This window comes from Streptomyces sp. NPDC002884, assembly GCF_040295245.1.
In the GTDB taxonomy this organism is placed as follows: domain Bacteria; phylum Actinomycetota; class Actinomycetes; order Streptomycetales; family Streptomycetaceae; genus Streptomyces.
Genome location: NZ_JBEOVB010000041.1, coordinates 1 through 57,671 on the forward strand (window position 1 = coordinate 1; position 57,671 = coordinate 57,671).

Genomic DNA, 57,671 nt, shown 5'->3' on the forward strand with positions numbered 1-57,671 from the left:
CCCGGGGCGGGCGCACCCGGGGCGGGGGGTGGGCCCCGGCCGGGGGGCCGGGCCCCTCCACGGTGTCAGTCCTTGTCCAGCAGGGCCGTCTGCACCTGGAAGGTCTTGCGGCGGGTGATGCGCAGCGCCCGGCCCGGCACCAGGACACGGGGCTTGACGCTGCCGAACAGATACCCCTCGGACGGCGGGCAGGACATCAGCAGGCCCGGGGTGTTGATCTCCAGCATCCGGCGCAGGACCGGGTCGCCCAGGCCGCGTCCGGCGCCCGCGGCGGACCGCGTCACCACCAGATGGAAACCGACCTCGTAGCCGAGCGCCAGGAAGTCCAGCAGCGGTTCGAACGGGCTGCGCCCGAGGGGCGCGTTGATCAGGTCGTAGTCGTCGACCAGGACGAACAGGGTCGGCCCCTGCCACCAGTCCCGCAGCCGCATCCGGGACGGCGCGATGTCCGGACCCGGCATCCGGGTGCGCAGCGCGCGGGCCGCGCCGTCGGCCAGTTCCCGCAGCTGGTCCACGGAGACCGCGTGGCCGAGCCGGTACTCCTGCGGCACCGCCTCGACGAGCTCCCGCCGGTAGTCGACGACGAGGACCCGCGCCTCGGCGGGCGTGTAGCGCTCGGTGATGCCCTGCGCGACCAGCCGGAGCAGATTGGTCTTGCCGGTCTCGGCGTCACCGACGACCACCAGATGGGGGTGCTCGGAGAAGTCGTGCCAGGCCGGGGCCAGCTTGTCCTCCTCCACACCGAGCGCGACGCGCAGATCGCCCTCGGCGGGCGGCAGTCCGGTGGCGGAGAGCCGTACCGGCAGCATCCGCACGGGAGGCGCCGGGGGCCCCGCCCAGTGCTCGGCGACGGACCCGACGACCTGCGCGACGCCCTCCGCCAGGTCCTCCTGGTCCTGCACGCCGTCCAGCCGCGGCAGCGCGGCGAGGAAGTGCAGCTTGGTCTCGGGGGTCAGACCGCGGCCCGGCACCCGGGGCACCGAGCGGGCCCGCCGGATGTCGATCACCGACTCCATTGGGTCGCCCATCTTCAGCTCCAGGCGGGTGCCCACCTGATCCCTGACCTGAGCGGCGAGTTCGACCCACCGGGTGGTGGTGACGACGAGGTGCACACCGTAGTTCAGGCCGCGCAGGGCGAACTGCGACAGGGTGGCCACATGGTCGAGGAAGTCCTGGCGCAGGGTGCCCCAGCCGTCCACGACCAGGAACACGTCGCCGTACGGCTCGTCGGGGAACTCCCCGGCCGCCCGCCGCTTGCGGTACGTCGCCATGGAGTCGATGCCGTGCTCCAGGAAGAACCGTTCGCGTTCGGCCAGCAGTGAGGCCACCGCCGCGACGGTCCGGCCGATCCGCTCCCCGTCGACATGGGCCGCGACCCCGCCGACATGGGGCAGTCCGGTGAGCCCGGTCAGACTGCCGCCGCCGAAGTCCAGGCAGTAGAACTGCACTTCGCGGGGGGTGTGGGTGAGGGCGAGGGCGGTGATCAGCGTGCGCACCAGGGTCGACTTGCCGCTCTGGGGGCCGCCCGCGATCGCCACATGGCCGCCCGCCCCGGACAGATCGACCACGAGGGGGTCCCGGCGCTGCTCGAACGGCCGGTCCACGATGCCGATCGGGACCCGCAGACCGCCCCGCGGCACCGCCGACGCCCCGGACCCGCCGGCCGGGACGGTCAGACCGCGTTCGGCGTCCGGCGCCGTCGGCGACAGCAACCGGTCCAGGGTCGGCGGCAGCCCGAGCGGCGGCAGCCACACCTGGCGGGCCGCGGGACCCGAGTCGCGCAGCCGGTCCACGGCCGTGGCGAGCAGGCTCCGGGCGTTCGCCTCCTCCGCGGCGGCGGCCTCCGCCTCCGCCCGCACCACCGACTCGGGCAGCTGTCGTGGCGCGATCCAGCCGACGCTCCAGGGGGTGACCTGCCCGGCCACCTGCGCACGGGCCAGCGCGCCGCGCCGGCGCCGGTAGGTCCCGGAGACGTACGCGGCCCGGAACCGGGTCAGCGCCTCCACCCCGCTCTTGAGATAGCCGCTGCCCGGCTGGGAGGGGAGCTGGTAGGCGTCGGGCACCCCGAGCACACCCCGGCTCTCCATGGCGGAGAAGGTGCGCAGGCCGATGCGGTAGGAGAGATGGCTCTCCAGCTGGTGCATCCTGCCCTCGTCCAGGCGCTGGGAGGCCAGCAGCAGATGGACCCCCAGGGACCGCCCGAGGCGGCCGATCATGACGAACAGCTCCATGAACTCGCCGTGCGCCGCGAGCAGTTCGCTGAACTCGTCCACGACGACGAACAGGCTCGGCAGCGGCTCGAGAGGGGTGCCCGTGGCACGCGCCCGCTCGTACTCCAGGGCCGAGGTGTAGTTGCCCGCGGCCCGCAGCAGTTCCTGACGGCGGATCAGTTCGCCGTGCAGGGCGTCCTGCATACGGGAGACGAGCGCGACCTCGTCCGCCAGGTTGGTGATCACCGCGGAGGTGTGCGGGAGTTCCTCCAGGCCCAGGAAGGTCGCACCGCCCTTGAAGTCGACGAGCACGAAGTTCAGGGTCTGCGAGGAGTGGGTCAGCGCCAGCCCGAGGACGAGGGTGCGCAGCAGTTCGCTCTTGCCGGAGCCGGTGGCGCCGATGAGCATGCCGTGCGGGCCCATGCCGCCCTGCGCCGACTCCTTGATGTCCAGTTCGACGGGCGCCCCGTCCGCGCCGACCGCGATCGGCACCCGCAGCCGCTCGGCGGCCCCGGTGCGGGCGGCCCAGTAGCCCGCCGGATCGTGCCGGTGCAGGTCGGGGATGCCGAGCAGTGAGGTCAGCTGGATGTCGGAGGCGAGCGGTTCCGTGCTGTCGGTGGCCAGGCTCAGCCGGTACGGGGCGAGCAGCGCGGCCAGCGTCCGGGCCGCCGCCGGGCCCATCCGGTCGGGGCGGCCGAGCGCGGTGGTCTGCTCCTGGCGGCTGCGGTCGGTCCGCACCAGGCGCAGTTCGGGGTCGCCGAAGTCCAGGCGCAGCGTCGTCCGGCCTGGCCGCCAGGTCAGCGCGCCCGAGAGGTCGACGGTGACGCTGTTGCGGAAGCCCTGTCCGTCCAGCCGGTGCCCGGCCGGGATCCGGCCGCCGTCCACGACGATCACGGTGAACGGCTCCTCGCGCCCCGGCACCGCGTCCGGGTCGAAGGCCGGCCGCTCCCCGAACTCGGCGCCGAGCAGGTTCTCCAGCTCGGTGACCGACGGGGCGACCAGGCGGGCCGGTCCGGCGCCGTCACGGTCGTGCCGGTGCTGGGAGTGCGGCAGCCACTTCAGCCACTCCCAGTCGGCCCGCCGCTCGTCGGACACGCACAGCGCCACCCACAGGTCCTCCGGGGCGTGGAACGCGGCGAGCTGGGCCACCAGGGCGCGGGCGGCCGACCGGATGCGGTGTTCGTCGCCCCGGGTCAGCACCTTCGACCAGGCTCGCAGATAGACCGCGACGGGCTGGTCGGGGACGGTCGAGTAGGCGCGGATGAACCGGCGCAGGGCGTGTGCGCTCAGCGGTTCCAGGTCCTCGACGGGCTTCGTGGAGACCGGGCTGAGCCGTACGCCGAGACGCTGGTCACCGACGGCGATCCGCACCTCGGCGAAGTCGTCGTCGGCGGGGCGGCGTTCCCACAGCCGGGTGGTGCGCACCATCGACCAGAGCACGGCGGGGTCGGGATGGCGCCAGACCAGGGCCTCCCGCTGCTCGGTCACCGCGCGCCGGACCTTCTTGCGCACCTGCGCCAAGTACCGCAGATAGTCGCGCCGTTCACCCTTCGTACGGCGCTTGCGTTCACCCCGGCCGCGCATCATCTGGCCGACCAGCATGGCCACCATCGACAGCATCATCATGCCCATGGCGATATAGCTGAGGACGGAGTTCTCGCCCGGCCGCAGGAACATCACCAGCATCGACGCGGACATCATGCCCATGGGCAGGAAGGTCCAGACGGCGGACGAGTCCGCCTGCGTCTCCGGCAGGGTCGGCGGTTCCTGGAGCGCCAGTTCGCCCTGGGGCATGTCGGGTCCGCGGCGGCGGGCCGGCCTGCGGAAGAGTTCAACGGACAACGGGATGACGCTCCTTCGGTGGGGGTCCACAGGGTTCGGGTCCCTCCACGCGCTCCCGCCCGCGGACGGAGTACGGCGGATGCGGGGCGGACGCCGGGCCCGCTCGGGCGGACCGGACACCGGGCCGATCGCGGCACGGGCCCCGCCACCCGGTCCTCGCCCCGCCGGCCGACTCGCGCGGCCGGGAGCGTCACCACGAACCCCACCCGGGATCCTAGGCGGCCCCGAGTGCGTAAAAAGTGTTCGTCCCCGCAGGGGGAGTACGGCGGCCGTGGCCGGCTCCGGGGGGACGCACGCCGACGTCGCCGGTCAGTTTTCCCTCACACGCGCCTGCCTACGATCGCCCCCTCCGGACCCCTTCGCGTCCTTCGCGAAGCCCGGGCCCGCACGGCCGGCCGTCGGACTTCGAGAACAACGGTCCGAGAAGCGCTTCGAAGATTCGCCAAGAGCCCCAAAGCCCCAAGAGCCCAAGAGCCCAAGATCCCAAGAGCCCCGAAAAGCCTCAGAGTTGCTGAGAAAGGGCCGAAGAAGAAAGGCAGGAACGTGAGCGACAACGCGCTGGCCGGTCTCTGCCGCGTGAACATACGGACGTCCGAGCGGTCCGTCGATCTCGCCGTGCCCTCGGACGTCCCGATCGCCGATCTGCTGCCCGTCGTCATCGGCTACGCCGGCGACGACCTGGAGGAGTCCGGACTCGAACACGGCGGCTGGGTGCTCCAGCGGCTCGGCGGCACACCGTTGGATCTGGAGGCCACCGCCCAGTCCCTCGAACTGCGCGACGGCGACACCCTCTACCTGCGGCCGCGCGTCGAGACGCTGCCCGAGGCGCACTTCGACGACCTGGTGGACGGCATGGCCGCCACCCTGCGCGAGCGACCCCACCAGTGGTCCCAGGACGCGACCCGCTGGCTGCTGCGCACCCTGCTGGTGTGCTCCGTGGCCGTCGCCCTGGCGATCCTGGTGCTGCCCGGCGCCCCCGTCGCCCTGCGCGCGGCCACGTCGGCGCTGCTGGGCGTGCTCCTGCTCGCCGGGGCCGCCGCGGCCAGCCGTGCCATGTCCGACAACGGCACCGCCACCGCGCTCGCCCTGATGGCCGGCCCCTGCCTGGGCGCCGCCGGCTGGCTGCTGCCCGTACTGGGCGCGGGGGACGGCGCGGCCTCGGCCGGCAGCAGACTGCTGTCCGCCGCCGCTGCTTCGGCGGCGGGTGCGGGACTCGCCCTGATCCTGATCTCGGGCCCGGCCCGCTTCTTCCTCGCCTCGGCCGTGGTCGCGGTCGCCGTCTGGCTGGCCGGACTGCTCATGGTCCTCGCCGGACTGTCGGCCGCGCACGCCGCCGCGCTCGTCGCCGTCGTCGCCACGCTGCTCGGCGCGAGCGTCCCGGCCGTCTCGTTCTGGCTCGCGGGCCTGCGGATGCCCCCGCTGCCCACCAACGCCGAGGAACTCCAGCAGGGCATCGACCCCGAACCCGGCGAGCGCCTCGTCGTCCGCACGATCCGCGCCGAGGGCTGGATGACCGCCCTGTACGGAGCGGTGGGCGTGATCTGCGCCGGCGCCCTCACCACCTTGGGCAGGGAGCCCACCACCCCGGCCCGCGTCACCACCCTCGTCCTCGCCCTGCTGCTCACCCTGCACAGCCGGGGCATCGGCAACGCCGTGCAGCGCGTTTCGGTGCTGCTGCCCGGCCTGTGGGGCGCGGCCGTCCTGGTCGTGTCCCTCGGCCTGCGCTCCGGCACCGCGGACCGGCTGCTGCTGGTCGTGCTGCTGTCCGGTCTGGCCGCCGCACTGGCCGTGCTGTGCTGGGCGCTGCCGGGCCGCCGCCTCGTCCCGCACTGGGGGAGAGCGGCCGAACTGCTGCACTCGGCATCGGCGATCGCCCTGCTGCCGCTGGTCCTGTGGGTGCTCGGCGTCTACGGCCGGATGCGCGGCGTCTTCGGCTGACCGGCGGGAGCGGGTCGACCGGGCCGGGAAACCGGCGAACCGCCGGCGGGACGTGCCGACGACGGAGCCTCAGAAGAACAGAACACAGAAGAACAGAACACACAAGAACAGAGCCACGGACGAGAAGGAAGGGAGGATCCGGTGCAGTCCAAGCGCGACCAGGTCGAGGCGCACGTCTTCATGATGAGCCGCCTGACCTCCGGCATGCTGCTCACCGATCCGGACGCGCCGGAGAGCCCGATGGGCCGCACCAGCCGCGGCGCCGCCTGGGGACTGCTGCTGGGCGCGCTGGGCGCGGCGGGCTGTGTCCTGTTCGGCGTGATGTCACCCGGCGGCGACGACTCCTGGAGGAGCGCCGACGCCGTCATCGTCCGCAAGGACACCGGCACCCGGTACATCTACCAGGACGGTGTCCTGCACCCGATCCGCAACTACGCCTCGGCACGGCTGATCGGCGGCTCGGACCTCGCCACCCGCATGGTCTCCGGCGCCTCCCTGGACGGCACTCCGCGCGGAGCCGCCGTGGGCATCTCCGGCGCCCCCGACGACCTGCCCGCCGCCTCGGACGTCAACGCGGGTCCCTGGCTGGTGTGTTCCGGGAGCTACCCGGCCGACGACGGCAAGAGGTCGGCCACCACCACCCTCGTCATCGGCTCCGAGCCGCCCGAGGGCGACGGGCTCACCACCGGGCAGGCCCTCCTGGTCACCTCCGCCGACGGTGAGCGGTTCCTGGTCTGGCACGGACGGCGGCTGCCGCTCGACACCGAGCACGGCGCACAGCGCGCCCTCGGCTACGGTGACGCCACCGCCCGCACGGTCTCGGCCGAGTTCCTCAACAGCCTTCCGCTGGGATCCGAGCTGGCGCCCCTCGACGTGCCCGGACGGGGCACGGCGGGCCCGTCGCTCGACGGGCACGCCACCCGCGTGGGCCAGGTGTTCACCGTGCAGGTCCCGGACGGCCCGGTCCGGTACTACCTGCTGACCGAGGAAGGCCTGCGCCCCGTCGACGCCACCCGGGCCGCGCTCGTGCTGGGTGATCCCCGTACCCGGAAGGACAGTTACGGCGGTGAGCCGCCGGCCGCGGTGGCGCTGGCCACCGACACCCTCGACGCCCATCTCACCCGCTCCGGCACCGCGGACACCGGTTCCGCGCAGTGGCCCTCGGGCCCGCCCCGGCTGGTGGAGCCCGCCGGGCGGCAGGACCTCTGTGTGCGCGTGGAGCCCGCGGACGGCGGTCCGGAGACGAGCGTCGCCGTGGTCTCCACCCTGGACGCCGCGCCCGCCGTGGCACCCGAGGGGGTGCGGGCCGCCTGTTCCCCCGTGGACGCCGTCGCGGTGCGGCCGGGCGCCGGAGCCGTGGTGCGCGCCCTCGGGGCGGGGGGCGGGGAACTGGGGGACACCACGTACCTGGTCACCGACACGGGAGTGAAGTACCGCCTGCCCTCGGGGCAGGCCGTCGCGGATCTCGGCTACGGCGGGACGGAACCGGCCGCCCTGCCCTCGACGCTCCTGGAGATGCTCCCGACCGGCCCCGACCTGGATCCCGACGCGGCCTCCGGCGCCACCGCCGCACGCACCACGCCGGCCGGGGGCTGCTCCGGCGTCCCGGCACGCGACGGCGCCGCCGGGACGCCGCAGGGACCCGCCGACGGCGCCCCCACCGGCCCGTCCGCCGGTCCGGCCGCGGGCAGGCAGGAGTGACCCCGGCCCGTCCCGGCCCGCCTCGCGAGCCGGGAGACATCAGGACCTACCGCACCCGACCGCACCCGATCGCACCCAGTGGAACGAGGTAACCCGTGAGCACACCGATCCAGCAGTCGTCACAGTCGTCGACGCTCCTCGGCATCAACGCCCTCACCAGCGCCCACGCGGGCATCCAGCGCTGCAAGACAGACGTGGACACCACCGCGGGCGGCCTGGCGACCAGTTACAGCTCCGCCTCCGAGGACGGCCGGGAGTTCCAGAAGCTGCTCCAGCAGTGGGACGCACAGGCGCAGATCATCCTCAACAAGCTGCAGGGCCTGATCAACAACCTGAACACCACGATGCAGCACCACAACGCCACCCAGTCGGCCAACACCGACATGGTGCGCACCTCGCAGAGCACGTCCGACTCCGCCTACAGCCAGCTGACGGGCTGAGCGCCAGGCCGGCCGACCGACCGACCCGTCCGACCGTCCGACGGGCAAACCACCCTTACGACCCGAGGAGTTGCCATGAGTGCCGACGGTGTCATCCATGTCGAGTACAACCACGTCGAGCAGGGCGTGGAGGACCTGATCCAGCAGACCAGGGCCATCGAGACCACGCTGGACAACCTGGAAGCCGAGCTGGGCGAACTGAAGGCCACCTGGCAGGGCGGCGACGCCCAGGCCTACACCGACGCGCAGCGCGACTGGAACAACGCGGTCATCGCCATGGAGCAACTGCTGATGTCCCACGCGACCCTGCTCGGCGAGGTGTCGAACAACTACCGGCAGACCGAGAACAGCCTCACCCAGATGTGGAGCGAGCTGTCCTGACGGCGGTCCGGAGCGCACCGCCGGCGGCCGTGCCGCACGTCCGCCGTGCCGCACGACCGCCGTGCCGTGCCGCGCCGCCGTCCGGCGGGGCGTCCCGACCACCCTCGGCGCGGGGGCCCGCCAGGAGACCCGGCGGACCCGCCAGACCTGTCGGACCTTTCAGACCCGTCAAGAGACCCGGAGGGGAGAAGAGACATGGCAGACCTCACGCACCTCGACGCGAGCCAGCTGACCTCGTTCGTCGACCACGAACTGACGACCTTCGGCGGAGACCTCACGAGAATCCGCAACGACACGGCCGACCAGCCGCCCGTCGAGTCGCTGTTCACCATTCACTCGGCGCTCAGCGCCACCCCCGACAAACAACTCGCCATCGGCCCCATGGGGACCGCCGGCACGGTGCACGGGGACGCCCTGCGCACCAACACGGTCGCGCTGATGAAGAACGTCGACCAGGTCTTCGTCAAGCAGAAGAAGCTGTTCAACGACATGGAGCGGGACCTCAGGGACACCGTGACGACCCTGCTCGACGCCTCCGGGTCCTCGTTGCAGGCCGTGGCCACCGACCGGTTCATCTCGTCCATGGCCGACGTCGGTCAGGACCTCGGCGGCACCGGCCTCGCCTGACCCCCCCCCACCCACCAGGAGTTCCCAGCACCATGGCAGACGAAGGCAAGTGGGAGCAGGCGGTCTACCTGCTGACCGGATGGAAGGTTCCGGCGAGGGGCTCCGTCACCAGCGACCTCCAGGGCAAGTCGAACCGGAACGGCGGCAGCGGCGAAGACGCCGTCGACACCCCCTGGTTCTCCGTGACCATCTCCAACGTCGGCAAGACCGACGCGACGGCCGCCGCCCAGCGGCTGGCCGCGGCTGGCGGGAACTACGTGCTGTTCTTCGCGGGCACCGGCGACGCGGGTCCGATGGAGAACGCGAAGTCCCTCAACCTGTATGTCGCGAAGGTCACTTATGCGTGGCAGACCGGCAGCGGCGTGAGCGGGACCAACTTCCACAAGTACGCCAACGGCGTCGCGTCGGCCCTGGACCAGCTGGCGGCCTCTCCCTGGAGGACCAACGGGTTCTCCTTCGACGGACTGGCCGTGACGGAGACCGACTCCGTCGACCTGGGCACCTTCTCCCACCGGGCCAAGTCCCTCGACCGGGCGAAACTCTTCTTCGAGGAGCACCAGACCCGGCTCGAGGGCTGGGTCGACGCCATGGGACGGGACAACGCGGCCTGGCAGGGCAACGCGGCCGGTGTCTTCGTCAACCTCCTCGACACCCTGCGCAAGCAGTACAAGCACTACGACGAGCAGCTGGCCCCGAACGGCTTCAGCACCCAGAGCGCGAGCGTCGTGGACGGCTACGCGAGCAAGACCTTCCAGGGCAACGGTCTGATAGAGGCGGAGCACGCCCTGAGCGCGGCCGTCAAAACGCTCAGGGACGCCTGGACCAAGTGGCACGGCGACCAGAACGGCACCACCACGGGCAAGGCGCCGGACGGCTCCGCCAACACCCCCGGCGGCCACTGGAACGCGGAGGACGTGATGCGTGAAGTCCTGGCCGAGATCAAGCAGTGGCTCGACGCGAACAACGCGGGCAAGGTGGTCACCCACTCCAACACCTACGGCACCTCCTACGGCGGCACCGAGTACTGGTACGACCTCATGGAGGGGTTCAAGGAGAACGTACCGGCGTACGGCAGCCTCACCGACCCGGCCAACTGGGCGAAGATCGGGCAGGAGGCGGTGGCCCGCTGGAACAACAACATCACCGCCCATCTGGACCCCGCGGCCGACACCGCGACGACGACCCTCAGCGGCGCCTGGTCGAAACTGATGAACACCGACTGGGACCCCGCGTACGGCTTCGAGGAGGCGCCGTCCGCCACGCTCACCACGACGGGCGGCACCGGCAACGGCAACAGCGACTCCGACTTCGGTGTCGACGACATCGCGGACATGCTGAACAACCAGAACTCCTCCGTCAACAACGCCCTCAACGACATCGCCTCGTCCACGAACGACGCGCTGAACGATGTGGGTTCGTCGACGAACGACGCGCTCAACGACATCCTGTCCGGCGGGAGTTCGAGCGGCACCGGCAGCGGCGGTACCGGCAGCGGCGGCATCGGCACCGACCTCAACAGCGATCTCAACGACATCCTCGGCGGCGACAGCCTGTCGGGCGACGGGACGGGAACCGACAGCGGCCTCGGCACCTCGCCCACCTACACCTCATTGCTCAACAACGCGCTCAACGGCATAGGTTCGTCCGGCTCCGGCACCACGAAGATCAACTCGGACGGCAGTATCACCGTCACCAACCCCGACGGCAGTACGACGACCACCAGCCCCGACGGCACCGAGGTCACCGAGTATCCGGACGGCAGCACTCTCACCACCGACCCGGACGGCCGGACCACCCTGGTCAACGCCGACGGCAGCACCTCCGTGCAGAACGCCGACGGCTCGGTGACCACCACCTATCCGGACGGCAGCGAGGTCACCCTCGACCCCGACGGCTCCTACACCGTCCAGGGCGCCGACGGCCAGGTCAGCGACCTCGACCTGAAGCCGGGCCAGACCGTCACCAACCCCGACGGCAGCACCACCACCCTGAACGCCGACGGCAGCATCACCACGAAATACCCCGACGGCCTGATCAGCACCCTCGAACCGGACGGCACCTACACCGTCGACGCCCCCGGCACCGGCGCGGTCGACACCTCCTCGCTGTCCCCGGACGGCTCGGACACGTCGACGAGTTCCGGCGCAGGCCTCAACAGCTCCGGCACCTCGACCGGAACCGGTCTGAACGGCGCGCTCGACGACCTGCTCAACGGGACCGCGTCCACCACCGGATCCGTCACGACCGGGACACAGGACGGCGACTTCCTCTACGACGACGTCCCCTACACCTCGTCGCTCTCCGGCGCGCTCGGCGGCCAGGTCTCGTCCGGCGACGGCCTCACCGGGTCGTCCGGTCTCAACCCCGGAGCGCTCGCCGCCGCCTCCCGCATGGGCGGCCTGGGCGGCGAGATGACCGCGGCCGAACGCGTCCGGTCCGGCTACGCCGACACCGACGCGGCCGGCAGCACCGCGCGCACCGCCGCCGCCCGGTCGGCCACGAGCACCGAACAGGCCGCGTCCCGGGCGACCACCAGCTCGGGGATGCCGTTCATGCCCCCCGGCGCGGGACAGGGCAGCCAGGCCACCCAGAGCGAGGGACGCACCCGCACCACCTGGCTCTCCGAGGACGAGGAGATCTGGGGCACCGACGAGGACGCGGCCCCCGCGGTCCTGGGCCGGGACGACTGAGCGCCACCCGAGCGCGGAACGCAAGGAGACAGACCATGGAATCCGTCGAGGAACGCCTCGCCAAGGCCCTGCAGGCCCTGGAGTCCACCAGGGCCGCGGTCGCCGACGCCGAGCAGCGACTGCGCGAGGCGTCCGTCACCGTGATGTCGAAGGACCGCTCGGTGGAGGTCACCGTGGGCGCCCAGGGAGACCTGCGGGCCCTGCGGTTCCACGACGGCAAATACCGGTCGATGGCCCCGGCCCAGCTCTCCGCCGTCCTGCTGGAGACGATCGGCCGGGCCCGCACCCGGATGTCCCGCCAGGTGGTGGACACCTACCGGCCGATCTCCGAGAACGTCCCCCGGCTCCCGGGGATGCCGGGCGCGGAGATCGACTGGGAGCGGCTGTTCGGCTCCGCCGACGACGAGGACGGCGCGGCCGCCCGGCGCAGGCAGGCAGGCAGGCTGCGCGACGAGATCGTGGAGGACCCGGCCCAGCCGTGAGGCGGACCGGGAAGCCCCGGCAGACCGTGAAGTCCCGAGGACCGAAGGAGAACCACCGTGGCGAGTTCGTTCGAGGCCAACCCCTATCTGACCCGCAGGGGCGCCCAGGTACTGGCGGACATCGCCGACCACGCCCATGCCCTGGTCGACGACCTCGAGCACTACCGGAACACGCTCACCGGCTGGGCGGGGGTCGACGACGACTACGCCGGTCAGGTCGGCCCGCAGATCAAGCGCAACTACCGCCAGACCCTCGGCTCCGGGCAGCAGGTCACCGAGGCCATCGTCTCCGTCGTCGGCAACACCGCCGGCACCGCGAGGCACGTCGAGCGCGCACAGAACGAGGCGTACGACGGCATAGCGGCCGAAGAGGCCCAGTACGGCAGGCACTGAGAGCAGGAAGTGAACCATGGGTGATCTGAGGGTCTCGGAGGCGATGAACGGTGTCCTGATCGCGTTGATCGGTACGGGTTTTCCGCAGGCGAGCGAGACGGGAGCACGGGTCTCCAGCCAGAAGCTGGCCGAGTTCGGGCGTCGGATGCGGGAGCTGGAGCAGGACATCCACTACTCGGTGGCGCACATCGGCGACTCGTTGCCGGGCGACGCGGGCCGTGAGTACGAGCGGGCGATGTCGGTCCTGACGGGATCGAACGGCGGCACGAACTACCTCCGGGAGTACGAGCGGAGCCTGCGGAGCGTGGCGGCGGGCCACCGCGACCAGTCGCTGAACATCCAGGAGAGCAAGTGGCAGATCATCGCGGAGCTGATCCGTCTGGTGATCGAGCTGACGATCCTGGCGGCCACGGCGTGGATCAACCCGGCGGCGGCGGGCCAGGCGGCGCAGGCGAAGGCGCGGAGCTCGGCGATCTTCCTGACGACGCTGGATCTGTTCCTGCGCCGGACGCACCTGATGCCGAGTCTGAGCGAGGCGTTGGAGGAGGCCTTCCAGACGCTGGTGGTGCGGCTGGGGCTGATGGCGTTCAACGATCCGGACATGCGGCCATCGGGGGTGGACTGGCGGGCGGTGTGGCAGAGCGCCGCCTTCGGCGGTGCGGCAGGCTGGCTGTCGGGCCCCCTGCGCAACTTCGCGGACCGTTTCAACGGGCTGTTCGCCAAGAGCGAGAGCCGGGGGCTGTTCAAGGACCTGTCGGGGGACGTGACGTCGAAGTCCGGGCGGGATCTGCCGGGCGGCGGGGGCACAACGGCCAATTCGCCGCAGTCGTTCGGAGCACGGCTGGCGGCGTCGCCACGGCGGGTGTCGGAGTTCGTGGCGGACGGTCTGACGGAGGCGTTGCCGGAGACGCTGCTGGCGATGGCGTTCTTCGGGACGCCGTTCTCGTGGAGCGCCTTCGCGACGACGTTCTGGACCTCGGCCGTCAGTGAGCAGACGTCGGATCTGCTGGGCGGGGGCGTGACCCATGGAGTGGGGAGCGTCCGCGAGGCCTACGACGACTCGGCGCTCCAGGCGAAGAACACGGGCGGTGTGACCGGCGGGGTGGTCCCCACCGCCTCGCGCGGGACGTCCGGTACGACAGCCGGTGGCACCGGCACCGCCACCACCGGCACCACCACCGGCGGCGTCGGCGTCAAGACCCGCTCGTCCCTGGGCACCGAAGTCAACGCCCCGGACGTGCTCGACCGGATCGGCGCGCCCGGCGTGACGGCCCCCACCACCGAGTCGGTGCCGAGCGCCGGCCGCACCGCCACGCCCGACACCGAGTCGGCGCAGACCCCCCGTACGGCCGGGAACCCGGGATCACGGCTCGTCACGGAACGCGCCGTGCACGACGACGTACGACGGACCGAGCGGCCGGACACCACAGGGAGCACGCCCGCCGAGGACACCACGGCGCCCGGCACGACCACCCTGCCCGCCACCGGACAGCCCACGCCCGGGATCTCTCCGGGAGCCACACCCGGTACCGTGGCCTCTCCGGGAGCCCCGACCGGGACCAACGCCCCTTCCGGGAACGCCACTTCTCCCGCGGCCGACAGCAACCGGGCCGTGAACACACCGCCGTCCGAGGCGAACCGCACCAACACGGGCACTCCCCACGGTCGTACCGCAGCGGCCCCGGAGGCGGCCCGCGCCACCGGCACCCCGTCCGCCGAGACGGACCGACCGTCCACGACGTCCTCTCCGGCCGCCCAGACCCGTGCCCCAGCCGCCGACGATTCCGCGGAGCCACGGTGGGCCGCCCTGCGCGAGGAGCTCCCCGAAGCCTGGGCCGCGAACACGCCGACTTCGGGCGACATCAGCACGGCCCGCAACATCGTTCGCACACACCAGAAGCTGACGGACTTCGAACCCGCCGACAGCCCGCCCTTCGCGGACCTGGACCCGGGCCAACTGTCCGTCTACGCGGTCGCCCTCGACCTGGGCACGCACCACGACGTCGACCGGGCCGAGGCACTCTCCCGGCAACTCGCCCAGGGGCGGCCCCGGGCGGAACGCGGCTATCTCCCGGGCGGCTCCGGGCGGGGAACGACCGAATCGTCGGGCACGGCGGGCGGGAGCACCTCCGGTGGTCCGAGCCGGACCGGGCGCATGTTCGGTCCGCGTGTCCGGGCCGGATCGGAATCCAGCGGCAACCGTTCCACCGAGCCGTCCCGCCAGAACACGACGACCACGACCACAACGCATACGGCGAACACGACGAGCGCGACGCCCCCGACAACCTCGAAGACCTCGACGGACACGCCCCCGGCGGCGATGCCCTCGGTCCCCACCGCCACCTCGGTCCCCACCGCCACCTCGGTCCCCACCGCCACCACGGCGACCTCGACGGATCCGGTACAGACCCGCCCCCGCGGTCTCCCCACCCTGCCGGGAGGCACCGCGAACCAGCCGGGCAGCCGGGCGACCGACCCCACACCACAGAACCGCCCCGCGGAGCCCTCGCGGCGGACCGGCACAGGGCAGCGCCCGACCGTCGCGACCGCCACCTCCCTGCCCGACGCCCGCCCCATCGCCACACCCGCCCCCGGCACTCGTACCGGCACCGGCGCGACGACGGACACGGCGCCCGGCGCCCGTACCAGGCCGCGACAGCAGCCCATGGGGTCCCGCGGCCCCGACGCGCCGCGTCGTGACCGGAGCGTGCCCGCGACTGCCACCAGGCGCGGACCGGACACCTCCCTGCCGGGCTACGCCCCCCGCGAGGTGTTCCGTACGGTCGACATCGACGACGGCTCGTTCGAAGTGCTGCGGGTGCGGGGAGACGGCGACTGCTTCATGACGTCGATGCTCGCCGGCCTCGCCCGCCAGGTGCCCGGTTCGCCCCTGGCCGGCCTGACCGTACGACAGTTGCGGGACCGTGTGGGCGACTGGCTCGCCGGCGACAGCCCGGCGGCGGTCGCGCGGCGCGCGGAACTCGACTCGGGCCCCTCCCCTCTCCGGGTGCTCGTCAACGACCTCACGCTCGTGGAACTGGAAGGCATCCTCGGCACCACGGCCCCGCAGCCCACCGCCGAGCAACTGGTCGCGATCGACCGTGCCCTGGGCAGGCCGCAGTTCGTACGGGAGTTGGAGGGCCGGTTCCCCGACCCCGCCGACCGGGCGGTCATCGGGGACTTCACGGCGGGCATGGCCGCCGACCTGCTGCCCGGCTTCACCCCGAACCCGGCACTGATCCGTCCGGAGGACCGTCGGCGGCTCGTCGCGGACCTGCGGCTGACGGCCCTGCGGGAACAGGCGGCTCGCGAACTCGCCACGGTCACCCCGGAGAGCCAGGCCCTCTACACCCGGTTGACCAGCCGGCACGGCGGACTCGGCCGCATCCCCGAGCTCCGGCAGATGCAGGCGCTCACCCCGAGTGCCGCCGCCGAGAGCGCCGCACGCAACGTCGACATGTGGACGACCCCGTTCTACGACCAGGTGCCGCAGCTCACCGCCCTGGCGCTGGATCTGAACATCACACCGGTGCAGCCCGTCGAGGGCATGGACGACCTCGCCTTCGCCAATCCGCTGAACCCGTCCGCCGCGCGCTCCCTGTACGTCTTCTACGAGGGAGGCAACCACTACTCGGCGATGAACCCGGTCGGCGGGGCGGTCCAGGACCCGGCACCCGTGACGATCGCCGGCATCCCTCTCACCGGCGACAGCCCGGTCGGCACCGTGCCCCCCGCCGCGCCCTGGACCCGGCCCGTACGTCCCGAACTGGCCGCGCTCTCCGCCGTGCTGCGCGACAAGGGAGCCAGCGACAACCTGCTCGCCCGGCTGAACGACCTCTCACCGGAGGCCGCCGACCGGCTCGGCGCAATGGCCACGCAGGCACAGGGAGCCCCCGCCCCTTCCGCCACCCCGGCCTCCTCCGCCACCCCGGCTTCCTCCGCAATCCCTGCCCTCGCTCCCTCCGCCGACCAAGGCCCGCCCGCACCGCCCGGTTCGGTGCTGGGCGCCGGCTTCTCCGCGCGCTCGCGCCGTGATGCCGCCCGGCGTCGCCAGGTCTCCGTCGAGGTCGAACCCGTCGTCGTCACCTTCCCCGAGCGCGCGACCGACATCGGGCCGGCCCAGATCCAGGCACTCGACACGATGGTCGAACTGGCCGCGGAGCACGCACTGGGCAACGCGAGGACCGGAAGGCCGCTGCCCGTGCTCGGCATCGACACGGACCCGGCGCCCCGGGCCCGGTTCGCGCTGCCCGGCACCCGTACGCGGGACGAGGGCGCCGTACGCGAGCAGGCCGTCGAACGCCATGTCCGTGCCCGGCTCGCCGAGGTCCTGCGGGACAAGCAGGCCGTGTACCGCACCCACCCGGTCACCGTCGACGACTTCCTCATCGAGACGGGGGCCCCGGCCCGGCGCAGGGCGGAGACGGCGGCACTCTCCAGGAACGAGCGGGCGCGCCCCCGGCCCGCGAACGCCGTACGGATCACGGTCGACAGCTCGCCGCCCAACTCGGCGCAGGAGGAGCTCACTTCGACGGTCCTGAACGACGAGTGGGCCCATCTGGAGGGGGCGCGGAACCCCGGGCGTGGGGCGGCCCTGGAGATCGCCCGGAACATCGTGCGCACCCACCAGCGGGTCGCCGGATTCCGAGCGGAGCTGAACCCCGAGTTCGGGGATCTGCCGGTCTCCCACCGCGCGGTGTACGCCGTCGCCGCCGCCCTCCTCCGCAACCCGAAAGAGCCCGCCGTCGCCGAGGAACTGTCCCGGACGCTGGCGGAGAACCAGCCTCCGCCGGAGAACGTGCCCCGGCGTGACCCGCGCGCGCGGGGCCGTTCACGGTTCGGGCGGCCGTCCGGTGACCGGGCGCTGCCCGCCCCGCCCCCCGTGTCCGGCGGCACCACGTTCGTCACCACCGGACAGCAGCACATGGCGTCGCCCGTCGACGCGCCCGTCCGGGTCAGGCCCCTCGGGCAGCCCCGCGCCCTGGCCCTGCCCCTCGTGGTGATGACGCCCGCCCGGCGACACGCGGCACTGCTCGCCATGACCGCCGACGAACGGGCCTGGATCGCCGTGGACCACGAGGTGGTCCACGCTCTGCGGAAAGCGCTGAGCCCCCGGGAGTTCGCACGGACCGCCGCGATCCTCACGGTCGACGTGGCGCCCGGCGTGGACCAGCCGGTCTCCGCCCGCCGGGAGGCCCATCGCCTGTTCGCCGCCCTGTTGCAGGACCCGGCGACCGCGGAACGCGTCCTGACCAGCGGCGCGCGTGTCACCGTGATCCCGAAGGACGTCCGGCTGACCGATGTGGCACCGTTCGGTTCCCTGGCCGGGCGGGCGCTGTCCGGCGGCCGGGTCTGGGACGACGTACGGGGCACCTCCGGGAGGGTCACCGCGATCAGCGAGGAGAACCTCCTCGGCGAGACCTCGGCGCTCCCGGACAGCGAGTACGCCGACGGCTATTCGACGGCCGCGCACGAACTGGCCCACGTGGTCCACACATACGGGCTCACCGACGAGGACCGTGCGGCGGTCGACCGGGCCTTCGAGGACAAGACCGGGCTGGGCTCCGAGGTCCAGTGGCCGGACGGACCGCGCCTCGACCTGAACGGCAGGGCCACCGACAACTACTCCGCCACCGACCCGTTCGAGTACTTCGCCCAGCTCAGCAACGCCTACCTCGGCGTCAACACGGGAACCGACGCGGCCACGGGACGCCCCCGCAACAACGGCCTCGAGTACGTGCACACCCACGAGCGCCCCCTGAAAGACCTCCTGAAGCGCCTCTACGGGCCCCGTCCCGCGCTCCTGCGGACAGGCCCCGTCAACCCGGTCGAGGCGACGCGCGAGGAGAACGAGACGTACGACGCCGTACGCCGCCTCTTCCCCGACCTGTCCCCGCTGCGGGACGAACCCCCGCCGGACGGCACCCCCGTCGGCGACCTGGTGCGCTGGAACGGCCCGCTGACCACGGCACAGATGCAGACCGTGATGCACCGGGTCGTCGAACTGGGGCGGACCTCCCGGCTCAGTGCCGTCCGCATCGTGCAGGACCGGCTGAGGAAGCGCGCGGCCCGGCTGGAGAACACACGGTTCCAGGACCACGCCCGGAGCCTGGAGAGGTGGGTCGGCGAAGAACTCGACCTGGCCCGGCAATGGTCCAGGACGGGCACCCCGCCCAAGACCGTCAACTTCTTCTGGGTCGGCCGCCCGCTGTCGCCCGCCGCCGTCGCCAACGTGCTGTCCTGGTCCGAGGTGGCCCGCACCCACGGGTGGACCGTACAGATGTGGACGGACACCACCCCGGTCACCATGGAGAAGGGCAGGGAGGAGAAGTCGTCGCTGAGCACCTGGACCGACGAGACCGGCCAGGCGTTCGAGGAGGCCGGCATCAGATTCCGCTCGGTCCGCGACCTGTTCCCGCCCGACCGGCCGCCCACCGACGACGGTGATCCCGGTTTCACCCTCGTCAACAAGCGTCTGAGGAAGCTGCGCTCCGTCTACGACCGGGCGCGCACGAACCCCCAGGCGTTCCCGGTCGCCTCGGACGTGACGCGGCTCGCCATCATGCTGTACGAAGGCGGCACCTACGCCGACGTCGACCTCGAACCCGGAATGGTCGAGTTCAACTCGGACCCGCGCAAGATGGGCCGCTCGGACATCCCGCTCATCGGCCCCATGTTCCGCGACCGGTCGAGCTTCCGGGAACAGCGCGCGGAGTTCGCCCGGGAACTGGGGTTGCGCCCCGAAGACATGAGCATGGTCGACGTGGCGTCGTACGCCATGACCCACGGGCGGTTCGGCAACGCCCTGATGTCGACCGTGCCCGAGTCGTCGTTCTTCCGGCGGGTCATCGACGCGATCGACGACGACATCGTCACCTGGAACGCGGAGGAACTGGCCGCGGGCGGCGCCTTCCTGACCGGCCCCCTGACCTTCACCCGGGCCGTCGAGGAGCAGATCGCCACCTACGGCCTCGGCGAGATCGACGGCTCCGAACACGGCGCCGCCGTGGACCCCTTCGAGGTGAGGCGCTGGGCACACAGCGGCTGGCTCACGGACGAGAGCGAGAACCAGGTCGACCGCGCCGCCCCGACCGGCCCCCCGATCCCGGGCCAACTCCCGCCCCCGCTCCCGAAGAGCAGGGTCACCACGGTCTCCGGCGGCCAGGTCCACACCGGCCCGGCCGTCGCGACGGGCACCGCCGCCTCCGACCTGGCCGACATGGACGCCCCGGAGGCTTCCACGGACGGCCTCGCCGCGAGTGACGACGACGAGAACGAGCCGGAGCCGGTCACCCCGGAACTCGCGGCGACCTCCGTCCGGAACTGGCTGGCCTCCGGCGAGCTGGTCCGCCTGCCCGTCGACGCCAGGACCCTGCTCGCGCAGGACACCGAGTTCCAGGACGCGGCGATCATCGGCCTGCCCGCGCGGGAGTACGCCCGGTTCGCGGCGTATCTGATGGTCGACGTACCGCCCGAGGTGCTCCAGCCGGTCGCGGCCCGCGACGCGGCGCACGCCCTCGTCGCCCGCGTGCTGCACAACCCCGGCGTGGCGCGGAGCCTGCTGCTCCAAGGCGTACGGGTGCGCGTACTGGGCAGGGACACCCCGCTCACCGATCTCCCGGAGTTCGAGTCCTCGCGCGGTCGGGCCGACTCCGCAGGCCGTCCGATCGACGGCATCCGAGGCGTCCACCGGGACGACCTCGTCGTGGTGGCCGAGGAGAACCTGCTGGGGGAGACCGGCATCGGCGCGACGGACCCGCACGGGTACTCGTCGGCCGTGCACGAGCTGGCGCACGCCGTGCACAAGCTCGCTCTCGACGACGTCGAGTTCTCGCGCGTCGGGACCGCCTACCGCAGCCGCCTGGCCGCCGGAGCCGACATCACCTGGCCGGACGGCATCCGCCGCGACGTGCTGGACAGGAAGCGGGACAACTACGCCTCCACGGACGTCCACGAGTTCTTCGCCCAGCTGACCAACACCTATCTGGGGGTCAACCACGGGGGAGACCTGGACACACAGCGCCCGCGCGAGAACGGTCCGGGCTGGGTGGCCGTGAACGAACCCGACCTGTTCATCCTTCTCGAAGAGCTGTACGGGCCGGTCACCGGCGAGGGGTTCGGCGTACCGGTCAACCCGGTCGACGACGTCGCGGCGGCGAACCGGGGGTTCGAAGGGGTGCGCACCCTGTTCGGCGCGGGAGAGCCCGACACTCCCCAGGACCTCTACCGGACAGCCGCCGCCGCACGGTCCGACGCCGTGGCGCCCGCGGACGCCGACGGCCTGATGGACCGGATCGTACGGACGGGGGCGGAGGAACAGGGAACGCTCCTGGCGGGCCTCGCACCTGAGGAGCGGCGCTGGCTGGCGCTGCACCAGGGCTTCGTGGAGAACCTCAGGTCCACGCTGACGCCCGCCGACTTCGCCGCGACGGCGGCCCTGCTGATGGTGGAGGTCCCGGACTCGGCGACCGACCCGGAGGGCGCCCGGGAGACCGGGCGGACCCTGCTGGCCAGGCTGCTCGCCGACCCCGACGTGGCGCAGCGGCTCCTCGCCGCCGGGGTGTCCGTGTCGGTGCTGCCGGTGGGGGACGGGATCACCGAGCTGGAGCCGTTCCGGGATCTGAGCGGCGTCACGATGTCCGACGGACGTGTCTACGACGACGTCACGGAGCTCAGCGCGGTCCGGACCACGGCCCTGCCCGAGGAGGCCCTGTGGCCCTGGGAGGGAGGGAACCCGTCCGCACGCGCCGGCGGGGACCGCGGCCGTGTGGCCGTCCTGCTGGCCCGCACGGTCTTCGCCCACGGCCTGTCCGAGCCCGACATGCGTCTTGTCATCGCGTCCCGCCGGGCCCGGCTGGCCCAGGGGCCCGACGCGTCGTGGCCGGACGGCATCCGGCGCGACCTGTCCGGTGCTCCCGCGGACCCCTACTCCGTGACGGACGTGGTGGCCTACTTCGGCCAGCTGACCAGTGCCTATCTGGGGACGAACACCGGCCGGGACCCCGTCACGGGACGGCCCAGGAACAACGGCGTCACCTGGATGGCCGCGAACGAGCCGCGTCTGATCCCGCTCTTCGAGCGCCTGTACGGGCCCGCGCCGTCCCCGGGCTCGTCCGATACGTCGAGCGAGGTGAACTCCGCGTCGAGCGCGGTGAACCACACGCCGAGCGAGGCGAACTCCGCGTCGGCCGGGACGCCGTCCGACAGATCGGGCGAACTGCATGCCGCGCCGTTCGCGACCGGTGACAGCACCACCGGCACGGCGGGCAACGCGACTACGGCGAACGCCGTGAACGCGCCGGGTGCCACGAGCATCATCGCGCCCCCGGTCCCGCTCGCGACCCCCACGGCGGCGGCTCAGCAGGCCGCCGCCGTCCAAAGGGCCCGTGCGGTCCAGGCGTTGCCCCGCCTCGCCGCCCAGGGGCAGGTGGTCCTGCTGAGGACGCAGGCCCGAATACACCTGGCCTCCGACACGCAGCTGATCACCCAGCTCAAGGCGACGCTCACGCCCCCCGAGTTCGCCGGCCTCGCCGCACAGCTGATGATCGACGTGCCGGCCGAGGTCAACAGTCCCGCCTCGGTGCGGGCGGCGGCGGTCGAACAGGTCGCCCGGACGCTGGCCAGCCCGGAGGCGGCGGCACGCCTGCTGGTCAACGGTGTGCGCGTGGTCGTGCTGCCCAGCCACATGCCCGTGACCGATCTGCCGCAGATCCAGGCGTTCCGGGGCCGGACCACCCACGACGGCCGCGACCTGGCCACGGTGCGAGGCCTGAACGCCGGGAACACCGTCGTCATCACCGAGGAGAATCTGCTCGGCGAGACGTCCGCGGTCGGCAGCGGTGCCGCTCCCGACGGATCCTCGACGACGGTCCACGAGATGGCGCACGCCCTGTACAACTACGCGTTGAACGACGCCTCCCGCGGCATCGTCGACGCGGCCTATCAGGCCCGGCGTGCCGGCGACCTGGACACCCCCTGGCCGGACGGCGTCAGACGCGACGCCCTAGGCAACCCCAGGGACAACTACTCCTCCACGTCCGTCGACGAGTTCTTCGCCCAGATCAGCGCCATGTACTTCGGCGCGAACACGGGGTACGACAGCGCGACCCTCCTGCCGGTGAACAACGGTGGCGACTGGGTCGAGCGGAACGAGAAGACCGTGCTGCCCCTTCTGAAAGCCCTGTACGGGCCGCCGGAGCAGGCGCGCTTCGACGCACCGGTCAACCCGGTCGACACCACCGTCCGGCAGGACGAGGCTCTCGCCGCCCTCCGGGACATGTTCGACGAGGACACGCCCACGACGACGGCCCCGGGCACGGAGGTCACGGCACCCCCGAACGCCCAGGAGTTGATGGCGGAGCTGCCGGGACTCGACGCCCGGGCGCGCGAGGACGCGCTGTCGGGCCTGGCGCCCGAGCACCGGCGCTGGCTGTCGGTGCACCACGGCTTCGTGGACACCCTCGGGGCCGGCCTCACCGCGGACGAGTTCGCGCGTACGGCGGCACACCTGATGGTCGACGTGCCGTCCGGGTCCGTCGCAGCGGGCCGTCAGGCACGCGCCCTGCTCGCCGGTCTGCTCGCGGATCCCGGCACCACGGCCCGGCTGCTGAAGAGCGGCGCCCATCTCACCGTGCTGCCGCGGGACACCGCGCTCACGGAGCTGCCGGACTACCGGGACCTGCGAGGGACCACGACGACCGAGGGCGTGGAGTGGGACACCGCACGTTCCGTGGGCGGCGTGCGGGCCACGGTGATCGCGGAGGAGGACCTGGACACCGGCTCGGCGTCCTCCGTGACGGACCCCGGGCATGCCCATGCGGTCCGGATTCTCGGCCACACCCTCTACGAGCTGGCACTTTCCCCCGACGACCGGCGTCGCATCAAGGCCGGCTACCGGTTCCGCCAGGACCAGGGCGCGCACACCGCCTGGCCCGACGGCCTCCGCGCCGACCTGAACGGCACCCCCACCGACAACCTCTCCTCCCTCAACGAACTTGCCTACTTCGTCCAGCTGACCAACGCCTACCTGGACCTCAACACCGGCACGGACGCGTTCACCGGCCGTCCGCGGAACAACGGCGCCGCCTGGGTGGCCACGCACGAGCCGCGTTTCCTGCCCCTGCTGCAACGGCTCTACGGCACCCCCGCCGCCCTCACCACCGCACCCCTGGCGGCCCCCGCCCCCGGGACCTTCACCGGGCCGGCCCCGGCGGCGAACCCGTCCGGCACCTCGGACCTGCACGCCGCGCCCGCGGCCGGAAGCGGCCGGACCATCACGGCGAGCGTCTCCGGCGGCACCGTCTTCGTCAGGCACCAGACGTCCTCCACCGCCCCGAGCCCCGAGGCGGACACCGAGAAGGACCCGCCCCCGCTCCCGCCTGTCGCCCCCAGCACGGACGAGCCGGAACACGAGCCCGCGGAGCGGGAGTTCGCCTCCTCGGCGTCCTCGGCGTCCTCGGCGTCCTCGGAGTCCCCGGAGGAGAAGCCCCTGACCGTCCGCTTCCCGAAGGGCTCACGCACGATGGCGGACGGCGCCCACGAGCCGCTGCGCGAGCTGGCCCGGCGGGTGGCCCGGGAGGCGCTGCGCGACCACGCCGCCGGGCGGGCACCGCGGGCGATCCGGGTACGCGGCCGGGGCAACAGCTCGGACCACGCCGGATACACCGCAAAGGCGCGGGCGAAGAACACCGCACGGGTCCTGGAGGCCTATCTGGCGGCCGAGTTGCGGACACTCCAGACAGATGTCCGCGTCCCGCTGACCACCGGCGACCTCACGGTCCTCCACGGCTACGAGGACACCACCGACCAGCGCCGTATGGACCCCTACGAGCGCCGCACCGCGATCGTCACCCTCGGCGACGAGAGTCCCGACGGCGTCACCTGGACGTCGTTGCGGGAGGACGGCCACCGGGACCGCCGTGAACTCGCCGAGACCCCGACCCGCATCCTGTTCGAACGGGGCGACAAGGCGGTGTCCGACCAGGGCCGTCAGGCCATCGAGGACCTCGTGGACCGGATCGCCGTACGGGCCCTGCGCGAGCGGACGCCGGGCGGCGAACCGACCGTGATCCGGGTCGCGGGCCGCGGCAACGGGCGGAACACGGCCGAGGCCACCGGAACGCTGCGGGCGGTGAACACCGGGGCCGCGGTGGAACAGGCCCTGATCAGCAGGCTGGCGGAACTCCAGCCCGGGGTGGCCGACCCGCTGACGATCGACGACTTCACGGTCGAGAACGTCTACGACGACACCCCCAGAGAGCTCTACGAAGACCCCCTGACCCATCGCCTGGCGACCGTCACCGTCGACTGGCCTGCCCGGGAGGACGACGAGGACGGGAACGAGGACGGGCGTGAGGACAGGCGCGAGGAAGCGACCCTGGCCGACAAGGACCGGAGCGGTCCGACCGTCGAGGTCGTCCCCCTGGAGGGTGACTTCCTCGCCCTGCACTCCCCGCCCGTCCCCGGCAACGGCTTCGTCGAGGCCGTACTGACCGCCCACCGCGACTCGATCCGCGGGGAGACGGACTGGTATCTCGACGACGGCACCCCCGACCCGGAGATCGTGCTCGGGCTCCGCAAGGAGATGGCCGCCGACCTGATCGGAAACGATGTGCGGGAACCGCTCGCGCCGTTCCCGGCCGAAGGACTGACCGTGTCCACGGAGGAACTGGACCTGATCGGCGCCCCGGAGACGGTGGGCCGGGAGACGGACGACGGGACCCGCGCACTGGGCCCCGACGACCTCACCCCGTTGCAGTACACCCGGCTCCTGCTGCTCCGCTCCGACGGCTGGACCCCGCAGATCGCGGTGCTGGCACTGGAGCGCATCAGCTCCCTGCTCACGCACGACCTCACGCTCTTCGACCTGGACAACGGCACACGGCACACGGCAGGCCCGGGCCTCGGCTCCCGCCGACTCGTCCTGTCCGACGGACGCTTCCACTGGACGGAACCCCACGATCCGACCGCCCCGACCGACCGGAGCTCCACCGTCGGCTTCACGGCCATGCGCAAGCACCTCGCCACCCAGTGGTCGCAGAGCACCCCGGACCCGGACGACATCACCCTGGCCCTCAACATCGTCCGCACCCATCAGCAGCTGGCGCCGTTCGAACCGGAGGCCGAGCCCGACTTCGCCACCCTGGACCCCGGACACCTCGCCGTGTACGCGGTCGCCCTCGACCTCCAGGCGCACGACGCCGAGGACCACGCCGAGGAACTCTCCAGGCAACTGGCCCAGGGCCGGAGCAGGGCCGTACGCGGCTACATGGCCGGCGGCAGCGGCAAGGGGAAGGGCGGCGTGCGGAAGCCGAGGCCGGTCGACATCTATGCCGGTTCGGACGCGGGGGCGAGGGGGGCGGCGAGTGGAACCGGCGGCCACGGCACGACCTGGGGACAGGCGTCGACCTACTCGCAGTACGGAACGGTGGCGACGGGCTCCGCTACGAACCCGGCAGCGGTGGACTGGCACGGACTGTCCCGGCAAGAGGCGCTCGATCATCTGAAGGATTCACCGAGGAGATTCCTCGAGAACAACGTGCTGATCGTGCGCTTGGACGAGGGATTGCGTGCACGGTCGGACATGTCCCAGACCGATGCGGCCGCGTTCGTCGCTTGGATGAGCGGCCGGGATCAGCACTGGTTCACACTGACCAAGTCCTCGGGACGGACCGACACAGGTGGTCAGCCGGTTTACCTGTTGACCCCGGCGGTGGAAAAATACTGGGAGACGTTCGGGGAGAGCGACCCGGCCCTTCAGGCGATCGTCATGCGGATCGGTATTCCTCGGAGCGGCCCTTCGGAATCGTATGTGAGGGCGCACTTCATTCCGTATCTGCAGGGAGCCACCTCGAATCCCGACAGCCGTGTCGGTCATACCGAAATCCCGGTGCGCGGGAGCGCTGGTTCCCTCGGGAGTTCCGACTTCGTGTTCACTCCCGGGATGAACGGCTGTGCCCTGGCGGTGACCGTGAGTCCGGTGCCAGGCAACTTCACCGCCTGGCATTACCAGTCTCCGGGCAGCAGCAGCAATGTGGCGGCTGCCCAGCAGTTCCGCAGCGGGAGAAATCCCTTCGAATGGTTCGGGCACGAGCAGTACATGACGGCGGTCCCAGGACTGATGCCGGAGGCCACCAACTTCATGTGGCGTCATCCGGACGGTGACTGGAGGATCCTCAGCCAGGACAACCACATGCCGTTCCAGGCCGCGAACTCGGTGACTTCCGTGCGGGTCCAGGAAAAGAAGCTCGCCACCGGGCGCGGGTGGATCGATATGGCGACGATCTACAGGGCTTTGGCGAATGAACGCCTGGCCAAAGTCACGCAGGGGCACAGCCTGCACGTTCGAGGTCTGAAGAACGGTGAGAGAAACAAGAATCTCATCCAGGCCTACGGAATGGTGATGGCGCAAGCGAATTTCGATGCGGAGCACTTGGCGACAGCGGCCGGCCCGCAGGGTCTGGTGGATGCTGCCCAGGCGATTCAGGACGGCCATCTGGAGACGAAACGAAGAGTCGAGGCACTTCTCGCGAAGCAGAGATCAGCGGAGGCGCAGAAGAAGGTGGGACTGTTCGGCCCGAAGACGGACAACGAGCAGTCGGCCCGTAACGCGGCGCGGGAAATCATGAGGGACGTGTCCGACCCCAGATGGTTCGAGAGCCTGACCCGGGAGGCCACCGCCCTGGCGGGCCAGTCCCTCTCCTTGCCCTCCCCGGGCATGGACCTCCAAGGTTCCTACGCTCCCTCTCCCGGCGCGACCGGAAGGTTCTCCTTCTCGCCGCTCCCGGTGCCCTCGCAGGGCTACGCGTCGGCCGGGGAGTCGGGCCACGGATGGCCGTCGTCCTCGGGCCCCCGGCGCCAGGCGTGGTGGGACACGGCAGGCGGCAGCAGCAGCGGCTTCGCGCAGGTTCCCCGGACCCCGGCGAGTTCGGGAGTCCCGGTCTCGGCGGGGACGGCGTACGCGACCTACCCGACCTACTCGGCCCCGCCGGCCACCGACTTCGTGCTCGCCCCCGCCCCCGCTCCGGGCGGTTCGGCCGGCCGGGGTTCCGGGATGCCGATGTACCCGGCGTACACCACCGGGACGCTTCCGGGGAGCGGGACGCCCGCGACGTACGGCTATGGCCATGGATACGGCTACACCCACGGTCCGGGGCCGGCTCCGGGAGGCTCGGGCGTTCCGGGTACGCCGGTCTCGGGAGGGATGGCGTTCACGGGCTATTCCGCGGTGCCTCCCTCCGGGTTCCGCTGGGCTCCACCGCCGGAAGACGACAACGACTACGACTACGACGACGAGGACGAGGACACCGTGATCCCCCGCCAGGCACCCCGGCGGTGAGTGACGCGCCGGACGGCCGGGCGGCCCCCGCCCGGGGCGCTCCCCTCCTCCCGCGCCGGTTCCCGGCCGGCCCACCGCGCACGACCGACCGACCACGACCACGACGATCACCGTGAGGACCCAGCAGATGACGAACGACGCCCCACCGGCCGAGGAGCCTGCCGTGCCGCAGGACGACCTTCCGGCGCTGCTCGCCCCCCTCGGCCTCACCCCGGAGTACCTGTCGCCCGACCCGGCCGAAGGATCCGGGGAACCCGAGGACACCCGGCCGCCGGTGCTCAGCCGTCCGGTCGGCGCCGATGACCCGGCCCCGGGCGATCCCGGGACCGGGGGCGACCCCGGGATCGCCGGAGCGATGCCCACCCCGCCGCGTCACGTGGTCGAGGCCGCCGAGGAGACCCCCGGGCACTGGTTCGCCCTGCCCGACCCGGCCTGGACCGGAACCTGGCCGCCACCGGTGTGGACCGTGGTGGGGGAGTGGCGCGCGGACGACCTCGGACAGCTCGTCGAGTGGCGGCACAACCCCGCCTACGTCCCGTCCCCGGCGGCCCGCGGCTGGTCACGGCCGACCGACGCGATCGACGCCGCCGTCCAGCGGGCGGCCGCGGGCTACGGCCAGGACGACGAGGTGCCCGAACTGCTGGCCGGGGCCGAGGTGGCCGTCTTCGTGGGGCCCGGCGGGGAGCCGGTGGCGGCGGTCGCTCCCGACGGCACTCCGGTGGTGCTCGCGTTCACCTCGCAGGCACATCTGACGAACTCGGGGCGTCTCACCTACGAGATCCACGACGTGCCCGTTCTCGTCGGCCGGCTGCCCGAGGACCACCAGATCTATCTCAACGCCTCGGCGTCGGTGTCCATGTGCGTGGAATCGGCGGCTCTCGCGCGCGCGATCGATCGCGCGCGCCAGGAGACCGACGCTCCCGCGGCCGGTGGGGAGCAGCCCGCCTCCGAGCCGGACGAGGGGCTCGACGCGGCACCGGACGAGGGGCCGAGGAACGAGCCGGAGGAAAGGCCGGAGACCGATCCGGCGGACAGGGCGCAGGTCGAGCCGGACGAGGTCGTCGCCGCGGCCGTCCGCGTCGACACCAGCGGATCCACGCCCGTGTCCGCACCCGCCCCGGCGCCCGCGGCCACGGACCTGGACACCGGGACCCGCTCCGACGAGACCCCCGAGCCGTCCGACAGTCCCGCCCCGGCCCCCGCCCCGGCCCCCGCCCCCGCTCCTGCCCCGGTCACCCCGTCGCTCGCCGAGAGCGCGGCGGCGGCGCTGATGTCCACCGCCGATCGCTGACGGCCCCGGCCCGCAGCACGAGGAACGCCGTGGCCCCCGAGCAAGGGGGCCACGGCGTTCCTCGTACGGACTGCTTCAGTGCCCCGGCAGGGCTCCGGCAGGGAACTGCGCCCCGGCGGACGGCGATCGCGCCGCCCCGCCCGCCGACTCCCTCTCCGCCTCCGCCTCCGGCAGATCCTCCGGCAGCAGCGCCTGAAGGTCCTCCAGCCCCGGCGCGGCCAGCGTGCCGAGTCTGCGGGCCTGGCTGGTCGTCATCGACTGGAGCAGCTGGCGTGCCGTACGGGCATTGCCGAAGGAGCGGTCGCGGGGGAGCGCGGCGAGATGCCCGCGCAGGGCCTCGACGGTCTCGGACCCGCAGGTGTAGCCCGCCTCGGACGCCTGCGTGCGGACGATGGTGACCAGTTCCTCCGTGGTGTAGTCCTCGAACCGCACATGGCGGGAGAACCGGGAGCCCAGACCGGGGTTGGAGGCGAGGAAGCGACGCATCTCCTCGGTGTATCCGGCGACGATGACCACCACGTCGTCCCGGTGGTCCTCCATCAGCTTGAGCAGGGTGTCGACCGCTTCCCTGCCGAAGTCGGAGGGTGAGTTCTCGGGTGTCAGGGTGTACGCCTCGTCGATGAACAGCACACCCCCCAGAGCCCGTTCGAATACCTCCCGGGTCAACTGGGCGGTGTGGCCGACGTACCGGCCCACCAGATCGGCACGGGCCACCTCGACCAGCCGGCCGCGCGGCAGCACACCGAGGGAGTGCAGCAGGTCCGCGTAGAGCCGGGCCACGGTGGTCTTGCCGGTGCCGGGCGGGCCCGCGAAGACCAGATGATGGCTGAGCCGGGGGGCAGGCAGGCCGACGGCCTCCCGCTGCCGGGCCGCCGCCAGCACGCTCACCAGATCGCCGACCTCCCGCTTGACCGCGTGCAGACCCACCATGGCGTCCAGCCCCGCGAGCAGCGTCTGCGGATCGGGCGCCGCGTCCTGTGCCGCACCGGACTCGTCCGCGCAGACGTCGGCGGGAAGCAGCAGCGCCAGATCGCTCTCCGCGGGATCCACCATCGCCGCGAGCCGTACGGCCTGCCGGTCGATCATCTCCTCGAACACCCGGCGTGCCTCACGGCCGTTGCCGAACGAGGCGTCGCGGGGCATCCGCAGGTAGAGCCGGGCGAGGGCCTCCCGGGTGCTCGGGTGCAACTCGTACCGGTGGGCCGCGCACATGTTCTCCGTGATGGTGACCATGTCCGAGTCGGAGTAGTCGACGAACTCGATGCTGCGGGTGAAACGCGAGGCCAGGCCGGCGTTCGCGGCCAGGAACGCCGCCATCTCCGCGGTGTACCCGGCGACCACCACGACGACGTCGTCCCGGTGGTCCTCCATCAGCTTCACCAGGGTGTCGATCGCCTCACGGCCGAAGTCGGCGCCGGAACCCTTGCTGTCGGAGAGCAGCGTGTACGCCTCGTCGACGAACAGCACACCGCCGAGCGCCTCCTTGAACGCCTCCGTCGTCTTGATGGCCGTACCGCCGATGACCTGGGCCACCAGGTCGGCCCGCGAGACCTCGACCAGGTGACCGGAGCGGAGCACGCCGAGCGAGGCGAGGATGCCGCCGTAGAGCCGGGCCACGGTGGTCTTGCCGGTGCCGGGCGGGCCCGCGAAGACGAGATGGCGGCTCATCGGGGGCACCGGCATGCCCAGCTTCACGCGCCGCTGGGCCAGTTGGTTGAGGTGGACCAGCGTGGAGACCTGCTGCTTGACGCCTTCGAGGCCGACCAGCGCCTCCAGTTCGGCCATCGGGCCCGACACGGGGGCGCCCTTGGCCACCCCGCCCGGCACGCTTCCGGCGCCGGAGCCCGTCGGTGACTCCCGGTCGCTCCCGTCGGAGACCTGTGTGCCCCAGGCGTCCGGGGTGGCGTTGTCGCGGCTGGACAGGTCCTCGACGGAGAGCCGTTCGCCGGCGCGGGTCTGGCGCAGCCCGGAGCCCCGGTTGTCGCGTACGGTGCAGCCGGTCACGGAGACCGCCTCGGCGGTGTCCACCCTGATGCCGTCACCGAGGCCGCCGGACGCCTCGCACTGCCCGATGACGGCCCTGGCGCCCGGGGACAGCAGGATCCCGTGGGCTCCGGAGCCGGTGATCCGGCAGCGGGTCGCCGCCAGTTCCGCCCCTTCGGACACGACGATCCCGGATCCCGAACTCTCCTCGACGGAGGTGTCCCGGACCGTCACCCGGCCGCCGGACGCGACGGTCACGCCCGCCTCACCCGGCGTGTGCAGCCGGCCGTCGCCGAGGTAGAGGCTGCCGCCCTCGGCGATCAGTACCGCGGATCCCTTCGCGCCCTCGATCCGGCAGCTCTCCAGCCTGCCGCGTCCGCCGTCGTCCACCTCCACGCCGTGCCCGCCGGGGGAGGAGATCAGGGCCCGGTGCAGCAGGGGGTTGGCGCCCGAGCGCACGGCCACGGCGATCCCCGCCGCGTCCGCCACCTCCAGCCGGTCGAACTCGGGGGCGGAGTCCTCCGTGATCAGTACGGCGGCCCGCCGGTCGGCGCAGTCGCGCACCACGGCCCGGTCGAACACCGGCGTCGCGCCACCGTTCACCCGGATCGCGGGCCCGGCCGCGGACAGGAACTCGCACTCCTCGAAGGTCCCCCGCGACCGTTCGTCGACCACGAGCCCGGCCGCGGCGGTCCGGACCGTACGGCAGCGGCGCAGCGTGGGATCGGCGCCCGAGGACACCACGATGCCGGCCTCCGAGGTGCCGGTCACGGCGACGTCCTCCAGGACGTTGCGCGCGGCCGAGGTGACATAGACGCCGGTGGTGACGTCCCGCACGGTGGTGCGCAGCACCGTGGTGCAGCTGAGCGCCTCCAGGGCGATGCCGGGCTTGTCGGTGCCGGAGATCTCACAGTCCTCGACCGAGCCGCGCGCCTCGCCGTTGGCCAGTACGCCGTTGCCCCGGGCGTCCCGCATCCGGCAGCCCCGGACGGTGGTGCGGGAGAGTTCGCCGAGAACGATCGCCGAAGACCCCAGATGCTCGATCTGGCAGTCCTCGACGACACTCCCGCCGGGCGCGATGTCCACCACACCGGCGCCCGCCGGATTGGTGACGCGGCAGCCCCGCATGGCCAGCGAACCCGACATCCGGGCCAGTACGGCGGCCCAGCCGGAGCCGACCACCGTGCAGCGCTCCATGGCGACCTGGCCGCGCGGCGCGTCGACCACCGGGACGTCCTCGTCGCCGCCGCGCAGCAGGAGGCCGGTGAGCATGACCTCCTCGGCCATGACGGTCACCGCGCTTCCGTGGCGCGGGCAGATCTCGACGCTGTCGCGCTCGCCCTCGGCGACGATCGTCACCCTGGTCCGGATGGTGAGGTTCTCGGCGTAGCGCCCGGGGGCCACACTGATCACGGCGCCGGTGCGTGCCTGCGCCAGGGCCTCGCCGATCGTACGGTGGCCGTCCGGGCGTTCCGGGCAGACCATGAGCACCTGCCGTGACACTGTCCAACCTCTCTCAGCCACGTACGCACGTACGCACGTGCGCGGACGACGCGGCACCGACGACTGTGGTTCACATCCCCGGGCCGGTGGTGGCGCCGGGTTGTTGGATCGTAGACAGAGACGAGTGCGTAGGAACTGACCTCGATGAGCGGGACGAGAGCCGATGAGGGCGGTCGGTTCGGACCGGACGGCCGTGAGGACGCCGTTACGGCCGGACCTCGTCTGTCGCCGCGGACGCCGCCTCCCGCACGATGGAGGCACTTGCCCGGTACGAGACGACGACCGACTCCCCTGGAGGGGCCGTGAGACGTGCGCACACCCGCCTGACGATGTTCACCGCGGTCGTGACAGCGGCGGTCGCCCTGCTGTTCGGCACCGGTACGGGCGCCACAGCCGTCCAGGTGCCCACGATCCGCGGGGGCACCCTGCTGTACGCGGCCACCGGCGCCCGGTGTGTCGTCGGCTTCAACGCGGTGAGCGGGACCAACCACTACGCCGTGATGGCCGGCCACTGCTCCGGCACCTACTCCACCACCTGGTACGCGGACGCGGCCCACACCCTGCCGGTCGGCGTCACCGCGGGCGCCTCCTACCCGATCGACGACTACGGCGTGATCCGCTACACCACGAGCGCGCTGGTCCTCCCCGGCGACATCGCGCTGGGCGGGGGCGTCTACCAGGACGTGACCGGGGCCGCGAACCCGGCGATCGGGCAGTCCGTGTGCCACGTCGGACGGACCAGTGGCGTCCACTGCGGGACGGTGACCGCGGTCAACGCCACGGTCAACCACGCCGAAGGCACGGTCTACGGCCTGTTCCGCTCCACCGCGTGCTCGGAAGCGGGCGACACCGGGGCGCCGGCCTACTCCGGATCGGTCGCCCTCGGGTTCGCGGTGGGCTCCTCCGGCAACTGCACGTCCGGTGGCGTCACCTACTACCAGCCCGTCACGGAGGTCCTCTCGCTCTTCGGCCTGACTCTGTACTGAGAACCGCGTGCGGCTCCCCTGATCCTGCTTCTCACCTCTCCGGGACTACTGCTCCGTGCCGTCCGCCGGCAGGCGCTCCGGCAGCCCGAGCCGCGGGAACCGGTCGTCGTGGAACGTGACGATCTCGGTGATCGCCCCGCCGGTGACGCGCAGGACGTCGATCGTCAGCGGCAGGTATGCGCCCTCCCGCTTCCGCCACAGGTAGAAGGCGATGGCGGGCTGCCGATTCACGGAGGTGACGACGGTGCGCAGGCCCTTCATGCCCTCGAAGCCGCTCTCGATCCAGTCGTTCACCACCGTGTCGCGGCCGACGTACAGGCCCGGCGTGGGCGGCATCGAGCTGCGGACGTCTTCCCGCAGCAGTGCGGCGAGCGCACGGACGTCCGTGGCCACGCTGGCGTCGGTATAGCGGCGCACCAACTCGCGTGTCCCGGTGTCCTGTTCGCCACCGGTCCAGTCCTGCCGCTCGGAGGGCAGGTGCTCCTGCATGCCGGCGCGGGCCCGCTGGAGCGCGCTGTTCACGGAATGGACGGAGTCCCCGAGGAGGTCCGCCACGTCCTTCGCCGGCCAGCCGACCACGTCCCGCAGGATCAGCACGGCCCGCGGGCGCGGCGCGAGGTGCTGGACCGCGACCAGGTACGCCAGCTCGATCGTCTCCCGCGCGACGGCGACGGTCTCCGGCTCGTCCGCGTCGCCCGCGGGCAGCTCGTCGAGCAGTCGGTCCGGGTAGGGCTGAAGCCACAGCACCTCGCCGCCGGTCGCGGGTTCCGGGCGGTGCTTGGCCAGCAGGTCCAGGCAGGCGTTGGTGGCGATCCGGTACAGCCAGGCCCGGAACGTCGACCGCCCCTCGAAGGTCTCCCGCCGCCGCCAGGCACGGAGGAACGTTTCCTGCACGGTGTCCTCGGCGTCCTCGAACGATCCGAGCATCCGGTAGCAGTGCACGTGCAGCTCCCGCCGGTGCCGCTCCGCCAGCCTCGAGAACGCCGGCTCGTCGACCTCGCCCAGCCCGCTCACGCCCAGCTCCTCCAGCCGTGTGTCCGCACTCATCACGTCATCCTTCCCGCTCGCCGTTTCCCGTCACAGGTATGACGGGTGCGGGCGCGAAAACTCATCACCCGGCCCCCGCATCCCGGAGGACACCCCCGGCGGAGGCCTGACCATGGCGGAGCTCTGACCACGGCGGAGCTCTGACCACGGCAGCGTTCCTGCCGCGATCGGACGGGGCAGCGTGCGGCACATGGGGGTGCGCACGAATTGCAGCGACATACCGATGGGGCGACGCTGAGAATCCACAGCTTGAAGTGGAGCAGCCGGCTATGGGCGATCGGGTCGTTGTCGGGGTGGACGGTTCGGCAACGAGTCTTGCCGCCGTGGAAGCAGCCGCCACAGTGGCAGTACGGCGCGGTGCGGCGTTGCGTGTGGTGCATGCCGACGTTCCGGTCAAGCCGAGGCTCATGGTGCCGGACCCGATGTCCAGGACGCTGGTCCACGAGGCGGCGACCCATGCCCTGGACGTGGCGCCCGGGGTCGCGGTGACGACGGCCGTGGTGCCGGGTGACGCGGTGTACGTGCTGGAAGCCGAGTCACGGGCCGCGGACCTGATCGTCGTCGGCTCCGGAGGCAGAGGGGGCGTCATGGGCCTGTTGCTCGGGTCCACACCGGTGTCCTTGGCCACCCACAGCCAGTGCCCGGTGATGACGGTCCGCGCAGAGCACCGGACATCCGCTGACGCGGGGCCGGTGGTACTGGGAGTCGACGGCTCTCCGGACAGCGACGAGGCCGTCGACGTCGCCTTCGCCGAAGCAGCGCAGCGCCGGGCCGAGCTCGTGGCTGTTCACGCATGGCAGCCGGGCAAGGACTCGGCGGGCGCGGTCCCCGAGTCTTCCGTCGAATTGCTGGCCCGGGCGATCGCAGGGCACACGGACACCTGTCCCGACGTCAGGATCAGACGCGACCTGGTGGGCGGCACGGCGCGTGAGGTGCTGCTCGAGGCGAGCAAGGCAGCTCAGCTGCTGATCGTCGGCGCCCGCGGGCGCGGCGCCATCGCAGGACTGCTCCTGGGCTCGGTGAGCCAGGCCGTGATGACCCACGCGCACTGCCCCGTCGTCACCGTTCGCGGGACGACGTGAGCAGCCGTCCGTCGAGGTGCCGACGGCCGTAAGGGCTTGACGGGGGAGGTCCGATGCCGTGTCATCATCTGAGGGACAACGACGGTGGGTGACCTGATGGCGACAGCGGGACACGACGGGCCCGGTACCGAGCCCGCGCGCGACAACGCGAGCCCACAGCCCGGCACTCCGAAACCTCCGCACGAGCACGGCAGTTGGGCTGCGGACAACGTACCTTTGATCATCCTGGCTCTCATCGTCCTGGTGCTCGGGATCGTGGGCTTGGCGTCCAACGACAGCGTCACCTGCCCCGGCGGAGCCGCCAGCTGCGGCACTCCCTGAATCGCCGGTACTCATAGGCCCGCGAGATGGCCGGCTGAGCCGAGGACGCTCATGTCGCCGACGGCCCACGACCGACCGGCTGCTTCCCGGGAGACCGACCCCGTACCCGGCATCCTTCCGGCCGGCCTGCCTGCCTGCTGGGTGCGGGCGGATGGACTGCTGTGGCGTTCAGGATTTCGGTCAGGCGGCGGTCACTGCTGCGGCCTCATTCCGTGGGGCAGGTCCGCTCGCGTGGGAGTCCGTCCGCGTACCGGTTCCATTCCGCGTCGGAGAGTCCACGGCCCGTCACGGCACAGGCGGCCGTGACGGGGTCGTCGACGACTGCACGGGCGGCCCGGATGTCCCAGTGGGCGAGCTGTGACGGCTCCACCCTCCGCGGTGTCTGAGAGGAGTCGAGCTCGGTGGTCGCGTCGCCTGTGGTGATCAGCCTGTGCCGGTCGGGGGTGAACAGGAGCAGCGACCCCATCGACTCCGATGCGCCTGTCATCGAGGCAAGTTGCACGGGGCGAGCGGCGTCCGTGACGTCCCACAGCACGGTGCTGTCGCTTTCGCCCCACGTGGATGCGGCGAGCATCGTGCCCGTGGAGTCGAAGGAGAGTGCGCCGGCCGTGCCGGTGTGCCCGCCGACCGATCCCAGCCGTCGGGGCTGCGCAGCCGCACTCGTTCGCTCGCCGACGTTGTACAAAGTGATCCGCTGACTTGAGTCGGCCAGTGCGAGGCGGCGTCCGTCAGGGCTGAACTCCACTACCAGGCCAGGGATTTCACGGGTGCCGAGGGCGACGAGCCGGCGGGGACGCGAGGGGATGCCGATGTCCCACAACGAAGCGGTCTGCGATTCGGTCGCGACGGCCAGAGTGGGTCCGACGGGGCTGAACGCCACGGAGTTGACCTGGCTGACGGGTACCCGGGCCAGCCGACGGAAAGCACCGCGATGGCTGACGTCCCACAGTTCCAGCTCTTCGTAGCCTCCCACGAAGTCGTCGCTCGCCACTGCCAGCGTGCGGGCGTCGGCACTGAACGCGAGCGTGAGGACGCTGCCTTTGACCGTGGCAGCTCCCAGAAGGCGCGGGTGATCGGTGTCCGCGGTGTCCCACAGCCGGACTCTTCCCGTGGGGGATCCGGTGGCCAGCAGACGTACGTCCGGGCTGAACGCGGACGTGGAGACGTCCCCCGTGTCAATGGACGACAGCCTCTTGGGGGTCGTCGGCCGGGTCGCGTCCCAGAGTTCCGCGGGCAGCATCGGGCCGTCGAGGTCGTTCTCGTCATACGCCTGCGTGAGTGCCAGCAGCCGCCCCTTGGGGGTGAACGCCGCTCTCAGCATCGTCGTGTCGGAGGCTGTCGTCACCGCGTCCCGGCGTGGGAGGAGGCTGTCGGCGACCTCCCACAGCGCGGCCCGCCCGTCGTCGGAGGCCGTGGCGATCGTACGGCCGTCGAGGTGGAAGGCTATCGAGGTGACTGCCTCGGTGTGGTCGGTGAATCGGGTCAGGAGGCTGGGCGAGAGCGGGTCGCCGACGTCCCACAACTGGGCCGTTCCGTCACTGCCTGCCGTGGCGAGCCTCCGGCCGTCCCGGCTGAACACCACACCTCGCACCGGACCGGTGTGCTCGGAGAGCGTGGCGAGGGGGCGCTGGTCAGCGGTCTCGGCGAGCTGCCGGATGCTCCACAGGGTCACCTCGGCGTCGCTGGTGGCGACCGCGAGGGTGTCTCCGTCCGCGGCGATCGACACCGAGAACACCGAGGTCCGGGCGGTCCCTCGGACAGGGACGAAGCCCAGGTGGGCGGGGCGTTCGCGGTCGGTGAGAGACCAGATCGTCGGTGCGGGCCCCGCCCCGTCGACCACGGCGGTGCGGCCGTCCGGGCTGAAGGCGACACCGTGCACAGGGCCGCTGCTGCCGCCTTTCAGCACGCTCAGCCGACGAGGCGAACGCGGTACCGTCACGTCCCACAACACCGCGTCGGTCCCCGCCCCACCGGTGAGCAGTGAGCGGCGGTCCGGACTGAAGACGACGGCTTCCACCACGCTGGTGAGACCGTGCAGTTCGGCGACTCGGCGGGGCCGGGCGGGATCTGCCACGTCCCACAGCGTGACGGAGTGGTCCTGGCTCCCGACGGCGAGGGTGCGTCCGTCATGGCTGAAGCCCACGGCCGTCAACGCGGCCTTCTGCCGGGGGAGCCGGGAGATGCGGCGGGGAGTCGCCCGATCTGCCGAACCGCTGGTTCCGGCATGCCCGACCGCCTTGGTCGCGTTCCACAGGATGACCGTGCGATCGGTGCTCGCCGTGGCGACGACGTGCCCGTCAGGCCGGTAGGCGATCGATTTCACCGGGCCTGTGTGGCCGGAGAGGAACGCGACGCGATGGTGCCCCACGAGAGTGGAGACCAGCCCGGCTCGGCCCTCGGAGGTCGGGAAGAGCCGCTGAGCGGCCGCGCCGAACCGCAGGGCATCCTCCGACTGTGTGTCGCGGAGCGCGTCGGCACGCAGGACGAGGTTACGGGCGACCGACCTGCGCTGCTGGTCCTCGGCTCGTTCACGCTGCTCCGTCGCGTTGTTCCAGAGAGCGGCGAACGTGCCGGAGGCAGCCAGCAGCACGCACAGCACGATGCCGAGGAGGGTGCGCAGTCGCCGCGTCCGCCGCGTCCCGGCCGACACGCTGGCCTCGAGGAACAAGCGGGCGGTGGTGTCGAGGGGAAGGGCCGGGGCGGTGTCCGGGGCCAGCCACGGCCGGACGCCGGCCAGTCGGTCTCCGGCGTACAGATAGGCGCGGCTGCGTCCATGGCCCGACCAGAGGGCCGCGTCCTCGGTGAGCCGCTGGTGAACGTGGAGTTCGTTCCGGGCTTCCCGGATCCATGTGTTCAGACGCGGCCAGGTGTGCAGCAGCGCCTCGTGAGAGATCTGGGCGCTGTCGCGGTCCACGGTGACGAGGCGGGCACGGGCCAGAAGGTCCAGGACGCGGGTGTCGGGGCCGGACCGGCGCAGCGACACCTCCGCGTCGGATCCTTCTTCGGGTACCAGGTCGCCGGTGTCCGCATCCGGCTGTCCCGGCGTGTGCCCGGGTGACTCCTGCGCCGTGCCGCCCAGCCGGGTGGTGCGCAGCGGACGCCGTACCACGTCTCCGCCGCTGGTGATCTCCACCATCCGCAGCAACAGGCGTCGCAGCGCTGCCTGCTCCGGTTCGTCCAGGTCCGCGTACAACCGCTCCGTGGCCGTGGCGACGGATTTCCAGATGCCTCCGGTGGCCTGATAGCCGGCCAGAGTGAGGACCGCGCCGTCCCGGGCGAGCCATGTCTCGCGCAGGGCGTGGGCCAGAAAGGGCAGTGCCGTGTCGGGCGCGGTCACCGGTGGCACCACGGCGTGCACCCGGCTCGTACCCTCCCGCTCCCGAAGGTCGTGCAGGAGCCGTTCGACCAGACCGGTCTGAAGGGTGAGCCCGGCACGGCGAGCGGGCTCTTCGATCGCCGTGCGGAGGGACTCCGTGGACATGGCGGTGAGAGACATCTGTCCGTGTGCGAGCACCTGGGCGAGGGGGGCCTCGGAGAGGCAGCTGCCGTAGTGATCGGCGCGCAGGCCGATGACGATGCGAGGGCCCGGAAACCGTCCGGGCTCACCGGACTCCTGCGCGGGTGCGCAGATCAGCCGGATGAACCGCAGGCGTTCCTCGGGGTCCGCGGCTCGGGTGAAGATCTCCTCGAACTGGTCGATCACGAGGAGTCCACACGGCGACCGGGTCTCTCGAGGCGGAGGGAAGCGTCCGTCGGCGAGTTCGGCGAGCACCTCGGCGAAGGGACGACCGACGGCCTCCGACCACAGTCGCGCCAAGGCCTGGAGCGGTTTCGCGCCAGGTGCGGGGAGCAGCAGAACGGGCCACGGCAAGGAGGGCGTCGAGTCGGCTTCGTGTCGTTGCTGCAGCTCGGCCAGAAGGCCGGCCCGTAGGAGCGAGGACTTCCCGACGCCGGACGGCCCGACCAGCACGACGGGATCCGGGGCTCGGGCCGCGCAGACCCGGGCCACCAGTTCCGCGACGACATCGTCGCGACCGGTGAAGTGGATGTGGTCCTCGGGAGCGAAGGGCTGCATGCCGGGATACGGACAGGGCACGGCGGCGGGCGGCGTCCGGGGGCGGTCGGGGGCTGTGGGATAGGACCGGTTGGCGGCGATGACGAGGCGGCCGAGGGTGCCCTCACTCCACTGACGGGGCGCCACCGGCCCGTCCGCGAAGGTCCGTACGAGGGCGTCGTACAGGTCGTCGAGCGTAAGCATGGGAGGACCGCCGGGGTGGCCGTCTCGCAGCAACTCGAGCAACCGCCCACTGAAGAGGGTATGCCGTGTGCCCTGGGGCGCGAAGGACGCGGCGAAGTGGGAGGCGGAGGTCAACAAGAAGCTGCCGTCGGGCCGGGCCGAGGCGAAGGGGTCCGTGGCGCGGTTGCCTTGCGGCGCGCCGGCGCGGCCGGAGAAACAGCAGTCGAGGATGACGGCGCTGCCGCCGGCGGCCCTGCCGAGCAGGTCTTTGACGGTTCGGTAGGACACGGCGTGGGCGATGCTCGCCGCGTGTCGGCTGCCGTGCGTGGCCAGGTAGAGATCGTCCTTCGGGCCGAGCAGACCGTGGCCGACGTAGTAGAAGAGGACAGGGCCGACGGCGCGTTCGACCGCGCTCTCCAGGACGTTCACGGCGTCCATGGGCGAGGCGTCAGCGGAAAGCCGGAGGATGCGCTCCGGCGACATCCGGCAGGCGTGGACCAGGAGGGACTGGAGGTCGTCGAGGGTGGTGTCGACCCCGGGAAGACTTGGCAGCTGGGAACCGGTGACGTGGTGTCCTGTGCCGACCAGTACGGCGTACGCACCCGGCGAAGCAAGGCCGAGCCCAGACGGTTCCATGTCCTCGGGCCGGTTCACGGTCACCGAGGAGGCGGGAGACCCGGGTCGGGAGGGCCGGTCGGCACCTCCGGCGGAGCCATCAGATCGGCTGCCAACTGCCGCGCCAGATCGGCGGATCGGTCGGCGTCCAGGCCCTTGACGTGGGTGGAGACGATGGTGACCTCCCGGCCGTCTGCCTGCCGGAGGGTGATGGTCTGACTGCCCCTGCGAGTCTGGGCCCAGGCAACCACGGCTCCGGCGAAGGCGGCCGCGACGCCACCGGGCTCAAGGAGAGCGAGCACGGCGTCGGCGGCCGTTCCCATCTCGTCGGGAGCGGGTGCCTCGGTCGTCCGCCTCCTGGTCCGGCCGCGTAACTCAGGCTGCTCGTTCAGCCATTGCCGGAGCAGTTCGGCCGGGTCGGGCCCGTCGCGCCGAGCGGTTTCGTCCCGCACAGTGATGGTGATGCGCATGTTCCCCCCACATCGCGCCTGTGACCGTCCGTGTGCACATAGTAGCCAACATGGCCCGTTGTGGGGGGAGTTGCCCTCAAGATGCCCGCCCGCCGAGTGCGTTCCGTGGTGCAGCCGTTCCAGCACGGCGATCGAGTCCTCGCCGACGTGCGCTACCGGCCGGCCAGCTTGGCGAGGAAGGCCGCGTTCGCGGTCACATCGTGGCCGAGGACGACCTGGTGGTGTGGAAGGGCGGCGAGCCGGTCGGCGACGGAGGCACGGGTCGCGTCGTCCCCGCCGCCGTCGATGCCGGGCGCGAGGCCGAAGTGGTCCGGGTAGCGGTCCTCCGTCGCACCGCTCATGAAATCGTCCTCGCCGAGCGTCCGGTCGCCGTCGACCACGGCAGGTACGGCGGAGGGTTCGATGCGGGGGAAGAGCAGCCCGGCCGCGTACCCTCCGGTCGCCAGTTCCATGCCGAACCAGGTGGAGAACTGGTCGGGGAAGACCTGCACCTTCTGCTCCCGCGTACCGCCCGGCTCCCACAGCGGCTCCCGACGCCCGGCGAGCAGTGCGTCGGTGACGTCCTGGTGCTGCGTCGGGTGGAGCTGCTCGCCCGCCCGGAGCCGCTCGCGTACGACGTCGTACAGGCCGAGCGCGTCCAGGAGGCCGAGGCCGACGGCTGCTGCCGACGGCCACGGCAGCACGCGCAGTCGGCTCCCGACGTCCTTGACGAACACCCGGTCGTTGGCGAGCAGTCCGGCGCCGTGGCGTGCGAGCAGCAGTGCCGTAGTGGTCTTCCCGGCGCCTTTGGCGCCGAAGGTGAGCAGGGCCCGGTCGGCGCGGACGACGGCCGAGGCGTGCAGGAGCGTCCAGCCGTCCCGCAGCAGGGTCGCGCGGATCATCTCCCGGGCGATCCGGGCCGTGGCCAGTGCCAGCTGCTCAGGCGTACGTCCGGCGATGGTGACGTGGGCGCCGGACTGCTCGGATCGGTAGGCAAGTCCCCTTTCGGGCGAGACGCCCGTGATGGTGCCCGTGCTGTCCCGGGCGAGCAGCAGCCGGGCCTGGGCGTAGGTGACTTCGGTGTGGGGGCACGAGGTCACCAGGGCGTTGAGGTCGGCGTACGCCTTGTCGTCGAGGTGGGCGCTGACGAGCGGTCCGGCGCAGACGCTGCTCGCGGGGACCTCGAACGCGCTCCACCAGGGGCCGAAGTAACGGCGGGCCCAGTCGGTGACGGACGAGGTGTTGCTCAGGATCGTCACGCTCGCGCCTGCGGCTTGCAGCCGGGTGGCGGTGAGGGTACTCACATCGTCTCCAGTCGGGTCGAAGAGCCGGAGCGGAACGGCGTAACGCCTCGTGGACGCACCGAAGTCTGGTGGCGGTCGCGGCCGGTTGCGGGTCTTCGCCCGCGCAGAGGGCAGACAGGCATGTTAGGGGCCGACCGGCGGTGAAGCGGCGGCAGGCGTGCCCTCGACAGCGGTCGAAGAGGCGCGCACCGTCCGTCCCCGTCCCACCGGTAGCGGGTCCGCTGAGAGGCGGCGGTAACTGGGGCCGTCGTCTTAAGTCCGGGCCGGGTCGGACAGCGCGCCCAGGCGTTCACGGAGGTGGTCCAGGACGGAGCGGGCGGTGTCCGGGCCGTGATAGCCCGTCTCGTGGCGCAGTGCCCCCGACAGGCGGGCGTCCTGCGTCATGGTGAGGCTGAGCGAGAGCGTGGCCGCCGCCGCGTCGGACGCCTGGCGGGTGGCGTAGGTCAAACGAGAAAAGTCCTGGCGCATGGGCATGACGTCGGTGCGCATCCCGTGCCACGGGGTGGCGTCGTCGCGCTGCCGGTCCACGGCCCAACCGGTCACCCCGTGCAGGCGCAGCTCGGCGTGCGCCAGCGCGTACCGGAAGAAGCCGGCGCTGCCGATGCGGCCCAGCACGGTCTCGGCGAGCCGCCCGAACGGCAGGCCGACGGTGGCGGCGGCCTCGCGGACGGCCTCGTGCGCGTGCCGCAGCAGCCGGTGTCCGCCGCCGTGCGAGACGTCGATCGGGATCTGCACCATGTTGGCGAAGTCGCCTACGGCGGTGCGGTGTTCGGGGCGCAGCCGGCCGTGGGACGGCGTGGAGAGGATCATCCTTGCCCGGCCGAAGTGACGGCCGAGGGCGCCGGCGAACGCCGCTGCCAGCAGTGAGTACAGGGAGACCCGGGCGGCCCGGGCGGCGTGCAGAAGCTGCCGGGTCTGTCCGGTGGGGAGGTCGAGGGGTTCCTCGTCGTAGCGGTGCCGCAGCGGAGGGGATCCGGTGGTACGGCCTGGCAGCAGGTGTCCGGCGCCGTACGCCTGTAAGTGCACGGCCCGGGCGGCCAGGCGGGCCGCGCGGTCGTCCAGGGCGGGTCGGGTGGACTCGTCGCGGATGAGGTCGAGGTAGGAGAAGGCGGGCCGCAGTGGTTCCCCCGCGGTCACCCTGCGGTTGTACGCGCGGGCCAGGTCGCCGAGGAACAGGCGGTGGCTGGCCGCGTCGAACACCAGGTGGTGGAAGCTGGTCAACAGGACATGGTGGTCGGGTGCCGCGCGCAGCAGGTAGGCGCGTCCCAGGGCTTCGGTGACGTCGAAGGGGCGGGTGCTGAGATCCACCAGGAGCGCGTGCGGCCGCGCGGGCAGTAAGGCCTCCTCCAGCGGCAGAGGCGACCCCCGGAGCGTTTGGTGGGGCCGGACGATGTCGGCGGCCCGGTCCGGCGGCCCGTCAAGCCGCAGGCGCAGGGCGTCGTGGTGGAGTGTGACCTCGGTGAACGCCTCCCGCAGCGCGCCGGCGTCCAGCGGCCCCAGGAGCCGCAGAGCGGTCGAGCAGTCGATCGAGACCGCCGCAGGATAGGGCTCGTTGTAGCAGCGTTCCCACTCCCAGCACCATTCCTGGCGCGAGGAGAGGGGAAGTGCCAGGTGCTCGGGACCGGTGGTCGTCTTCATGGCTTGCCTCGGGGTCGGGTACTGGGGGACAGGTCGGGGGCCGATGCCCGTTCCGCGGGGAACGCGCCGTAGCGTTCGGCGACCCGGGCGAACCGCGTGCCGTCACGGTGGCGCCGCTCGTACCAGAGGTCCCCGACGGTCTCCCGCGCGGCCGGCGCGGTGCGGCCGAGCGTGTACACCGAGCCGACCAGCCGGTCGCGGCCGAACTCCACGGCGTTCGGTGTCGCTCAGCGCCCGCGGCGCCACCGTCCCGACGTCGGTCGGGGTGCGCTCGTCCTTCACGTCGAGGCCCATGTCCGCGTCCCGGCAGACGATGGGACCGACAACGTTGCCACGGAGGTCGGGACGGGCCACGACGGCGGCTCGCCGATGCACCGGCACGCGCAGCGCCCGCCCCTCGGCCGCGGAGAGCCGGACCGACGGAGCGGCGACTTCGCGCAGGTAGCTCAGGAGCGACGTGGTCGGACGTGCTCTCTGTGTCCGTACAGGATCTCAACGGCGGCCCGGTCCGCTCACACGCAGTGGTCAGGACAGTGCGGCGCGTCCAGTCCCCGTGCGTGTACGTACATGCCTTCGAGCCTCTCGTCGTACGCCGACCACAGACGTGCCACGTCTTCGTGTCTCCTTTCCACAGCCGCCCCTTGCCACACACTGACGCACATGCAGGAGCACGTCGGCGTCGTCCCTTTGCCCTCGAACACCCCGGCCGTGGCGGCAAGGGCAACCGGTGACGGCGTCGGCGCCTGTCTCAGCAGGTCCGGAAGGTGTAGTCAGAGGACCCGCGGGGGGCAACGCCGAGGTCGCGCTGGACGATGCCGAGGTGTGCGCCGAAGCCCGCGCAGGCCCGGCTGAAGCCGCTGTCCTGGTACTCGATCACGAAGACACGGTTCGCGTACGCCTTGGCGTAGTCGCCGCACTCGTTGTACTCACCGCACTCCTCGGCGACGGCGAAGTCGAAGCCGATCTTCGTGCGGTCCGCCAGCATGTCGACGGTGTTCTTCTGTCCGATGGCGAGCCCCGCGGCGTGCGCGCGGTCGGCCAGGAGCTTGGCGAAGGCCGCGTTGTGCGCCTTGGTCAGGCGGCCGCCCGAACGCTCGTAGGAGTCGAGGTTGTCCGGCTCCACGGCCTGGAAACCGCTCTTGGCGCAGCCGGCCACCCACTCGCCGACCACAGTGGCGAGCCGGGTGCGCTTGTCCGCCGTCGACGTGTCCAGGAGCGCCTCGTTCCAGTCCTCGTCGATCACCGGACGCTTGTCCTTGCCGCGCAGGATCAGATCGGGGTGGTTCTTCTGCCACCAGCTCAGCGCGTCGGGCTGCGCCTGGAACGCGTTGACGTAGCAGACGTTGTAGAGGCCCTTCACGGGCTTGGCGGACCGGTCACGCGACACGGCGGTCACCCCCTTCGCAGGGGTGTACCCGCCGCCGATCTGATAGTCGAACGTGGCGTTGGCCGTGGGGCGCACCACCTTCGGCGCCGTCTTCGCGGCCGAAGTGGCCGAAGTGGCCGGCGCGGACGCAGTGGCCGCGAAGACGTTGGACAGTGTCACGCCGACCCCCAGGGCGGCAGCGGCGCCGACGGCCCCGGCGACGACGGTGCTCTTGCGGCGGAGGAAGGGTACAGCTGCGTGGTTCGACACACGGACTCCTGTGCAGGTACGTACTGATGTGCACATCCTGAGCCGGGAACCGTGAGGAATTCATGAGGGGGGATCCCGGTCCGCGGAACGGCGCGGTGCCCGGCGGTGCCCCGCGGGCCGCTGCGCCGGCCCCAGCGTGAGCACGAAGGCCGATCCGCCGCCGGGTCGCTGACGCACTGTGACGTCTCCGCCGTGCGCGGCCGCGACCTCCCGCACCAGCGACAGTCCGATTCCGGTGCCGCCGCCGGGAGAGCGGAACCGGACCAGCAGCCCGGGCAGGCCGTCCGGATCCACCCCGACACCCCGGTCGGCCACCGTCACCGCCGCGCCGCTGACGGTGACGTCCACCTCGGCCCGGTCCTGCGGGTCGCCCGGGGTCCGCCCGTGCCGCAGCGCGTTGGCGAGCAGGTTGCGCACCGCCACCCGCACCAGTGCCGGATCGGCGGTCACCACCGACGGGTCGAGGCACGGCGTCACCGTGTGCCGAGAGGGCGGCAGTTCCTCGCAGACCTGCTCGACGAGCTGATCCAGGCGCAACGGGACGGGATGGAACGTGTTCCCCGCCTGGAGCCGGCCGCGGGTGAGGATGTTGTCGACGACGTCCGTCATGCGGTCCGTGGCCCGCCGCAAACGCGGCAGGTGCGCGTGCAGCCGGCCCGGGTCGGCGTCCGCGAGGTCCACCGAGCCGCGCATCACGGCCACCGGTGTGCGCAGTTCGTGGGCCGCGTCCGCGAGCAGCCGCTCCTGCGCGTCGAGCGCCTCGGCCGCGGGGCGCAGACTCCGTCCGGACAGTACGTGGCCGGTCACGGCCGCCAACAGCACCAGGAGACCGGAACCGGACAGCACCGCCATCACCAGCCGATGGTGTTCGGCCTGTCCCTTCGTGGGGTCGCCGACCACGACCACGGCGCCCGAGGTCTTCTGCGTGTCGTCGTCGTAGAAGGGCAGCGCCAGCAGATACACCGGCTGTCCCGCACTCGTACGGCCCTCCGTGCGTACGGTGTCGTCGTGGGTCATCGCCGTACGGGCCACCTCGGCGACCGCATCCGCCTCGACGTCCGCCGCGGGACCGCGCGAGATGAACACGCGCCGCAGCCCGTCGCCGCGAGCCTGGAGCACCAGCACCTGGGGACGGCCGCTCGTCGCCTCGTCGTCGTACAGGCCGTCGAGCTGGATCCCGGCGTCGGTGTAGTAGATCAGCGAGGCCGTCACCGCCGCCCGGCGGCGCATCTCCTCGTACTCGGCGGCCTGCCAGGACCGTCCGTCCGTACGGATCACCAGCCAGGACAGCGCTCCCACTCCGGCCAGCGTGATCAGCGTGTACGCCAGGGTCAGCCGCCGCTGGAGACGGCTCAGGCGCCTGCGGGCCGGGGACGGCCGCGTGCCGGGCGCCGCCCCGACGCCCTGGGCGCCCCCTGCCTTCGCCGGCCGCCGCCGAAGCCGCCGCGCTGCGCGGCGTGCACGTCCTGCGGGCCGCTCCCCGTCCTGGCCGTCCGTCATGACGGCTCCGCGCTGTCCGTGAGCCGGAACCCATGACCGCGCACGGTCTGGATCAGGGTGGGGGAGCCGAGTTTGCGCCGCAGGCCCGCCACGACCGCGTCGACGACGTTCGAGACGGGGTCGGCCATCTCGTCCCAGCAGTGCTCGATCAGCGCGGTGCGGGTGACCACCTCGTCCCGGTGCAGGAGGAGCCGGCGCAGGACCGCGTACTCCTTGGGGGTCAGGTACAGCAGAACACCGGCGCGGCGCACCTCGCGTCGGGCCTCGTCCAGCTCGACGTCGGCGTGGCGCAGGTGCACGGGCAGCCGCTCCGGCGCCCGGCGGACGAGACTGCCGACGCGCAGCACGAGTTCCACCATGGCGAACGGTTTCGCCAGGTAGTCGTCCGCTCCGGAACGGAAGCCGGCCACACGGTCCGGGACCTCGTTCAGGGCCGTGAGGCACAGGACCGGCGTGGTCCAGCCGCGACGGCGGCGCTCCTGGAGCGGGTACAGCGTGTCTCCGGACGGCACGATGCGGTCGAGCACGACACAGCTGTAGGGCACGAGGTCGAGCATGATGTCCGCGTCGGGCCAGTCGGGTACGGCGTCGACGGCGTACCCGGCGTCCCTCAGGCCCGCCGATATGACATACCGCAGGTCTTCTTCGTCCTCGACCAGGAGCACGCGCATGGTTCTGATTCGTCCTTGAGGATTGGGTGTCCGAGCATGCTGCTTGCAGAGGCGGTTTTGCCGACCGGGGGAGGGCGCCCGCCTCGGCCGGAATCTCCCGTTGCCGCCCGCCCGTCCTGGATCCCACGATCACGTGCACCGACCGCCCCTGCGCCATGTTAGGAGACCCGCCGCCTGCGAGGCGCCTGCCTTCGCCCTCTGTGGCCGACCGTCGCTCCCTGTCGCACCTCGTACCCGGACCTCACTCAGAGAGTGCACACAGTGGGCCCTTTACTCGATGAGTATTTCTCATTTCGTGCATGTGCCTATGCGGCAGACCTGTCTAGGCTCTCCTGGAACTCACAGGACAAGGACTGTTTCCCCGAGTCCTCACCAGAGCGCCGAAGGAATCCCGATTCATGTCCAATCAGGTCCGTCAGGATTACACGCCTCCGGAGCTTCGCCCCGGGTCCCTGATCTCCGTCGGTGCCGCCGCCGACGAGATCAGCGCAGATGTTCTGATCATCGGCTCCGGCATGGGCGGGTCCACTCTGGCCTGGGCGCTCAAGGACGCCGGCCTCGACGTACTCGTCGTGGAGCGGGGAAACTTCCTGCCGCGGGAACCCGAGAACTCGCAGCCGGCCGAGATGTACATCAACGGGCGGTACAAGAACGCCGGTTACTGGTACGACGGCAGGACGGGCGAACCGTTCGCGCCCGGGGTCTATTACTGGGTGGGCGGGAACACCCGCTTCTACGGCGCCATGCTGCCGCGTTTCCGGCGAAGCGACTTCACCGAGGTGGAACACCACGAGGGTGTCTCCCGTGCCTGGCCCTTCACCTACGACGATCTCGAGCCCCATTACAACGCCATGGAGCAACTGCTCCAGGTGCACGGGCAGACCGGCGAGGACCCGACCGAGCCGCCGCACTCCCAGCCCTATCCCCACCCCGCGCTCGAGCATGAACCGGAGATCGAGAGGTTCGCCCGCTCGCTGCGCGGCCAGGGCCTGCATCCGTTTCGCACGCCGAACGCCCTGAACGTGAGCACACAGGCCGATCGTGCCGCGGTGACGGCCTCCGACGGCTGCCCGGACGAGACCGGCATGAAGTCCGACGCGGAGAACAGGATCCTGCTTCCCGCGCTGCGCGACGGGGTGAAGATCCTCACCGGCGCGGAGGTCACCCGGCTCGTCACATCGCCGGACGGACGCAAGGTCGTAGCGGCCGAGGTCCGCCACGCGGGCCGAGCCGTCCGCATCAACGCCAAGATCTTCGCCGTCGCCGGGGGCGCGGTCAACTCGGCCGCGCTGCTGCTCCGTTCGGCGAACGACGCGCACCCGCACGGCCTCGGCAACTCCTCGGGCCTGCTGGGCCGAAACTACATGGTCCACAACAGCACGTTCTTCGTCGGGGTCAACCCGCTGCGGACCAACCCCACGAAGTGGCAGAAGACCCTCGGCGTCAATGACTTCTACGAAGCCGGCCCGGGAACACCCTTCCCGCTCGGGAACCTCCAGATGCTGGGCAAGCTCCAGGCGCCCATGCTCAAGCCGGCCCGTCCGTGGGCACCGACGTGGGCCCTGAAGTTCATGTCGGCCAGGAGCATCGACATCTATCTGACGACGGAGGACCTTCCCACACGCGGCAACCGGATCAGGGTCGAGGGCGACCGCATCCTCGTCGACTGGACACCGAACAACCTCGCCCCCCACCACGAACTCGTACGCCGGGTGACCAAGGCCGTCCGCAGGGCGGGCTATCCGCTCGTCTTCACCCAGCGCATGGGGATCGAGACCAACTCCCACATGTGCGGAACGGCCGTGGCGGGTCACGACCCGGCGTACAGCGTCCTCGATCCGTCCTGCCGCAGCCACGACATCGACAACCTCTGGGTGACCGACGCGTCGTTCTTCCCGTCCTCCGCGGCGCTCAACCCGGCCCTGACGATCGGCGCGAACGCCCTGCGCATCGCTCCCTCCCTCGCGAAGGCGACCAAGAGCTGAGCATCCTCGGCAGCCGTCGCGGTGACATGCCTCGTCAGGTGCGCCGCAGGGTCGGCCTGCGCAGCAGGTCATGTCCGCGTACGGCCAACTGAAGCCGCTGCTGGTTGTCGACCCGGGTGAGATCGAGCCCGAGGATCTCGGCGAGTCTGTCGAGACGGTGGTAGAGGGTGCGCCGCTGGATGAAGAGCTCGTCCGCCGCCCGCGCCTTGTTTCCCCCGCAGTCGAGGAACGTGCGCAGGGTCGGCAGCAGCGGGTTCTTCACCAGGGCGTCGTGCTCGAGGAGCGGGCCCAGTTCGTCCTCGACATAGCGCCTGAGCTCAGGGCCTTCGGACAGCGCGACGAGCAGACGCAGAGCGCCCAGATCGTCGAAATGGCGTACCTCCGCGGTCTCCGCCGCCGCTGCCACGGAGGCCGCGCTCCGGCTCTGGCGCAGCGCCAGCGGCAGCGCCGCCGGTTCCACGGGACGGCTGATGCCACCCCGCACACCGTGATCGCTGAGCACGGTGTGCACGTCCGGCGCGGCGCCACGCGCGGGCAGGCCCACGACGGCCATGTCGAAGTCTCCGGTGTCACCCACGACGGCGGGCCAGCCGGCTTCGTGCAGGAGACGGGCGAGGGTGTTGTGGTCCCTGAAGGGTTCGCCGTCCCCGCCGCAGGCTGTGACGACGATCAGGTCCCGCCCGCGCAGGTCCTGCCCGAGCGCCAGAGCGAGGCTGATGAACCTGTCGCCCGTGATGTCGCCGAGGAGCAGTCTGCTCAGCAGAGCCGTCTGGCGCTGTGACGCGCGTGCGCCGCTCTCCCGTTCGCTCAGCAGGGTGATAGCCAGTGCCGCGGCCGCGCGTTCCAGCGTCCGCAGTTCGGCCGGGGTCGGCTGCACTCCTCCGTGCAGAAGGTGGAGCCAGCCCCATGACTCGCCCCGCAGGACCACGGGCTGCCGCGCACACGGCACGACCTCCCGGAACGAAGCCGCCGGTGCAGTGGGAACTTCAGGACCGTGTGCCACCAGGGAGTGGTGGCGTTCATGGATGGCGCGGGAGTGCGCGCTCCACTTGTCCACCACTTCATCGGCCTCCGGCGTGGCACCTCCGTAGGCGAGCATCTGATGAGCGACGTCTTCCAGCACGACGGGGCGCCCCGTGCGACGCGCCAGCTCCCTGACCACGCCCACGTAGTCCTCGTCGGCCAGCAGCAGGTCCATGAAGGCCTGGCTGGTGGCCTCCTCGGCGATCAGCTGCTTGACGCGCATACCGACCAGCACTTCGTGGACCTGGGCGGATGTCTCGACGAAGGGGATCTCCTCGGCGAGTCCCACCAGGGGCAGACCGGCGGCCTCCGCCTCCTCGACGGCGGCCTCGGGCATGGCGTCGAACATGCGGCCGGCGAGCTCGACCACCAGGACGGCCGCCCGGGCATCCGCGAGCCGCCTGATGAAGGCGCGCTGCTGGAGGGCGGTCTCGCCCATGCCGAGTCCTGCCGTCAGCAGCATCTCCTGACCGGTGAGGAAGCGGTGGATGTCAGGGATCTCCCCGGTGTGCACCCACCGCACGGGGCGGTCCAGATTCCTCTCCCCGGCGTAGACGCGCACCTCGGTGCGGGAGAACACCTCGAGTTCGAGAGCGGCTCGGACCGTCAGGATTTCAGCCATGGACGACTTCCTCAGTGTGTGCAGGATCTACGGCCAATATTGCACACACTGTGCCTGTTCCGGTACCCCCTCGTTTCCCCAGACTTCAGGTGAAGCCCGCAGGCACGACCACCTGCAAGGAGTGCAGAGTGTCATCAGCAAGCCAGATCGTTAAAGCTCCCGGCACGTTGGATCCGTCGCGGACCAGCCGTCCGGAAATCGTCGAAACCGTTGCCGACGTGATCGCCGACGTACGGCGGAACGGCGATGCCGCCGCACGCCGGTGGTCGCAGAAGTTCGACGGGTGGAGTCCGGAGTCCTTCCGGCTGACGCCGGACCAGGTCGCCGCCGTGGTCTCCTCGGTCCCCGAGACAGTCCTCGACGATCTGCGGTTCGTCCAGAAGCAGGTCCGTGGCTTCGCCCAGGCGCAGCGGGACTCCCTGACCGACTTCGAGGTCGAGACGCTCCCCGGAGTGTTCCTGGGGCAGCGCAACATCCCCGTCGGAGCGGCCGGGGCGTACGTTCCCGGAGGCCGCTACCCCCTCACCGCGTCGGCCCACATGACCGTCCTGACGGCCAAGGTCGCGGGAGTCCAGCGGGTCGCCGCGACGACCCCGCCGGACCGCGGCGCCCCACCGCCCGTGAGCATCGCCGCGATGCATCTCGCCGGAGCCGACGAGATCTACGTCATGGGCGGCGTTCAGGCCGTGGCCGCACTGGCGCTGGGCACCGAGACGATCGACGCGGTCGACATGCTCGCCGGACCCGGCAACGCCTACGTGGCGGAGGCCAAGCGCCAGCTCTTCGGCGAGGTCGGGATCGACCTCTTCGCCGGCCCGACGGAGGTACTGATCGTCGCGGACGGCACCGCAGACCCGTTCGTGGTGGCGACCGACCTGCTGTCCCAGGCCGAGCACGGGCCGGACTCCCCGGCGGTCCTGATCACGACATCGCGGGAAGTGGCCACGCACACCATGTCCTGGGTCGACAAGCTGCTGCCGGGACTGTCCACCGGCGAGGTCGCCGGGCGCGCATGGCGTGACCACGGCGAGGTGATCGTGGTTCCCGACCTTGATGCCGCCTACGACCTCGCCGACCGGTACGCCAGCGAGCACGTCCAGATCCTCACGGCCGAGCCCCGTGAGGCGCTGCACAGGATGCGGAACTACGGCGCCCTGTTCCTCGGGGACAAGACCTGCGTCGCCTACGGCGACAAGGTCATCGGCACCAACCACGTCCTGCCCACCCTCGGGGCCGCCCGCTACACCGGAGGGCTCTGGGTCGGCAAGTACCTCAAGACGGTCACCTACCAGGAGATCAAGGACGCCGCGTCCAGCGCCAGGCTCGGTGAGATCTGCGGCAGGGCGTCGCGCACCGAGAACTTCGAGGGCCACGCGCGCTCGGGGGACGTCCGCAGCGCACGCTACGGATCAGCCCGACTCGACTGGACCGACCACGCCTTCGACCAGGCCTGACCTGCGATGACAGACCAGGACTTAGGTCGGACCGCCTACGCGGCGAGGCAACCGCCCGACAAGGAGTACTCCCCCTTCGACCCACGGAGACCGTCATGTCAGCTACAGACAACGAGGCGCAGCCGGCGTCCGGAACCGCTCACCTCAGAGCCTCGGGCGGGACCGCCGGTCCCGCCTCGTCGACCGAGGACGCGGAACTCCTCGCAGCGCTCGGTTACGAGCAGAAGTTCGACCGCAAGGTCAGCCTGTGGGCGAACTTCGCCCTCGGGTTCGTCTACCTCTCGCCCCTCGTGGGCGTCGTGTCCCTCTTCGCCGTCGGACTGGCCACCGCCGGCGGCCCGTCCATCTTCTGGATAGGCATCGTCGGGATCGGACAGTTCCTGGTCGCCCTGGTCTTCGGCGAGGTCGTCTCGCAGTTCCCGCTCGCGGGCGGGCTCTACCAATGGGTCCGACGGCTGTGGAACGGCCGCTACGCCTGGTTCACCGCCTGGACCTACATCTGCTGCATCACCATCGGCATCACCAGCACCGCGCTCTTCAGCTCGGACTTCGTGGCCAGTCTCTTCGCCGGCACGGCGGACGAGCCGGGGATCAGCTCCACTCCCGCCGAGCGCCTGTGGATCGCGCTCGGCATGACGGTCTTCTGTCTGCTCTGCAACTGCTTCGGTACCCGGTCACTGGCCCTGATCTCCAAGATCGGGTTCGCCGCGGAACTGATCGGCATCGTTCTCGTGGGCTTCTACCTCCTGATCTTCGAGCGGCACAACTCCGTCGCGATCTTCTTCGAGACCAGCAGCTCCACCCACGGCAGCTACTTCGCCGCCTTCATCGCCGCCTCCCTCGTCGGGCTCTTCCTCTTCTACGGGTTCGAAGCGTGCGGCGAGATCGCCGAAGAGGTCCCGAACCCGGCCCGCAGCATCCCGCGCGCGATGCAGCTGACCGTGGCCATCGGCGGAGTGGCAGCGGTCCTCGCGTTCGTCGGCTACGCACTCGCCGCCCCGGACCTCGCCTCGATCCTCTCGGGAGAGGACGCCAACCCGATCCCCTCGATCCTCCAGAGCTCGATCGGCACCGTCGGCACCAAGCTGGTGCTCGCGGTCACCCTGACCTCCTTCGTCGCGGGCGTGATGAGTCAGCAGGCCGCGGCGAGCAGGAGCGTCTTCTCCTTCGCTCGCGACAACATGTTCCCGGGGGCCCGGCTCTTCTCGAAGATCTCCCGCAAGCACCGTGTTCCCCTGAACGCACTGCTGGCCGTGAACATCGCTCCGGTGCTGATCTTCGTGTTCGTCTACTACTCGCCCGACTCCCTCGTCAAGATCGCGGCCTTCCAGGTGCTGGCCGGATACGCGGCGTTCATGATGGTCGTACTGGCCGCGCTGCGGATGCGCCTCAAGGGCTGGCGCCCCGCCGGAGCCTGGACGCTGGGCCGCTGGGGGATCGTGGTCAACGTGGCGGCCCTGGCCTACGGTCTTCTCGGGATGGTTCTGCTGGCCTGGCCCACCGGCGACTCCGCAACCCCGTTCGTGGACCGGTGGACCGCACTGATCGGCTTCCTCATCGTCTCGGCCGCGGGTCTCGTTTACCTGCTGACGGCGAAGCCGGAGCGCAACTCCACGGCGCCGGAAGGTGACGCGCTGGAGGTCGCGGAGCGTCTGCGCAACCGCGCCGCACTCATCACATCCACGACCGGAGGGAAGAACGCATGACCCGCGTGCTGTATCTGTACGGAGGCTGGCCCGGGCACAAGCCCTACCAGGTCGCCGAGGAATGGGCTCTTCCGCTCTTCAAGGACCTGGGATTCGACGTCGACGAGACGAACGACATCTTCACGCTCGACGCCGACCTCACCGGCTACGACCTCATCGCACTCAACTGGAACAACGCGCTGCTGTCCGAAGGACTCACCGCCGCCCAGGAGACGAGCCTGCTGACCGCGGTCGAGGCCGGCACCGGGATCGCCGCCTGGCACGGAGCCGCCGCCGCGTTCCGTACGAGCCTCAAGTACCACTGGCTACTTGGCGGCAGCTTCCTCGAACACCCCGCCGGCGAAGGGGTGAAGTACCCCTACCAGGTCACCGTCACGGACACCGGCCATCCGATCACCGCAGGGGTCAATGACTTCGGGGTCGCCTCCGAGCAGTACTACATGTCCGTCGACCCCAACAACCACGTCCTCGCCGAGAGCACCTTCACCGGCGAACACCTGCCGTGGCTGGAGGGGAAGACCGTCCCACAGGCATGGACACGGACCTGGGGACAGGGCCGGGTGTTCTACAGCGCGGTCGGACACGACCTCGACGACCTGCAGAACCCGGACGTGACCCGGTTGTGCGCCCAGGGCTTCGCCTGGGCCGCCCGCCGACGCCCGTGACCGCAAGAACCGAACCGAGCTGAGTGGGAGCAACCACATGCCTGTCCTCACCGGAGGCCAGATCGTCGCGCGGACCCTGCGCAACTACGGGGTCGACTACGTCGCCGGCATCCCCGGCCACGGCATCTGGTCACTGACCGACGCCTTCCTCGACGACGAATCCCGGATTCCCTTCATCCAGACCTTCCACGAGCAGAGCGCCGTCCACCTCGCGGACGGCTACTACCGCGTCACCGGCCGCCCCCAGGCCGCCGTGACGTCCATCGGCGCCGGCGCCAGCAACACCGTGATCGGCATGGGCACCGCGTTCACCGACTCCACCAGCGTCCTCGTCATCACCGGCGGCCCGCCCACCCACATGCGCGGCCACGGACTGCTCCAGGAACTCGACCGGTACACGGCCAACGACTTCCCCAAGGTGGCCGAGGCCGTCAGCAAACGCCACTGGGTCGTCACCCGGGTCGAGGAACTGCCCTTCGTCCTGCACCGCTGTTTCAACTCCATGCTGACCGGACGCCCCGGCCCCGTACACCTCGAAGTGCCGATGGACGTGCAGGCCGAGGCCGCGGACGTGGAACTCCACGACCTCGCCCGGCGCGTCCCCGTCGGCCGCCAGCACCCCGACCCCGAAGCGGTGGAACGGGCCGCCGACGTACTGCGCACCGCCACCCGCCCGGTCATCGTGGTCGGCGGCGGAGCCATCACGTCCGACGCGTCCGACCAGGTCCTCGCCCTCGCCGAACGCTGGCAGATCCCGGTCGTGACCACGTGGAACGGCAAGAGCGCCTTTCCCGAGGACCACGAGCTGTTCGCCGGCAGCGTCGGCCAGACCGGCACGCTGGTCGGCAACGCAATCGCGAGCTCCGCCGACGTCGTCGTCTCCGTCGGCTGCCGCTTCACCGACTGGTCGGCCTCCAGCTACGCCAAGGGCGTCACCTTCTCGATCCCGCCCGCGAAACTCATCCACATCGACATCGACCCGCACGAGATCGGCAAGAACTACCCCGCCGAGGTGGGCATCGTCGCCGACGCACAGCGGGCCGTGGCCGCGATCGTCGACTCCCTGCCCACGAAGGGCGTCGACCGCTCCGAGTACCTGGCCGAACTCGCCACCCTCAAGCGGGACTGGGAGGACAAGCTCGCGGGCCGCCGCGACAGCGACCGCTTCCCGTTCACCTCGCAGCGCCCGCTGGGGGCTCTGCGAAACGTTCTTCCGCGCGACGCGATCATCGTCGCCGGTTCGGGCAACGCCCAGGGGGCGGTCAAGCAAACCTTCCCCGTCTACTCACCGCGCACCCACCTCACCTCCGGTGGCTTCTCCTCCATGGGCTGGGCCGTGCCGGCCGCGGTCGGCGCCAAGCTGGCGCGGCCCGACAGTCCGGTGGTGTGCGTTCTCGGCGACGGTGACTTCCTCATGACCTCCCAGGAGATCGCCCTGAGCATCACCGCGGGCGCACCGGTGATCTTCGTCGTCCAGAACAACGCGGGATACATGTCGATCCGTGGCGGTCAGCGCAAGCAGACCTCGCGGCACATCGGCGTCGAGTTCTCGCGCCCCGACGGCACGCCGTACAGCCCCGATTTCGCGGCCATGGGCCGGTCCTTCGGGATCGAGTCCTGGAAGGTCTCCGACGCCGCCTCCCTGGAGTCGACCCTGCACAAGGCCGTCCAGTCGGGCGAGCCCGCCCTGGTCGAAGTGCCGACGGACCGCGATGCGGCCGGCCCATGGGTGCCCGGCTGGTGGGACTTCCCGGTGCCGGCGTACATCACGGACGAGCGGCAGGACGAGTACCGGCGCACCAGGGCCACCGAACAGCACCTCTGAGCGGGCTCGCGCCCATCGGCCCGCCGGCGATGGGCACCCGAGGACGCGCGGCCTACCTCCGCTGACGCCTCGCACCCCTTCGCAACA

The 57,671-nt window shown here is 71.5% G+C and carries 29 protein-coding genes; 17 read left to right on the forward strand and 12 right to left on the reverse strand.

Annotated features, from left to right (window positions below; translation table 11 throughout):
- Positions 1-65: 65 nt before the first annotated feature.
- Complete coding sequence (gene eccCa, locus ABT070_RS40650) at positions 66-4,052, reverse strand: type VII secretion protein EccCa (protein ID WP_351767984.1); 3,987 nt, start codon at positions 4,050-4,052, stop codon at positions 66-68.
- A gap of 543 nt (positions 4,053-4,595) precedes the next feature.
- Between eccCa and eccD the strand changes: the two genes are divergently transcribed.
- The 10 genes from eccD (at position 4,596) to ABT070_RS40700 (ending at position 29,332) form a co-directional block, all read left to right on the forward strand.
- Positions 4,596-5,990: a type VII secretion integral membrane protein EccD gene (gene eccD / locus ABT070_RS40655; RefSeq protein WP_351767985.1), complete on the forward strand. Its 1,395-nt coding sequence runs from the start codon at positions 4,596-4,598 to the stop codon at positions 5,988-5,990.
- Positions 5,991-6,131: 141 nt separating this feature from the next.
- Positions 6,132-7,691 (forward strand): type VII secretion protein EccB, encoded by a 1,560-nt coding sequence (gene eccB / locus ABT070_RS40660; protein WP_351767986.1) that lies wholly within the window; start codon positions 6,132-6,134, stop codon positions 7,689-7,691.
- Between the two features lie 95 nt (positions 7,692-7,786).
- On the forward strand, positions 7,787-8,131 hold the full coding sequence (locus ABT070_RS40665; RefSeq protein ID WP_351767987.1) for a hypothetical protein: 345 nt from the start codon (positions 7,787-7,789) through the stop codon (positions 8,129-8,131).
- A gap of 75 nt (positions 8,132-8,206) precedes the next feature.
- Complete coding sequence (locus tag ABT070_RS40670) at positions 8,207-8,512, forward strand: WXG100 family type VII secretion target (protein WP_351767988.1); 306 nt, start codon at positions 8,207-8,209, stop codon at positions 8,510-8,512.
- Positions 8,513-8,707: 195 nt separating this feature from the next.
- Complete coding sequence (locus ABT070_RS40675) at positions 8,708-9,139, forward strand: type VII secretion system-associated protein (protein ID WP_351767989.1); 432 nt, start codon at positions 8,708-8,710, stop codon at positions 9,137-9,139.
- 32 nt (positions 9,140-9,171) lie between these two features.
- On the forward strand, positions 9,172-11,829 hold the full coding sequence (locus ABT070_RS40680) for an AAWKG family protein (RefSeq protein ID WP_351767990.1): 2,658 nt from the start codon (positions 9,172-9,174) through the stop codon (positions 11,827-11,829).
- Between the two features lie 35 nt (positions 11,830-11,864).
- A complete protein-coding gene (locus tag ABT070_RS40685) occupies positions 11,865-12,311 on the forward strand; it encodes a YbaB/EbfC family nucleoid-associated protein (protein ID WP_351767991.1) in 447 nt (148 codons plus the stop codon).
- 57 nt (positions 12,312-12,368) lie between these two features.
- Positions 12,369-12,704, forward strand: a complete 336-nt coding sequence (locus ABT070_RS40690; RefSeq protein WP_351767992.1) for a hypothetical protein — start codon at positions 12,369-12,371, stop codon at positions 12,702-12,704.
- Between the two features lie 16 nt (positions 12,705-12,720).
- Positions 12,721-28,041, forward strand: coding sequence for a WXG100-like domain-containing protein (locus ABT070_RS40695; RefSeq protein WP_351767993.1), 15,321 nt, complete (start codon positions 12,721-12,723; stop codon positions 28,039-28,041).
- A 127-nt stretch (positions 28,042-28,168) separates the two neighbouring features.
- The gene (locus ABT070_RS40700; protein ID WP_351767994.1) at positions 28,169-29,332 is read left to right on the forward strand and encodes a type VII secretion system-associated protein; all 1,164 of its coding nucleotides are present in this window, start codon (positions 28,169-28,171) and stop codon (positions 29,330-29,332) included.
- Positions 29,333-29,407: 75 nt separating this feature from the next.
- Here the strand turns inward: ABT070_RS40700 and ABT070_RS40705 are convergent, their stop codons facing one another.
- Complete coding sequence (locus tag ABT070_RS40705; RefSeq protein WP_351767995.1) at positions 29,408-32,818, reverse strand: right-handed parallel beta-helix repeat-containing protein; 3,411 nt, start codon at positions 32,816-32,818, stop codon at positions 29,408-29,410.
- A gap of 302 nt (positions 32,819-33,120) precedes the next feature.
- On the opposite strand from ABT070_RS40705, the gene ABT070_RS40710 reads away from it, so the two are divergent.
- Entirely contained in the window at positions 33,121-33,804 is a 684-nt protein-coding gene (locus tag ABT070_RS40710; protein ID WP_351767996.1) for a S1 family peptidase, read from the forward strand.
- Positions 33,805-33,849: 45 nt separating this feature from the next.
- On the opposite strand, the gene ABT070_RS40715 is transcribed toward ABT070_RS40710, so the two are convergent.
- Complete coding sequence (locus ABT070_RS40715; protein ID WP_351767997.1) at positions 33,850-34,851, reverse strand: RNA polymerase subunit sigma-70; 1,002 nt, start codon at positions 34,849-34,851, stop codon at positions 33,850-33,852.
- A gap of 269 nt (positions 34,852-35,120) precedes the next feature.
- Between ABT070_RS40715 and ABT070_RS40720 the strand changes: the two genes are divergently transcribed.
- Positions 35,121-35,933: a universal stress protein gene (locus tag ABT070_RS40720; protein WP_351767998.1), complete on the forward strand. Its 813-nt coding sequence runs from the start codon at positions 35,121-35,123 to the stop codon at positions 35,931-35,933.
- A gap of 526 nt (positions 35,934-36,459) precedes the next feature.
- On the opposite strand, the gene ABT070_RS40725 is transcribed toward ABT070_RS40720, so the two are convergent.
- The 8 genes from ABT070_RS40725 to ABT070_RS40760 all read right to left on the reverse strand — a co-directional run bounded on the left by ABT070_RS40725 (position 36,460) and on the right by ABT070_RS40760 (position 48,304).
- Positions 36,460-41,127 (reverse strand): caspase, EACC1-associated type, encoded by a 4,668-nt coding sequence (locus tag ABT070_RS40725; protein ID WP_351767999.1) that lies wholly within the window; start codon positions 41,125-41,127, stop codon positions 36,460-36,462.
- Between the two features lie 20 nt (positions 41,128-41,147).
- Complete coding sequence (locus tag ABT070_RS40730; protein WP_351768000.1) at positions 41,148-41,576, reverse strand: effector-associated constant component EACC1; 429 nt, start codon at positions 41,574-41,576, stop codon at positions 41,148-41,150.
- A gap of 152 nt (positions 41,577-41,728) precedes the next feature.
- Entirely contained in the window at positions 41,729-42,859 is a 1,131-nt protein-coding gene (locus ABT070_RS40735) for a phosphoenolpyruvate carboxykinase (ATP) (protein WP_351768001.1), read from the reverse strand.
- 252 nt (positions 42,860-43,111) lie between these two features.
- Positions 43,112-44,497, reverse strand: coding sequence for a condensation domain-containing protein (locus tag ABT070_RS40740; RefSeq protein ID WP_351768002.1), 1,386 nt, complete (start codon positions 44,495-44,497; stop codon positions 43,112-43,114).
- Positions 44,494-44,709, reverse strand: coding sequence for a hypothetical protein (locus ABT070_RS40745; protein ID WP_351768003.1), 216 nt, complete (start codon positions 44,707-44,709; stop codon positions 44,494-44,496). The genes ABT070_RS40740 and ABT070_RS40745 overlap by 4 nt, the downstream gene beginning before the upstream one ends.
- A gap of 536 nt (positions 44,710-45,245) precedes the next feature.
- Positions 45,246-46,133: an endo alpha-1,4 polygalactosaminidase gene (locus tag ABT070_RS40750; RefSeq protein ID WP_351768004.1), complete on the reverse strand. Its 888-nt coding sequence runs from the start codon at positions 46,131-46,133 to the stop codon at positions 45,246-45,248.
- 60 nt (positions 46,134-46,193) lie between these two features.
- Positions 46,194-47,633 carry a sensor histidine kinase gene (locus tag ABT070_RS40755; RefSeq protein WP_351768005.1) on the reverse strand — a complete coding sequence of 480 codons (1,440 nt, stop codon included), beginning with the start codon at positions 47,631-47,633 and terminating at the stop codon, positions 46,194-46,196.
- Positions 47,630-48,304: a response regulator transcription factor gene (locus tag ABT070_RS40760; protein WP_351768006.1), complete on the reverse strand. Its 675-nt coding sequence runs from the start codon at positions 48,302-48,304 to the stop codon at positions 47,630-47,632. Before ABT070_RS40760 ends, ABT070_RS40755 begins: the two co-directional genes overlap by 4 nt.
- 398 nt (positions 48,305-48,702) lie before the next feature.
- On the opposite strand from ABT070_RS40760, the gene ABT070_RS40765 reads away from it, so the two are divergent.
- Entirely contained in the window at positions 48,703-50,289 is a 1,587-nt protein-coding gene (locus tag ABT070_RS40765) for a GMC oxidoreductase (RefSeq protein WP_351768007.1), read from the forward strand.
- Between the two features lie 34 nt (positions 50,290-50,323).
- On the opposite strand, the gene ABT070_RS40770 is transcribed toward ABT070_RS40765, so the two are convergent.
- Positions 50,324-51,934, reverse strand: coding sequence for a PucR family transcriptional regulator (locus ABT070_RS40770; RefSeq protein WP_351768008.1), 1,611 nt, complete (start codon positions 51,932-51,934; stop codon positions 50,324-50,326).
- A gap of 128 nt (positions 51,935-52,062) precedes the next feature.
- Between ABT070_RS40770 and hisD the strand changes: the two genes are divergently transcribed.
- From hisD to ABT070_RS40790, 4 genes are all read left to right on the forward strand, one after another.
- A complete protein-coding gene (gene hisD / locus ABT070_RS40775; protein WP_502990199.1) occupies positions 52,063-53,388 on the forward strand; it encodes a histidinol dehydrogenase in 1,326 nt (441 codons plus the stop codon).
- A 95-nt stretch (positions 53,389-53,483) separates the two neighbouring features.
- Complete coding sequence (locus ABT070_RS40780; RefSeq protein WP_351768009.1) at positions 53,484-55,094, forward strand: APC family permease; 1,611 nt, start codon at positions 53,484-53,486, stop codon at positions 55,092-55,094.
- Complete coding sequence (locus ABT070_RS40785; protein ID WP_351768010.1) at positions 55,091-55,759, forward strand: ThuA domain-containing protein; 669 nt, start codon at positions 55,091-55,093, stop codon at positions 55,757-55,759. Before ABT070_RS40780 ends, ABT070_RS40785 begins: the two co-directional genes overlap by 4 nt.
- Before the next feature lie 37 nt (positions 55,760-55,796).
- The gene (locus ABT070_RS40790) at positions 55,797-57,584 is read left to right on the forward strand and encodes a thiamine pyrophosphate-binding protein (RefSeq protein ID WP_351768011.1); all 1,788 of its coding nucleotides are present in this window, start codon (positions 55,797-55,799) and stop codon (positions 57,582-57,584) included.
- The last annotated feature ends 87 nt before the right edge of the window (positions 57,585-57,671 follow it).

Coding starts and splice junctions, on each gene's coding strand:
- ABT070_RS40760 (WP_351768006.1), bottom strand. CDS start 48,304: ATGCGCGTGCTCCTGGTCGAGGACGAAGAAGACCTGCGGTATGTCATA.
- ABT070_RS40700 (WP_351767994.1), top strand. CDS start 28,169: ATGACGAACGACGCCCCACCGGCCGAGGAGCCTGCCGTGCCGCAGGAC.
- ABT070_RS40725 (WP_351767999.1), bottom strand. CDS start 41,127: ATGGAACCGTCTGGGCTCGGCCTTGCTTCGCCGGGTGCGTACGCCGTA.
- ABT070_RS40685 (WP_351767991.1), top strand. CDS start 11,865: ATGGAATCCGTCGAGGAACGCCTCGCCAAGGCCCTGCAGGCCCTGGAG.
- ABT070_RS40680 (WP_351767990.1), top strand. CDS start 9,172: ATGGCAGACGAAGGCAAGTGGGAGCAGGCGGTCTACCTGCTGACCGGA.
- ABT070_RS40790 (WP_351768011.1), top strand. CDS start 55,797: ATGCCTGTCCTCACCGGAGGCCAGATCGTCGCGCGGACCCTGCGCAAC.
- ABT070_RS40765 (WP_351768007.1), top strand. CDS start 48,703: ATGTCCAATCAGGTCCGTCAGGATTACACGCCTCCGGAGCTTCGCCCC.
- ABT070_RS40720 (WP_351767998.1), top strand. CDS start 35,121: ATGGGCGATCGGGTCGTTGTCGGGGTGGACGGTTCGGCAACGAGTCTT.
- ABT070_RS40715 (WP_351767997.1), bottom strand. CDS start 34,851: ATGAGTGCGGACACACGGCTGGAGGAGCTGGGCGTGAGCGGGCTGGGC.
- ABT070_RS40770 (WP_351768008.1), bottom strand. CDS start 51,934: ATGGCTGAAATCCTGACGGTCCGAGCCGCTCTCGAACTCGAGGTGTTC.
- ABT070_RS40785 (WP_351768010.1), top strand. CDS start 55,091: ATGACCCGCGTGCTGTATCTGTACGGAGGCTGGCCCGGGCACAAGCCC.
- ABT070_RS40730 (WP_351768000.1), bottom strand. CDS start 41,576: ATGCGCATCACCATCACTGTGCGGGACGAAACCGCTCGGCGCGACGGG.
- ABT070_RS40740 (WP_351768002.1), bottom strand. CDS start 44,497: ATGAAGACGACCACCGGTCCCGAGCACCTGGCACTTCCCCTCTCCTCG.
- ABT070_RS40670 (WP_351767988.1), top strand. CDS start 8,207: ATGAGTGCCGACGGTGTCATCCATGTCGAGTACAACCACGTCGAGCAG.
- ABT070_RS40695 (WP_351767993.1), top strand. CDS start 12,721: ATGGGTGATCTGAGGGTCTCGGAGGCGATGAACGGTGTCCTGATCGCG.
- ABT070_RS40755 (WP_351768005.1), bottom strand. CDS start 47,633: ATGACGGACGGCCAGGACGGGGAGCGGCCCGCAGGACGTGCACGCCGC.
- ABT070_RS40675 (WP_351767989.1), top strand. CDS start 8,708: ATGGCAGACCTCACGCACCTCGACGCGAGCCAGCTGACCTCGTTCGTC.
- ABT070_RS40780 (WP_351768009.1), top strand. CDS start 53,484: ATGTCAGCTACAGACAACGAGGCGCAGCCGGCGTCCGGAACCGCTCAC.